The sequence below is a fragment of the Aquimarina sp. AU119 genome (assembly GCF_900312735.1).
Taxonomy (GTDB): Bacteria; Bacteroidota; Bacteroidia; order Flavobacteriales; family Flavobacteriaceae; genus Aquimarina; species Aquimarina algiphila.
On record NZ_OMPF01000014.1, the window covers coordinates 1 to 57,671 of the forward strand.

Below are 57,671 nucleotides of genomic sequence, written 5' to 3' on the forward strand. Positions count from 1 at the left end.
TATCTCTGACATCTGACCCTTTTCTATTCTATAACTTCTGTTTTCATACTTCTGACTTCTTTTTTTACTTTTCACTCTGTAGTCTCTACTCTCTACTCTTTTTTACACTTTTCACTTTACATTTTTTTATACTTCTTTATTCCATATTCGTTATTCATCATTTTTCACTTCGGCTATAGTTGGACTAGAAGGATTGAGCCAATCATCAACTTTATCATATAACAATTCAAATAAAGTGCGTTCTGTAAGTTTAAATCTCGCACTTAATGTCATCCCTTTATTGAAGCTTCCTTTAAATCCATTTTTCAATTTGAGATGATTTTGATCGATGTTACAACGTACCTTAAAAACAGGTTGGTCATTAAGAATGTCTACATCTTTGCTGATATCCTGGATGTTACCCGAGGCCAGTCCCCATTGGTTGTAGTTAAAAGCATCGATTTGAAAATTGACAGCCTTATCCTTACTGATCAAACCAATGTCAGATGGCGAGAGGTAGCATTCTGCAATAAGCTTGGTGTCTGGAGATATTTCGGCTATAGTAAGACCACCTGCAATAAAACTTCCAGGTTCGAATCCCATGACATTCTTAAGAACTCCATCTATAGGTGCTGTAATGACAAGCTCTTTTTGGTTCTGTTCTAGTTGAGACAATCCACTTTTTAATTCTCTGATCGAACCCTGATATTCTGTTAATGAAGCTTGCCAGGTATTTTTTTGTTGTTTTCGATATTGTTGTAGACTACTAGAAGCTAATTGATGTTCAAAAGCACTGTTTTCATATTCTACTTTGGCAACTACTCCTTTTTTATATAATTTTTGATTCCGCAGATAATCGATTTTTGTTTTTTCGAATCGGGTTTGTAGTTCGCGTAATTTTTGAGTGAAATACAGGTATTCTTTTTGGTAACGGGCAGACTGGATTCTAGTAAACTTTGGTGTCATTGTATTCACCAGATATTCACAATCTGCAATAAACTGTTCGGTTTCAGTGAGCTGTATGGCTGAACGTTCTATTTTTCCGTTGATCACAGAAGTATTGGTCATCAGTAGTGTATCCCCCTTTTTTACTTTTTGGTTATCCAACATATCGGCAAATACTACTTTTCCTGATTGCAAAGGTGTAATAGCAATTCGTTCTTTACTTGGTTTTAGCATACCTCTTGCAGTAGTGTAAATGTCAATTTTGATAAAAGGCAGAAGTACTAATGCGATAATAAGAGCAATTAATAAAGTTGTGTATATTGTTTTACTTTTATGACTATGTTCAAATTGATGTACCTCGATGGTATTGTCAATGATTTCTTTTGGAAATAATTGTTTCATGTGACGATCTTTTTTAGCATTAAAAAATAAATGAGGACATCGTGATTAAATGATGTATTAAGAATTTGATGAGCGTTGTAATGAAGTTAATGAGTACGTGAGTCATGATTATTGAGATCTCTGTCTAAAATTTTAATGTTTAGGCTTAAACGTTTACTATCTGAGGTGAATCGTTTAACTCAAAAGACGAAGTCACGCGTCTTTTTGACGAAACATTTAACATCCAAGGTTAAAATTTTAACTCCTGACGTTGAAATTTCAGCTTCGGGAGTTAAAATTTTAAGGATAAGGGTTGAATTTTTAACCTCAAAGGTTAAAAATTCAATGTACAGCGTTAAACCGAACGTCTTTTTGACCCTTCAGAAGGTTATTTAGGCTTATTCTTCTGTTTCATCACTTTGAGAACTACTTCTGGTACGTGCAAAAAACTGCTTAAGTTCTGCTACTTTTTCTGTAAACCCAGGTTTACCCGCTCCTTTACTATATTGTGAATACGAATAATCGTTAAGTGCATCTTGGTAATTATCATAATCATGTAGGATTTTGGTGCTTTCTAATCGATAAGCAAGACTTTCTAAACGACCCAGCAGGTTTTCTGTAAAGACACGTGCGTTGTAATCTTTTTCGAATTCGTCCCAATCGACATCAGGAGAACTTAAGGCATTACTATTACGGCGATAATCCCAAATTTTATTCACAAACAGTTTATTGGTCTCATTAATGGCTTTGTAACTCCCCCGTTCTTTTTCGGTTAATGCTGATAATTTATCTGTAAATACGGTCTCTAATTGATTCACTAAACTTTCTGCCTGGTCTTTTTCTTCCTGGCTCAATTGATCTTGAATGATGTTTCTCATACATTGTTATTATTTATAGTTATACATTTTGTTTTTATGATTGAGGCTAGATGACAGAAGTCTGATGTATTTTTATCGCCACCTTGTCAATCCCTAAATGATGTTGATCGTTTTTCACTTAGTTTTCATTTTTATTTTCCGGCCTCCGTCTTCCAACACCCAACATCTAGCTGCTTTTAGATTCATCATTTTGAGGTTTTACATTTTAAGTTTTTCCCTTTTCACTTCTAACTTCTGTCTTCTATCTCCCAGCCTCCAACGTATGAATTAGAGAGCCCTTTTCTATCACCTCTATTAGGCTTTATCAAAGGATTCTCATTAGAGGGTGTAACTACACCAACTATGTTTTGGGTTAAGTAATAATATGTTGCGTGCTTTATAAATCAACTGTACCGCTTCTTCTGTGGTTTTCCCTTTTGCATATAATTTGTTAATCCAACTATAGAGTATTAGTTCATATGAGCCATCATGAGAAAGATTGTATATAAATAAATCCACCTTTAGATGTAACATTTTTATGATATCAGACATAAACCTATGTTTGTTGTTATATTCTTTATACTCCATGTTGATTGGTTTTATGAAGTCAAATATAGAGGGAAGGCTAACGTTATTACAAGGAGAGTATCTAAGGATTCTGGAAATTGGACTCCAAATTCATGAATTTTAAGTTTAAAAAATGGAGGAAACTTATGTAACAAATTACCTTTAAAACAAAGTATATCAAATGATAAATTTATTCATTTTAATCGAACTCCAAATAGTATAATTCACTAATTTGCATTCTGTAGACTTTTTGGCGTAGACGTAATAATTATTAAAAACCAATGATCAAATTTTTAAATATAATTTCCTGTTTTTTAATTGCTATCCTACTCTTTTCGTATATCCAAATAGATAAAAATAACTTTTTAAACGTCGAGGCAATTAATGAGTTTAACATTCCGGATTCCCTACGAGCTAAACCTTATAAATATATAGAAGAGCAACTTTATAAATATGACAACTTTGAAAATAGAGTGACTATTTATGCAAAAAGTTATATAAAGAAAGGGGTTATAGATAAAAATAGTCTTGAAATGGCTAAGGGCTACTTTTTTTTAAGTTCTGTTTCTCAGGACTCTCTTGAATTAATTTATCTAAACCATGCAATTAATTTATTAAAAGCAAAAACTAATAAAAACTACCCTGCCATTTTATATTATAGCAAAGGAGATTATTATTATAAGCGTGCAAATTATAAAGATGCACTAGATAATTATTTCATATCCTATAGGATAGCAAAAAAACATCACAATAATGTTTTAGCATATGATTCTAAATTCAACATTGGATCTTTAAAGAATAGGATTGGTAAACATGGGGAAGCCTTAAAAATTTTCAAAGAGTTCAATGATTATATCTTATCAGAGGAATCAGAATATCCCAAAGATTATTATAGTAAATTAATAGGATTGTTTGCATTATCTGATTCATATACTAAATTGAAAAAACTCGATACTGCTACCACAATTAATAAAAAAGGAATTAAAATTTCTTTATCTAATAATGATAATGATATGTATCATTATTTTATAATGAATGAAGGTGTAAATCTATATCATAAAAAGGAGTACAAAAATTCTATTGATAGTCTAAAAAAAGCCATCCCTAATCTAATTAAACTGGAAGATAAATCTAACGAAATATTTTCTAGATTTTATTTAGGTAAATCCTTATTTGCAGAAAGTAAAATTGAAGACGCAAATTTTCAATTTAGAACGGCAGATAGTTTATTTAAGGATTTTAAAGATCTATTTCCTGAAATTCGTCAAGGGTATAAAATCCTAATTAATTATTACAAAGAAAACAACAACAAGGAAAAACAGTTATTATATCTTAATAGACTAATTACTGTAGATAGCACACTAAGTTCTAACTACTTATACATCAATAACAAGATAGTTAAAGATTTTGACACCGCAAACTTGATCTTAGACAAAGAAAGATTAATTAATGATCTTAGTCAATCAAACTCATCCAAGTCTAGGAGTATCATTTCATTGGCAATAGTACTAATCATAGTATTTATACTTCTAGTTCTCAATTATAAGAAAAGAAAAAGGGATAAGATTAGATTTAAACAACTAGTGAAGAAAAATAACAAAGAAGAAAAGAATTATAAACCATTAAAAGATAAACAAAGCTTAGCCCATCTATCAGAAGATATTATCGAGATAATAAAAACCGGGTTAGATAAATTCGAATCTGAAGAAGAATATTTGACCCCAAATATTTCGATTAATACCTTGGCAAAAAGTATTAACTCTAACTCCAAATACTTGTCTGTTTTTATAAATCATTATGAACAAAAAAAATTTACTGATTATATTAATGACTTGAGAATAGAATACTCCATCGAAAAGCTTAAAAACGATCATAAATTTAGAAAATATACTATTAAGGCAATAGCAGATACAGTAGGTTTTAGCAATCCTGTTTCTTTCTCGCAAGCGTTCTATAAAAAAACAGGCATCAAACCATCTTATTTTATCAAGAAATTAGAGAATGAAGCTAAAACCTAAAAACTACAAATCAACTGATTTATAGCAACTTAATTGTTTTTTCTATTAAAAATTCCTGAATTTTTAGAGCCTTGGTGAAAATTAATAATCGAATTCTAATTATTAGTTTACTTTTGTTGGAGAAACAATTTACAAAAACAAATAACTATGAATGCGAAGAACAAATTGAAACTAAAAAAGGTTAAAATTACTAGTTTGGATCGAAAACAACTACAGATTATTCAAGGAGGTGATGGTCATATTTTGGGGCCTAAAAATAAAACAAGACCTACGAGAGAAGAATAAGCAACCATTAAGTATGATGCTATTTAATGGGAAAGTTTATTGAAAACTTTAGATTTTCAAACTTTCTTTTATGTTCTCGATATGAACATTAGGGAGTTATATTGATCGAATTTTACTTAAATTTTATGAAAAAAATATTCCTTGTATTACTACTATATCCTTTGTTTAGTAGTTCTCAGATTCAAAATACGTTCTCAAAAGACATTGTGGTTGTTAACTATAAGGAAAAAAAATTATCAGATTCTATTGGCAAATTTTGGCAACACAAGGATATTTTTTTCGATACTTTACCAGGTAGTAGTATTGACAAGGCTTATCAAGAAGTGTGGTCAAGCCCTAAAGATTCAATCATTATTGCCATAATTGATAGTGGTGTTGATATCAATCATGAGGAGCTTCAAGGTCATTTTTGGATAAACAATAATGAGGTACCTGGTAATCATTTGGATGATGATAAAAATGGATATATTGATGATATTCATGGTTGGAATTTTTTGGGTAATTCAAAAGGGAAGAGTATCAGTTATGCAAGAAAAGAATTCATAAGAATATTATGTGATAAAGGTTATTTTAAAAATGGAAAAATTAAAGATGGTGATTCGATAGGTAAAAAGGCGGAAAAAATATTTAAAGAACAGATAAAGACTCTGGATGAAGATTGGGAATATGTGATCGGTATCGAAAATGATTATAAAAGAATAGGTAAAGATTTAAAAGAGTATTTTCCAAATAAAAACTACTCTTTAGAAAAAATCAAAAAGATAGACACCATTGCAAACCCTAATTTAGCTTTTTCAGTAAAAAAGCTAGACTATTATTTGACCTATGAAGCCACTTTAGATTGGATGGTAGATTTTAAAAAATACCTAAAGGCATTAAAAAAGTTTAAATTAAATCCAGATTTCGATGATCGAAAAGAAATCGGAGATGATGTTAATGATTTGTTTGATAAATCTTACGGTAATGGAGATATCACGCCAGTAGATGAAACAGAAATACATGCCACTGCCGTTGCAGGTCTCATAGCTGCAAAAAGAAATAATAAAAAAGGCGGAAATGGTGTGATCAATAATGTTAAATTAATGATGATTCGCGCTGTACCATCAGGTGACGAATATGATAAAGATATTGCTTTAGCAATACGATATGCTGTTGATAATGGTGCCAAAATTATTAATATGAGTTTTGGTAAGTTATTTTCTAAACAACCTGAATTTGTAGAAGAAGCTATTAAGTATGCTTCGAAACATGATGTTTTGTTGGTTCATGGAGCTGGTAATGACAATCTTAATATAGATCTACATGACTTTTACCCTTTAGATTATTCAACTTCAAAAAATGAGATTACTGATAATTTCATAAATGTTGGAGCTTTAAATTACAAAATGAATCATAAATTTCCTGCTTATTTTTCCAATTATGGAAAATTAAATGTAGATATTTTTGCTCCAGGATATGAGCTACATACAACTATTCCAGAAAATTCCTATATTACTGAAAGCGGGACTTCCTTTGCAGCACCCATTGTTACAGGGATCGCCGCTATGGTAAGACTTAAGTATCCTTTGCTAAGTGCTAAACAAGTGAAACAAATAATTATAGAGTCTGGTAATAAATATCACTTACAAGTAAGAATTCCTGGCAAAACTAAAAGTCCAAGAGTTCCTTTCTCAGAACTCTCTAAGTCTGGTAAAATTGTGAATGCATATAATGCCTTATTACTTGCTGAGCAAGTGTCAAAAGATAAAAAATAATAGTGCTATTCGTAGAAAGCAGTTCTCCTGATTAATTCTGGTAAAATAATCATTTCAATTCTTGAATACATATATTTTTTGCACACTCAATAATTTAGATACAAATACCTAATATGGAAAACCCCATAAAAAAAAATTCAACTCATAATATTCTATTTTTTATATACTGGATTAATTGTCACACAGCAACCTGAGAATCAATCTGGATATCCGGTTACAGCATATTTGTCGCAGATCAATGTATTCAACATATCTATGTAACCAAATGATAAATACCTTGCTATAGTTCAGCAGAAATGTTGGACTTTTTTGTTTTTGATTTTGTACAAAATCAAAAACAAAGTATTAACAAAATATTATCTTGTTAAAGAAGAACTAAATTATTAATTTTGCACCCATTAGTATTACACACCAAAAATTACTTACATCCCCCCTCTTAGTAATGGTAATACTGTAATTCTTAAAACCACAAAACCAAGAGAACATAAAATGTCTCTGTATTTGCCCTTAGTTTCTCCATAATTGGTTTGCTATAATGGCCTACCATTTTAAAATTAATAATTGACAATTTGTATATACCAAAATGTATATGCCATAATACTTTGTATTGTAAGTTAGAGATCAACTATTTTAAAACATTATAGTTATGAAAAAACTATTACTCGTTTGTTTATTTTTTCTTTTGGGAAATCAATTCATTTCTGCCCAAGCTAATTATATCGACTGGGAATTTAGAGGAGGGAGAATTCTCTCTAACCCAGATGGTGCGGCTTCTACAAGCCCTGGTCCAGAACCTGCAGGATTATATGTATCAGGAAGTCCAACAGTGATACCTACTTCTGATGGACGCCTTCCTTCGGCTATTTTGGTAGATTTGGATAATGATAATGATCTTGATTTTATTTCGGGAAGTCAGAGAGGAACGGTTCATTATTTTGAAAACACAGGTACAGTTACTGCTCCAAATTGGGTTTTAGGCTCAATCCCATCTCTTGAAGCCATAAATATATTTGTCAGTACTACAGTAAGAAATCAAAATCGCCCTCAATTGGCAGATATCGATGATGATGGAGATCTGGATCTGTTTATCGGAACCGAGCGTAATTTTGATGGAGTTAGAGATGATGAAATTCTTTTTTATCGAAATATAGGTACTCCTGAAGTTCCAGTTTTTGAGTTCGTTCCGGATTGTTTACCTGGACTTTTAAACCAGGATATTGCGGAGTATCCAGGTTTAGGATTCGTGGATCTTGATAATGATACAGATCTTGATTTAGTCGCTTTAGGAAGTGATAGACTGACCTATTATAAAAATATCGGTACTAAAGAAAGTCCCCATTTTGAACTACAGTCTGAGGCTGATAGCCCCTGGGATGATGAGGATGCCTACTCTAATATGGATGTGCCCATACCTGTATTTGAAGATTTTGATAAGGATGGAGATTATGATATGTATTTTATGATTGATACTGGTCTTGTAAGATGGATTGAAAATGTTGGGACAGTAACAAATCCTCATTTTGCAGCCCCACAAATTGATATGGACGGAGAATTAACCAATGCAGATATAGGGGATTTTCCTACAGTTAGCTTCGGAGATGTTACAGGAGACGGACTCAAAGACGCTATTTTAGCAAACTTTAATGCTCCTCGTTTTGCCTGGTTTAGACAAGTTCCTGTTTGTGTAGATCCTGTAATTACTAATGTAACCGCTACGCCTGTACTTTGTGAAGGAGAAACATCTACCATAACGATTACAGGGACACTTAATATTGCTTCGAAATGGTCGATATATACCGATTCTTATGGGGGTACCTTATTAGGAACAACCACTACGAATACTTCTACTTTTGAGGTTATACCTACTGCTCCAAGCACTACGTATTATATTAGAGGTGAAGATGGAGACATATCTTGTATTGATGAAACAACTGCAACCGGTATGACAGTTACAATTATGGTTAATGCTATTGATGATCCAAGTTTTAACTATGATGCTGCTAACTATTGCAAAGGGGACATAAATCCGACACCAACAATTTCGGGAGTAACTGGTGGAGTATTTTCTAGTACAGCTGGATTAAGTATTAATTCTACTACAGGAGAAATTGACATTGCCGCAAGCATAGCAGGATCTTATACAGTAACGTATACCACCACAGGATCATGTCCTGACTCTAGTGATGTCATGGTAATCATCACTGATTTAGACGATGCAACTTTTACTTATGAAAACTCTGCATATTGTGCTGATGCCACAAATCCTATCCCTAACGTCACAGGGATAACCGGAGGAACGTTTAGTTCTACATTAGGGCTAAGTATTGACGGTAATTCTGGAGAAATTAGTCTAGTAGAATCCACGCCAGGAACATATACTATAACTTATACTACATCGGGTATTTGTTCTAACTCTAATACTGCAGATATAACCATTAATGCATTACCGGATACAACAGTAACAGAAAATTCTCTGACATTCACTGCTGATACGACTGGTGCAACATATCAGTGGATTAATTGTGAGACTAATCAACCAATCTCTGGAGAGACCAGTATATCATTTACGGCTACAGAAAACGGTTCTTATGCAGTGGATATAACATTAAATGGTTGCACTAACAGATCTTCGTGTATTTTAGTAGATTCTATAGTGCTCCAGCAGGAAGATACTATTTCTAATTTTAAATTATATCCTAACCCAACCGATGGGATTATAAATGTTACCATTCCTGTGCAAAAAATTTCTATATTTAATTACTACGGAAGAAAAGTGTTTGAAGCATCAACATCCACTTTTGATATTTCTTCCCTAAGATCTGGAATATATTTTATGGAAGTAGAAACCGGAAATGGCAGAACTACAAGAAAAATTGTACGCCAATAGAAAATCAAAACAATACCTATAATTTAATACACGCCTCCTGTTTACAGGAGGTTTTGTATTAAAGACAATCATCTAACCTAGTATTTTTCTCCATATTCTTACCCAAATATTCCATTTGGTAATTTTCTTTTTATCCGAAAAATGATTTTCTACTTTATCAAATGCATCTTCTATAAGCGCATTATGAAAGGAGCGTATAATAAATATCCAAAGCAATAATCCTTTTCCAACAGCATTCATTGCTATGGTATGTACCAATCGTGTTTTGTTATCCCCAGATTCAAAAATCTCTAGTTTATGTATTCCATTTAGTCCGGTTGGTTTAGAAAATTTAAATTGAATTAATTTCCCAGGTTCGTATTTTTCTATAGTATATTTTATAGGTCCATGTTCTCCTTTTGCTCCTTCTCTTAATCCTTCTTTAAATCTCATTGCCGGCCATTTTTCATAGGGCCAGATTTGATCATTCGTAGTCGATAAGGTTTCTAATATTTTGACAATTACAGATTTTGGTTGATGTATTGTTCTTTTATGAATATTGATCACTTTCATAGCTCTCACATTAGGTATATCAATTACATCTTCTTTTTCTTAGTAGGTCTTTTCTTTATCTTACTTATAAATTCTGGAGATAATCCTAAGTAAGAAGCAATCATATATTGGGGAACTCTTTGAAAAAACTGTGGATTTGCTTTTAAAAACACTTGATACATTTCCTCTCCAGAAAGAACCCTTGTGTACTTTATTCTATTGGAATTTGCAATAACAGTTCTTTCCATAATAATCCTAAACAACCTATCTATCTTAGGAAGTTTTGTTGTGAGTTCTTCAAATGAATCCAAACTTAATTCTAATAATACTGTATCTTCTAATGCCTGGATAAAATTTTCTGAAGGGCTTTGATCTAATAAACTATTATAGTTTGTATACCACCATTTATCTATTGCAAAATCCATGATTTGCTCTACTCCTTTTTCATCTATATAATACGACCTTAAACACCCTTTTATAATAAAATATCTGGCACGACAAACTTTACCTTCTTCTAATACATATGCTTTCTTTTTGAGTTTTATCACCTTTAGATACTGATAAAACAGTTCCATTTCTTCATCAGAAATTTCGATATAATTTCTAACATATTGCGTTAGATCATTGACCATATACTTAATACTTTATATTATAAGTTCTTCAAAGTACTTTATGCTTGGTGCGGTTTCAAGAAAAGAAGAAAGTTCTTCCAAAACTCCATTTTTATTTATAAAATTAATATAATTTTGATGATCTTCTTTGCTTTTCCAATCTTCATAAAAAATCATTTCATTCGTAACATCATTCAAGAGAACATGGACAGACTTACATCCCTTATAACTACGAACATTTGGTAAATTTTCTTCCAAAAAAACCTGTATTTCTTCTGATACTTCCGGTTTAATTTTTGATTCTAATACGACTTTACAACTCATAAAAATTCATGTAGATTTTTAATAAAACTATATTGTGATTTTGGATTTTATCTTAATACTTTCTTTTTCAATATTTCGTATTGCTTTTTTTAGCATCATTCGCACGATCAATTGATGAAAAGGTTTTACCAGAAAAAAATAGAAATTCCCTGACCAGTGATTAAAATTTACAATGGTTGTAATGGTTAGTTTTTTATTCTTGGATTCATTTTGGTCATCCACTAATAATGAAACTTTAAAATCAAGATGTTTATCATTCTCTCCAAGAATAACTTCTGATTCGTTTTTTGCAAACACCTTCCAAAAACCAATCGATTCTCCCACTGCTCCTGAAAAATTATTTAAAAGGTCTTTTTTATTTTTAGGTTTTTTAGCTCCCTTCAGTCCAAAAAGTGGTACAATTTTATTACGAAGATTTAATAATACATCACCCCATTTTGGTGCAGAATTTAAAAACACTTTATTGATGAACAGCAAATCTATTTTATCATCTTTATCTACAAAAAAGCCAGTATAACTATCGGCATAATCATACTGGCTTTTATATAATATTGAATGACTGGGTATTGATACCTTTGCTATCTCCATATCTTATGCATAATACAATTCAATGCGCTAATCATTACAGTAAGTAAGCGCACTATAAAAATACAAGAAGAATATCAATAAATGTTTAATCTAGATTAAGAAATATGAGGGTTATCTAAAATTAATTGTACAACTTTTTGATTGTCCAAACCATTTTACACGATTGCGAGAGGCTAAGGTATAGATAGCATCTCGTATTATTCTTGGAACAAAGACCAATAAAGCCGCAACACGTTTCCATTTTGGGATTTTGGCAACAATTTTTAGAAAACCATCAGAATGTGTATGAGACCCATTTTCGTCAATTAAAATTACAGTTTCTAACTGTTCTGTTGGATAATCAAAACTTTTAAGTAGTTGTTGTCCTTTTGGAGATTGAAATGGAATAAATTCAAAAAGATCATCCTGAGCAAATTTCATTAACCACCCTACTACTCCATTACATAAATTACACTCACCATCGAAAATAATAATACTTTTTCTTAAAAGAGACTCCATTTGATTGGTTTTTAAATTGTTACCTCTTTATAGTCGGATAGAACCATCAATCATTTCAATAGTTCTATGAGAATTTTTATAAATTTTTGAATTATGGGTAGCTATAACCACACTTTTTGCACGTTGTTCTGTAATATGTTTGAGTAGTTCAAATACCATATCTGTATTTTTTTGATCCAAATTACCTGTAGGTTCATCGGCAATAATAAGCATGGGATTATTAATTAACGCTCTTGCAATAGCAACTCTTTGTTGTTGTCCTCCTGATAGTTTGTACGATGGTCTTAATCCAAAATCTTTCATCCCCACTTCTTCTAATAAAAACAATGCTTCTTCCTTAATTTCATCCCTGTTTTTTTCTGCAAGTTTCATCGCAGGAAGCATTACATTTTGCAATACATTAAATTCTGGAAGTAAATAATGAAATTGATACACAAATCCTATATGAGCATTTCTAAAATCAGTAAGACATGATGGTGACATCGTTTTAATGCTTTCTTTATTTATAATTAGGTCACCTTTATAATTAGTATCCAGGGTTGATAAAATATATAATAAAGTAGATTTGCCACTTCCTGATTCTCCAAATACAGAAACCAGTTCTTTTTCATCAATTTGCAAGGAAACATCATTTAACACTTGCTGTTTTTGCGGTTCATGAAAATACTTATGAATATGTTTTGCTTCCAGAATCATAGGCCTCGAATTATGGTTACGGGATCAACTTGACTTGCTTTTTTTGATGGAAAATACCCTGCTAAAATTGTTGTAAATACACCAAAAGCAAGTCCTAAAATGTAATATCCCAGGTTAAAATTAATAGGATAGGTATCAACAATAATAAAGTCAGAAGTATCTAAAGGAGTTGTAGAAATCACATAACTAATGATGTATCCAAAACCCGCTCCCAAAAGAGCTCCAAATACTCCAATAATTATAGATTGAATAAGAAAAATGAAAATAATATCATTACTTGAATATCCCACCGTTTTTAATACTGCAATATCTTTTCGTTTTTGAAAGACTGTCATATTCATGATGTTGTAAATCCCAAACCCAGCAACCAAAAGCAATGCAAACGAGACCGACCAGGTTAGAATATCACGCACTTTATTGCCTATCACAATAGTCTTATTACTATCTTTCCAATCTTCTACAGTACTTCCCTCAAATTTTTGAATTAATGTTTTTTTAATCGCTACGTTATCACGATCCTTAAGTTTTATATGAATATGAGTAATCGAATTTTCTTTGTCCAATAACCGTTGTAACGTTGTTGCGGGCATATACGTACGTACATTATCAATGGTAGTAATTCCGAAACTAAATATCCCTGCAACTAGAAGTTGTTTGCTTTTCCCATTAGGCAAAATCATTTTTAACGTATCATTTGCAGAAATTTGCAAACGTTTCGCCAGGCTAACTCCGAGTAAAATTGTATTCTCTTCAGAAAGGCTTTCAAAACCACGTCCTTCTATTAATCTACGATTCAAATCAACCATTTGACGCTCTTGCAGGGGAAAAATACCATTAATACCTCCAGGTAACTGATTGGTAGTACTGATCAAAATTGCAGGTGAAATTATCTGATGTGCAAAAGAATGCACATTATCATGATCTGATAACAGTGCATTAATTTGATCGATATCTTTAAGCGTGTTTAAATTCCCTCCCAGAGATTGTTGTTTAGAAAACTCTTCCTGTTTTCCGCTTATAATTACATCAGGACTCCCTTTAAATACAGCATCATCCAAAAAATCATTAACCCCTGTCATAAAATTAATCATGACAATAAATGTAGTTACACCAAGCATCACTCCCACTGTCGCCAGAAAACTTTGTTTCTTTCTAGCGAATAGATATTGTAATGCTATAAAAAAATTGGTTTGGTTAAAAATTGGTTTAGGCATATCCCATAGGTCGGGAAAATTAAGAAAGAATTACAAGAATAGTGAAAGAAATACTAAACATTACAACTTAACAATCAACCTATTAACAAACACTCATCCCATTTAGTATCAAATGGCGCCAGATACGACAGTATAGATAATCCAATACCGGCAATACCTTCTAGTACACTAATCTCTGTTCGCCATCCCGGATGTTCGCCTCCTACCCACTGCATATATCCTGCATGTCCTTTTTTATGCACAGCCATATCAAGTCCTACATTCATCCAAAAACCAGCAGTTTCTTCAAATATAGGGTCACGCGTTTCAGTATACATATAATTGTACATATGCATTACCCCAAAAGCGCCATGGCACAATCCCGCATCATTAATCGATGTCTCTGTAAGGTCTCTTCTTTTTGCTGCGTGTTTTAATATTGCAACAGCTTCATTTTTATACTTCGTATTATCTAACACCTTACCAACTCTCCACAGTGTTATTCCTATCCCTAAATCTCCATAACACCAAGCCAATCTCGAACTCTCGCTCTTTTTATTGTCACAGGTTATCCAACTAGGAAAAGATGATGAATCTGTAGTTTTCTTGTTTTTTAAGCTAAAAATATACTTCACCGATTGCTGTAGTAAAGTAACCACTTCTTTATTAAAATCATCATATGCTGCTAATCGTGATAAAAAATTAATAATACTTGTGATTCCATGAGCAAAACTAAGGTTATACCCTTTTACATCCTCATCTCGTATTAAATACGATTCCCATTTTGCTCTATTGTCTTCTATCTGCGACGTTTTTTGAAGTAACGCCACGATCTCTAATAAAAGACCTTTATATTTTTCTTTTAAGGTTTTTGATTTGGTATTTTGATATCGTTTTACAAAGTAGAATCCCACACCTAATATCCCATGCAAGAAATCGTAAAAATTTTGATCGCTCTCTGTGTTCTTTATAAACTGAATTAAATAGGTGTCAAATCCTGATAATACCTCATCACAATCTATATCTATAAATTCTTCTTCTTGTAACAATTCTATTGCCCAGGCCGCTCCTGCAATTCCAGAGCAAAAAGTCGGAAGTGTATATCCTTCATTTATCTTTTGAAAAACCAATCCCAGGAGTTCAACTCCGATTTCTGCATGAGATTCTTCATTCATCAACTTAGCATAATAAAACTGAAACAAAGCAATTCCCGAAATACCCGACAATACTCCTATCTCTTCTTTATGGGTATATTCTTTTTGTAGGATTTCTGCAATCTCCTTTAGTTTTTCTAATAAAACCTGTTCTTGATTCATACTTTTTTCTTTCTATAAGAGAAAAAAGCCGCCTTTATGGGGCAGCTTTCTTGCTATTTAAACCTAAATGCTTGATAATATCAATACAAGAAAAATGTTTATGATATTCTGAAAAAAAATCTTGTATCGAATTTACTATCAATTATCTTAGAAGCACATGCGTCCAGGAGGAGGGCAAGAATTAAGAGCTCCTTCTGTTGGACAGCAACCAGAATGTCCGCCTTGTACCTTATGTAATGCCGATGTATCTAATTTGCTTATGGTTTCTTTTTTAAGTTCTAAATTTTTCAATGATTTTTTCATGAGATATATTTTAAAAACTATCTACTCTGTTAAAGGCTTTTCGATTTCCGCCATATGTTTAAGAAGGTTGATACATCTAATACCGGTTTTTATATGAAATTGATCAACCCTATATCTCTAATTAATCTGAGTTCGATCTAAAGTGAATTAAAAAAAGTCGTCAAATTGAGTGGTTTTTCATAATGGCCTCTCGACTATACTCGAGGTGACAGAAGAAAAATTGTACTTCGACAGACTCAGTAGAGCTATCGAAATTAGACTTTTTGAGTCGAAAACAACCATTCTCGATACAATCCTCCTTATGTCGGATCACTCGAATTGGCGTTGTTTTCTAACATCGAACTCACGCTAATTAGAAGCATTGAACTCCTGGAGGAGGGCAAGAATTAAGCGCTCCTTGTGTTGGACAAAAATTTGTAGGATTACACATTGCCGTTGCATGCCATCCTCCTTTTACCTTGTCCAAATTAAGTTTACTAATGGTTTCTTTTTTAAGCTCCAGATTTTTTAATGATTTTTTCATGAGATATGTTTAAAAAAACTACCTACTCTATTTTAAAAGGTTTTCGGCTTCCCCTTATCAAAATCGATTTTAACAGTAAGATCTTGATCTCAAGATAGCCTGAAATACAGCTAGTGAAAAATTAGAATTCCTCAAATTTGATAAAATAAGGAGCTAAAAAAAGCCCTGTGAATCACAGGGCTTTTTTTAGTATAAAATCATGGAATATGACTATCCTCACACCAGGCATCAGATTCTAAATTTGTGACAGTAGATGGATAACTACTACCTCCATTAATCTGATTCAAGCTATCATTGCTAATTCTAGCGATAGTCAACTTTTTCAGCTCAATTTTGTGTGTTTTTTTATTCTTCATACTAACAAATGATTTAATTGAATTTTTAACCTTTTTTAAATATAGGTGATACGTAAGCTACATCATAGTTTGCAAGCCTTATTTTAGATAATTTGCGGTGCTCTTTTTAAAGCTATTTCTTAGGATTGTAATTGCTCCTCCATATGCTCAATCTTCTTGATATAATACGATGGATTTAATCCTGTCTTAGCCTTAAAATGCTTAGTAAAAGAATTATCACTTTTATACCCAATTTCTTTGGCAATAGATACGATAGAAAAAGATCTGAATTTCTTATCGTTTTTCAACCTCCTTAACACATAATCAATTCGTAACTCATTAATGTAACTATTAAAATTTTTGCCTTTATACATTTTAATAATCTTGGATAAATAGGTCGTATTCGTCTTTGTCTTCTTTGCAATGGATCCCAGGCTACAATCCGATCTCAAGAAATACTCTGTTGCTTCCAGCTTACTTAACCCTTTAAGGACTTCATCGACTTTTATATCGTCAATTATGATTTCTTTTACTTCCTCTTTTTGTTCTCCTTCCTTTTGTTCACGAAGTTCTAACACTTCTATTTTTTGCATCAAATCCTGAAATAATACCGTATTCTTCTTTTGCTTCTTTCTATAGTTAAATACTACAAAAACAAAAGCTACTGAAACAATAATCAATATAATCAGCACATAGGTTTTAGTTTGCTTATCAGCTATTTGATCACCTTTTAAGTTCTCAATTTCGTTCTCTAATTTTTCTGCTTCAGCGGTATAAATTTTACTTACGGTTTTATCTTTATTCTTTTGATATTCCTCATTCAACTCCAGGTACTTATTGTGCCAATACAGAGCTTTCTCCAAATCCTTTTTTTCTCCATAACAATTAGCAATAAGCAAATGAGATTGAATCACAGGCATTTTATCCAAATCGGTTTCTTTAATTGAATCCAGTGTTTTATCTAAATATGCAATCGCTTTATCATATTCCTTTTGTTCATAATGACAACTCGCCAAAAAATAATTGATATTGGTTTGTGGAAAGAATTTGTTCTCAATATCAAAATTTAATATAATATCTTCTGCTTTTAACAAGAATTCAAATGCCTGGTCATATTGCTTCGTATGGTAAAACACCATTCCTTTTTTAATATACAGATCCATTACCCCTTCTTTAAAACCAACAAGTTTACTTATCACAATCCCTTTTTCTGCATAATGCAATACAGAATCATAGTATTCGGCACCTAGATATACTTCATTAACCGTTGTTAAAATTCTTGCATGAGTTTCAGTTTCTTTAAAAGAGGTTTTATCAATAGATTTTAATATTTGCCTAGAGATTTCCAGGGCTTTATCCAACTGGTTCATCCTTGTTAAAACAATAATCAACCCAGAATTGGTAACTATTTGTTGTTCGAGATCTTCCGCTGATTTTGCAATATCCAAAGCAAAGTAATAGGCATCCAAAGCACTTTGGTTATCCCCTTCTCTTAAACCCGTATGCCCTTTTAGCGTATAAAACTTGCTAAGAAGTTCATACTCTTTTCGCTTTTTTGTGATACCTATTCCCTTATCCAGATATATGTTACATTTTTTAAAATCATCCCTAAAATAAAAAAAAAGGCTTACTTGAAGATACTGTTCTACCGTTTCTAAATCTTGTTGTGGATAGTTCAGTAGAGCTGTTTCGTATTGCTCACGCTCATCCGGAGTTGCTTTCTTAATAAGATCAACCAGTTCTTGTGGAGTTTTATCACCGAGTTCTGTACTGTTTATTTTTTGATTGTCTTGCGCATATAATGCTGCAACCTGAAAAACAGGTAAAACAAAAAAGAAAAATATATAGCGTAGCAAAAGCCTTTTACAAAAAAACATCCTGTTGAGTGTGAAGTGATCACTCAAATGTAAGGATTCCTTTTAAATTATTTTAATACGAAAATAAGTGGTGAAAAGCGTCGAATGTCGGAAGATGGAAGTTGGAAGTGAAAATATATTATATCATACTCCAGACCTTGATTTTATATTTTCAAACTTCCGGCCTCAAACCCTTAACAATTAATTAACATTTTGGAACCCCCAGTCCCGAAAAATGAAACTGGCAGGTATTAATATTGTACCAGGAAAACATAAAACATGGGGAAACCCGTAAAATTTTTATTGAGAAAACATCGTTTTTTGTGCCGCTAAACACAAATTCGTAATGGGAAAATTAAAAACAATTACAAAATCACTTTTATGAAAAAACAAATGCTATTTATCCTTGGGATGGTATGTGCCTTAACTTTTGGGCAAGAAGTTCCTAATATTTCTCCCCCAACTCCAGAGGCTGCTGCTTTGGGTAAATTTATAGATATCCCTGTGAGTCTACACACAGGTACGCCCAATATTTCTATCCCAATAGTCAATATTGCAGAACAGGAAATAAACATTCCTGTATCTTTAAATTATCATGCTTCCGGAATAAAAGTTAATGAAATTGCGTCTCGTGTTGGTCTGGGTTGGGCACTCAATGCAGGAGGTATGATTACGCGTAATGTGAGAGGTATTGCCGATGATGACCCTCAGGGGTTTATTAATACCAGTAATACAGTAAGCAATTACTTTACTTCCAACGCTTCAGAAAAGAATCTACTTTTTCAAAATGCTATAGATGGACACCAGGATTATGAGTCTGATGTATATTATTTTAACTACCCTGGAGGAAGTGGAAAATTTTTCTTCGATCAAAATGGTGGGATATATAGTCATCCAAAAAATGATCTAATTATTAACTATACAAAAGACAACTCAAATAAGATTGTTGGTTGGGAAATTACTACCGAAACGGGGCTAATCTATACTTTTGGTACTATTCCAGGAACCTTAGATACAGTTCTTGAAACCAAACAAAGTAGGATTAGAGCTCAAAATCAGAACCTTCCCTCGGCAATTAATTTCTATACTTCTGGTTGGTATCTTACACAGATCAAAGATCATAAAGGGAATCGTATTCGTTTCAATTATACAAGAGGCACCAACGAAATTGAGTATTGGAATATATTGGAACAGAAAAAATACATACAAGCTTCTCTGAATGGAGATTGTACTACCCCGGGAGTATCTCTTACATTTTCTGAAGATCGCTATTTTCCTACATATCTTACCTCTATTGTAACACCTAAGGGAAGTATCCACTTTGACTATACTATTTCCCGAACGGATCTCAAAAATGATAAAGCACTTTCTAAGATTGAGCTAAAAGATACTAATAACAAGATTGTTGATCGTTATTTATTTGAATATGGGTATTTCACTACTAGCACATGGGAGCATTTTGGAAACTATGGAGATCTTGACCAAAGAACTAAGAAATTGTACTTACAAAAGATCAAACAACAAAAAGGAAACACAATCAATCAGGAACATAACTTTACCTATTACCAGGAACACCCATTTCCTGAGCGATTTTCATTTGATAAAGATTTTTGGGATTATGCTAACGGTGTTGATAACCAATATTTATATCCAGAATTTGCATATACAACCAATACTGGCCCAGTACACGTAGACGGAGGAGATCGCACAGTGGATGAGTCTCACGCACAAACGCTATTATTGAAGGAAATAGAATATCCTACCAAAGGTAAAACAGAGTTTGTATACGAATCCAATACCGTGTCAGGTGGAGCAGCTTTCTTTGCTGGTAACAGGTTAACTTCTAAGTTAATTATAGGGTCACAAGTTGTAAACTCTAACGTTCCTGGAGAAACTGTTAGTTCTAATTTTACTCTCAATGAGAGCGGTATTGTTTCCTACAGAACCTCTTTTTCTCAGAATTGTCTTGGTGACCATACTCGCGATTGCCCCACCATCAAAATCACTAAAGCCAATGGTGATTTGGTACTCACGTTTCCTAACGCTAATGAGACAGGAGTAATGGATCTGGAAGCTGGAACTTATACTATAAGCATAAAAAATGGCCCCTTCCTTTCTGACGGTGCAGCAGACATATCTTTTTATAAACAAACCATAGAAAATGACAATAACAATCCTTCTAATGTAGCAAAGACAGGAGGCCTTAGAATTAAAGAAATGCGATTTAAAGATGATAATGGCACTATCCTAAATACTAAGAAGTACACCTATAATCAATTTGGTAATACGGGTTTATCAAGTGGCTTATCGCTAAATCCACCTGTTTTTTTAATAAAAAATGCTCCTTTTCGCCAAGGTCCTAATTCTTGTTTTTTTAATGTTATCCAGTCCAATAGTATATTTCCATTTAACGGACAAAGCACGTATCACGTTGGATATACTAACGTTACAGCATATAACACTGATAAAGAACAAGGTAAAACAGAGTACACCTATAGTTTTTTTGCTGATGCTGGCGGGTTTGGTAGTTCTAATGAGTATGTTTGGTCAGAAAACTTTTATCCTTTTGCTCCAGCCGTGGATTATTCTCACAGAAGAGGGTTATTAATTCGTGAAAAAACATATAAATATAATAAAGACAGAGGCACATTTGATGAAGTAGAAGAAATATATAATACTTATAAAAAACAAGGGGATATTCGAATTGATAATATAGCCATGGGCTATGTTGGTAGTGCGGGTGCTGGATATTTGGGATATGATAATCTAAGTGAACGCTATTTATTAGAACAAACCGAAAAAACAAATCAGTATAATTCTGGAGCAGTAAAGACAACCATTCAATACGGATATGATCCAGGCTATCAAGGTAGAACCATGCCCATACAGACTACAACCACTGATAGTAATGCAGAAACGGTAGTTACAAAAAGCTATTATCCAGATGATGTTATTTCTACAACTGCACTAGGAAAAGCTTTAACCACTGCTGAATACAATACCATCTCTAAGTTGAAGAAAAAAGCAACACAACACCGTATTGCAGCACCTATACAGCAAGAGACATACATAAATGGAGAACTTACTTCCCGACAGCGTACCAAATACAAAGATTGGAACACTAGCATTGTTTTACCTGAAATCGTCCAATCTGCTAAAGGGGATGCAACCCTACAAGATCGTATCGAATATCTGGATTATGATACTAACGGTAACCCCTTAGAAGTGTCCCAAGTCGATGGACGTCATATCATGTATGTTTGGGGATACAATAATACTCAACCGATTGTAAAAATTGATAATGCCAGTTATACTGGGATACCTACAGCAGTAACAACGCTGATCAATCAGTTAAAAGCCACATCAGATACAGAAGACACTGCAGGCGAAGAAACCACCATGCATACCTTGTTTAAAAACTTAAGGGAACATCCTTATTTTGCCAAGGCACAAATCAGTGGGTATACCTACGATCCTTTAATTGGAGTGACCACAGTTACCGATCCCAAAGGATATACCATGTCCTATCATTATGATGAGTTTAATCGTTTAGAGTACATCTTAGATCAAGATCAACATATAGTACAGCAAGTGCGCTATAATTATCAAGGTCAACAATCTGATGCTTTGGGCGGAGTAATTATCGATACTCCGGTTGATCAGCCTAAGGTTCCTAATCAGCCTGCTACCTTTACTGCCAATACTTCTGGTAGTGGGAGTGCTAATCTATATACATGGAGTGTGAATGGTGTACAAGAACAATGTAGTAGTGGAGTAAGTTTTACCAAAACCTTTACTAGTGAAGGTACTTATGAAGTAAAGGTATTAGCCTACAATACGGAAACTAAACATAGAGTAAGTCATACCCTGAGTGTAATAGTAAAATATCCTGAATTGGTTACACCTATATTGACTGCAAATTATACCAATATCGTAAAAGGAACCAATGTTGATTTTAGTGCATCGAGCATAGGAGGTGGTACAGGGAACCTTCGTTATGAATGGTATGTGAATAATGTGAAACAAGCTGGTACAGCAACTACATACAGATACAAACCTAATACACAGGGAACCTATAACATATATTTTAAAGTCATTGATACCGAGAGTGGAAAATCGGTAAATAGTGCAGTGCGAAAATTGTATGCGTATAATCCTTTAAACACACCCAATGTAAGTGCATCAAAAGCGCATATAGAACAAGGAACCACGACAACATTTACAGCCTCTAATATAGGTGGGGGATCAGGATCTCGAAGGTATGAATGGTATGTGAATAATGTAAAACAAAGTGCTACAGGAACAACATACGCTTATCATTTTCCTAATGCAGGAACCTATACCATCAAATTTAAAGTAGTGGACTTAACCATGCAGAATGCAAATTCTAAATGGGGAGCTAATAGCCCTGTCTTGAAAGTATATCCTAAAATGGTTGTTAGTACAAGCCAGTCTGCTACCTCGGTCTCAGGTTCTAGTGCAAACGTATCATTTAATGTAACAAGCATTTCTGGGGGATCAGGATCACGTCAAATCACATGGAGAGCCTTTAAAGCTGTTAGTCCATCACAAACTGCTGGCTCAGGTACTGGGACACAGTTCAGTTTTTCCAATTTTGCAACAGGGACTCATGAGTATAATATTACGGCTACAGTTAAGGATAACCTAACAGGTAAACAGGTCACAAGGCTTATGGTAGTCGTATCCAGTATTTCTGATGAAGATTGCCCAAATTGTGGACCACAACATTAATCCCATAAAGAATAAGTAAGATGATAAACAATAAAATTATATATAGTGTCATAGGACTACTTATGGGATTGCAAGTACAAGCCCAGGTAGTGTTGTCTGATAAGAATTATGTCCATACCACGGTTCCTCAAACTGCAGTAACTATTACTGATATGGAGAATGTGAATTGTGCCAATGCCAATGATGTAGATAACACCATAGAGAGTGTTACCTACTATGATGGTCTGGGGAGACCCATACAGCAAAGAGCCATTAAAGCCTCTCCCGATGGTAAAGATATCGTTACCCATATGCAGTATGATGCCTATGGCAGACAAGACAAACAATATCTTCCTTTTGGGGCGAACAATACTGTTGGGAGTTATAAAACCGTAGATGTCAATATTGATATCAATGCGTATTATAAAAATACGTATTCAGATGATTTTCCTGGGATTACGACTAATCTGGGAGATGTTAACGCCTATAGTGAGAGTGTATTTGAAGCTTCTCCTCTAAACAGAGTCACAGAACAAGGTGCCCCAGGAAAAGCATGGAAAGCTGATCCCAACAGTGATACCGATCATACGATCAAATTTGAATGGGGTACTAATATAGCTAATGAAGTAGTGAATTTTACGGTGGCCTTTACTGGGGGTGATACCCAAAAGCCAGAACTGGTACAAGAGAATCATTATGCACCCAATCAATTAGTGGTAACCATCACCAAAGACGAGAATTGGACACCCACAGATGGAGACTTACATACCACCAAAGAATATAAAGACAAACAAGGTAGAGTAATCCTGAAGAGAACCTATGCATCGACACTTTTAGCAACATCAGAAGCACATGACACCTATTATGTCTATGATCGTTTCGGGAATCTTACCTATGTGATTCCACCAAAAGTCAATACTACAGATGGAGTATCAAACACAGAGCTTGCTGAACTCTGCTACCAATACACATATGATTATAGAAATAGACTCATCGAAAAGAAAATCCCGGGAAAAGGATGGGAGTATATTGTCTACAATACACTTGATCAACCCGTACTTACCCAGGATGCAAATCTAAGAGCAAAAAGTAGGTGGTTATTCACTAAATATGATGCTTTTGGTAGAGTAGCCTATACCGGAATCATAGAAAATGGTAGCACAGTGGCTTTACTACGCAACAAAACAAGTTCGTCTACCTATAAGGCTTATGAAACCAAAACCACAAGCCCAACAACTATTGCGGGTACACCTATATATTATACCAATGACATGTACCCGGTAAGGATGTATAGAATTCTTACCATTAATTATTATGATGATTATACTTTTGATATCGACGGATTAACCCATCCAGGAACTGTATATGAAGAAACCATAGATACTAATACCAAGTCTTTACCCACAGGAAGCAAAGTACGCGTATTGGATACCAATGATTGGATTACCACAGTAACCTATTATGATGATAAATCAAGACCAATATATGTAGGTAGTAAAAATGATTATCTAAACATAACAGATATTATAGAAAGCAAACTGGATTTTGTGGGTAAAGTAGAAGAAACCAAAACCACACATACTAAAGGAAGTAATGCTCCTATAGTAACAGTAGATAAGTTTACCTATGATCATATGGGGAGACTCCTTACTCAAACTCAAAAGATCAATACACAGGATACCGAGCAGATTGTAAGTAATACTTATGATGCCCTTGGACAACTGAAACAAAAGAACGTGGGAGGCACTTCGACTCCGCTCAGTGGCAGCAATGGAACCCTGAGCGAAGTCGAAGGGTTACAAACCGTAGACTACACCTACAACATAAGAGGCTGGTTAAAAACGATAAACGAAGGCACAACAGCTAATGGAGATCTGTTTGGCTTTAAGATCTATTATAATGAAGGTACAAATCCCTTATACAATGGTAATATCGCTGCAACATCATGGCAAACCGCTAACGATAATGTAAACAGAAGTTATGATTATAACTACGATGCTCTCGACCGGATATTGAGTGCGACTAGTGGAGATAACCGTTATGACGTTAATAATATTAGCTATGATAAGATGGGTAATATTTTATCGTTAAATAGAAATGGTTGGCAAAACACATCAAATTATACAAATCTTGATGTACTAAGTTACAATTATGATAGTGGTAATAAATTATTGAGTGTTACTGATTCTGGAAATAAAACCTATGGTTTTAGGGATGGAAATACTACAGGTAATGATTATGGATATGATACTAATGGAAATCAGATTTTGGATCAAAATAAAGGCATTACTGAAATCATTTATAATCACCTTAATTTACCAAAAAAAGTAACGGTTGTTACTACAGAACATAATGGAAACCTCCAGTATATTTATGACGCAAAGGGTGGTAAATTGCAAAAGGTTGTAACGGATAATGGTAATGTAACCACTACAGATTATAGCGGTAAGCATATTTACAAGAACGGAATACTAGATCACATAATACACCCCGAAGGATATACAGAACCAGAAAACGATGGTTCATTTACTTATGTTTATAGCTATAAAGACCTAAATAGAAATACTAGGCTTACCTATACAGATACTAATAAAGATGGTACAATAGATGTAACCAATGAGATAAGAAAAGAACGTAATCATTACCCTTTTGGGATGCTTCATCAGGGATATAATAACATCACCAGAGGAGCGGTAAATAATCATAATACTTTTCAAGGGCAGGAACTAAATCAAGAACTAGGATTAAATTGGGTATCCTTCAAATGGCGTAATGCCGATCCTGCTATAGGAAGATTCTTTAATACTGACCCATTATCAGAACAGTTTATGTATAATTCTACCTATGCTTTTTCAGAAAACAGGGTGGTTGACGGTATAGAGTTAGAAGGGTTAGAATATGTAAATGCTAATGATGCAAGGTTGATTATACGAAATAATGGCGCAGTACATTTAAACTTCTCTAATATGACAACCCCGACTAGAAATAGTTTTAATGCAGTTAATAATAACAGAGACTATTGGTCTGGAGGTAATATGGGAGCAGCTCATCTTAATACAAAAGCAGGGCAATTTAATTTTGGCTCAATAGGCTCGAGATTACAAGATATACGAGGGGTAAGATCTCAAGAACACAAAATACAACCTCCAATAGCAAAATCAACAGGGAAACCAGACAAAAGGTTTAAAAATAGATCTATTGGAGGTGGCTCTTTAGTGGGAGGTAAAGAACGGGGCAGTGCCAGGGCAATGCTCGCTATAGAAGCGGTAAGAATAGGGTTTAAAGCTTTGTATTGGGGATTTACCAAATATGATGAAAGCGTGACTGGTGATCAGTTAATTCTTTTACAAAAAGCAGGATTTAATTTAAATAATGCTTTAGAAGAAGGATTAATCCCAGAAGGTAACATTAATATTGAAGATTTATCTGGTATATTGCAGGGCATTTTTAGTGGTAGTGCAGATGACCCTACATTAAACTCAATAGGCATCACCATTTACAATCGCTATAATGACAGGCAAAGTGAGGCTGCAGAACAAGAGTTCTGGCAACGTGAAAGTGAAAGAACAGATAAAATAATACGAAAAGGACTAGGTCTTGATGATTAAATGGTAGTATAATGAAAAATAAAGTAATACGATTAGGTATATTTATATTGATTGGTTTACACTTTTCTTGCGCACAATCTACAGCAACCCTATTAGATGGTACTTGGGCGATAGATATTATTTATTATAAAGGAGAGGATATTTTTGAGGAGCAAGTGTCAACAAATATGATGTCATTTGATGATAATAATGTTGCTTATTTTCCAAAAATAGGTGGAAAACCAAAATATAGTAGAGATGCGACAGGTAATTGGTCTTTTAATAGTGAGACTGATCAAATCACATTAGAAACGGTAAATTTTTATCTCAATGGCACATTTGATTTATGTTTTAAAAAGGATATCGAAAAAGGGTACATTAAGATGGTGTTACAATCTGAGGATGTATATATGGAGGCGGGTAAAGTTTTATCACCTCCTATAGAGACTACTATCTTGCCTATTGAATGTGATCGAGAACAATAACTAAAATTTGGAATTATCTATTTAGTAAAATTAATAGTTGTTAATGGATAATAAAGAGAAACAATTTGATTCAATACTTAAATCAGGAAAATTACTTGAAGTAAAATTATTTCAAGTTAATGACAAATTTTTTGAATTATCTGAAGGTAAGCAATGGATAATTGATGGAGGTATAGAATTAACTTTCCCAGCAGGAAAAGTTACTTTAGGATGGAGCACAAAAGAAGAGGTATTTTGCCTTGAATTTAGAGCTTTTTCAGATCTTTATAATTCCCAGCTACCGCTAGAGTGATCGCTACCGCTATGTCTCTGACTAGTGGCATTCTGAGGGGGTAGATATGAGTAAGAAAAAATAAAACAGCTATGGACTTTTTTAGCTTATGACTGCTCTTGTAATATTTTGACATAGCTTTACGTGGCACACTAGTGAGACACTAGCGGCAGCGTGGGAAGATGTTTTTCCATCTAGTGGTGCAGGAGGAGAACTAGGTAATGCTGTGGAATATTTATTTAGAGGGACGACAAAAGGTTTTAAAGGAGGTACTCAGACAATAAAAGCAGGAGTTACCCCTACATCATCTAATCCCGCAGTGGCAACTTTATATTCTATTTTTAATAAAACGAATCATGGAGGTGATGGTATTGTAGAAATAGCTAGAACATCAGATATGATAAATTCTATTTTAGGTTCAGGTTATTTAGCTCATGATAGAGAAGTTGTAGTAAAAATGTTACCTGAAATATTTTCGCAAAAGACTATGAATGTAACAACTGGTGTGGCTAGATCTGTACTTAAAGATATGGGAATTAATTTACCTGCTGCTGTTAAAGATGCTTCTACTTTTGATCAATTATTAAAAGGTCTACCAGATTTTTCGGGAGAACAAGTTTTAGATTTTTTTCAAAGGGTAACTGGAAATCAGAATTAAAATGAAATATAAAATATCAATATTGGACATCTTAGAAATAGATGATAAAATATTAAAAGAAAAAGAAAGTAATATAGCTTTTTATACAGGAATAATCGAAAATAGTATTCCTAAAAAAATATCATTCAAGTATTTATATGATAAAACTAATCCTAGTATTTTACTAGAAGGTAATTTTATTATAAAACATATTGAAATTTTATCTCAGCCAAGTGAAGAGCTTATTCCTGGATATAATGCAGTAATATTTGTTCAATCTAGTACTGAAATAGAAACTTTAAAAAATTCAATAGAACTTAATGAAAAAGGAAATATTGCAAATGTTTATGAGTTTTCCAATACCCCCGCTGGGGTATAGTATGCGCTAGTTCGAGTTTGCAACTCGGACTTCCATAAGAGTAAGTAAAAATTATAAGAACCAGCTACAGCAATGTAGCTGGTTTTTCTATATATAAAAACCCCCTTATTAGAATTTATAATAAGGGTATTCAATATTGACATAAAATGTTCAAAATAAAATCTTTAAAATGCGCAAACCGATAATAGAATAGGGCGACCATTAATTATTCTTTCGACTCCGCATATGCCAGAACAACAATCACTGTCATCAACACATTTTCGGGCTACGTTTTGACACCCATAGCTTCCTCCATGAATGGATTGTTGGTGCTTTCTTTTAAGAACAGCAACACCCTCTACTTTTAATATATTTTTAATCATTTGATTTGGTTTTATAATGATACGATGAGCTTTGAATTTGTCATTATAAAAATTCCCTGAAGCAAAAACTCCAGGGAAAAATTATACATTAATCAATATGAAAAAAGCATCGCCCTCCTGAACAGGAACCTGAACAAAATCTCAAACATTGATCTCCATAATATGTCCCTGCTTTAATCGTTTTTTGTTCGCTTTTCTGAAGTGTAGTTACTCCCTCTAAATTTAAAATGTTACTTAGCATAATGATATGGTTTTGATTACCTACTCTATCCTTAAGGTTTTCGGTTGCCCCTTATCAAAATCAATGTACTATGTATCATTGATTTTGATATGAAGGTATACACGAAAATGAAGGTATAAAAACGAAGTATCCCTATATTAAACAAAATGGGGGTATAAAAAAACCCTGTAAATTTTGCAGGGTTTTTCTACTATCATTTTTTGTTTTTAATTACTTTTCATCATAACAAATACCATCAGCTTCCATATTATATACTGTTGTATCAGAAACTCTACTGGTTCCTCCTTTTATTACCTGTAATGATGCTACATTAATTCTAGTAATAGTAAGCTTTTTCAAGCTAATTTTGTTTGTGTTGTGCTTTTTCATGGTATGTGATAAGTTAATTTTCCCTACTCTTTTATGGCTTTTCAGAATCCTCCAGTATAATAAAATGAGAAGGTAATTTTTTTACAAAATTAAAAATAATAAAGCTTCCCTATTTTGTTTAAAATGGGGTGTCTCTATCATACCGTTTCAAAGCTTGTTTCTTGCTTCTGTATATTCTTGATATAATACGATGGATTGATCCCCGTTTTTGCTTTAAAATGTTTAGCAAACGAATAGTCACTTTTGTATCCAATCTCTGTTGCAATAGATTTAATAGAGAATGATCTAAATTTCTTATCGTTCTTAATTCTCATTAACGCGTACTCTATTCGTAAATCATTGATATAGTCATTAAAGTTTTTTTCTTTGTGAATATTTATAATTTTGGATAGATAGGTAGCATTTGTTTTTACTTTTTTTGCCATTGCTCTTAGACTACAATCAGATTTTAAGAAATATTCCTGATCTTCTAATCGGGTTAACCCCTTAAGTACCTCAACCACCTTATCATCATCAATTATAATTTCTTTGGAAGATTCTTTTTTAACATCAATTGCTCCATTAGATTCTAATTGATTAATTTTTTCTAGCAAATCATTAAAAAGTATTTTATTTAATTTCTGTTTTTTAACGTATTTAAAAACAATGAAAATCAAAATCAAAACAAGTAAGGTTACTATTCCAAAGGTGATCTTTTTTATGTTTTCTCCTTTTTCTTTTTCTTTTTTTAAATTTTCTATCTCAGACTTCAATTTTTGAGCATCTTTCTCATAAATGCTATTTAAGGTTTCGTCTTTATCTTTCTGATAGTTTTCAATTAATCGTACATATTCATTATTCCAATACAATGCTTTTTCAAAATCCTTTTTTTCGCCATAACAATTAGCCAGTAATAGATACGACTGAATCACTGGTGGTTTCATTACATCTTTTTCTTCTGCAGCATCGGTAGTTTTATGTAGGATCTCAATGGCTTTATCATACAACCCTTTTTCATAATAAGAGCTTGCTAAAAAATAATTGATATTTATCTTGGGGAAAGACTGGTTTGTAATATCATGTTCCAGTAAAATATCTTGCGCATCAAACAGATACTTAAATGACTTATCATATTCTTTCTTATAGTAGAATATCATTCCCTTTTTGATATAGAAATCAACTAAACCTTCTTTATAATCCAGATTTTTACTGACTTCAATTCCTTTTTTTGAAAAGAACAATACAGAATCGTATTGTTCTCGGGCAAGATATATATCACTTACCGTAGTAAGGATATTGACATGGTTATGTGTATTTTTAAATGAGGTTTGATCCAAGGACTTAATCATTCCTGAAGCAATTGTATGAGCTTTATCCAATCGATTCATCCTTCTTAAAACCTGAATAAGTCCAGAGTTGATAACAAACTCCTGATCCAGGTCTTTTGTTTTTTTGGCCATCGACAACCCCTTGTCATAAGCATCTAAAGCTTCTTTATTTTTTCCGCTTAGTAAATACGCATGTCCCTTCTTGGTATGTATATCCCCAATTAGAACATCATTTTTTGTTTTTTCTACCAGCGCTAAAGCTTTATTATAGTACGTTATACTTTTTTCATAATCATCTGCTTTATAAAAAGATTTTCCTTTTAGAATGTATTGTATTGCGATACTATCCTTATCCTGAGCAGAAATACGACCAGAAAACAGTACTAAAAAAAATAACGTAACACTAAGCCTAAAAGCTAAATTTTGTAGAGTAGAAAAAGTCATTCTGATGGATGTGTAATTATCCAAAAGTAAGAATTACTTTTAAATTCAGAGATTATAAGCTAAGACCATGAAGTTTAGCGTAATTCATGACTTACCTCTTTTTACTACTTTTTGCTAAAGGGTTAAAATCGAGACATAGTTCTACCCAATACTCCAAATCTTTATCAAGATCAAAACCATCTGGGGTTATAAAAACAAAACCTTTCATAGGTCTACCTGTAAAATCCATGGGTTGACATCCTTCTTTTTTCATAGCTTCTTCTGTAGCGTCAACTCCTATTCTTGCCATAAGTAAATCCATTTCTTTTTTCTTGCTAAAATGAATTCCACAACACATTTTATCATCTACCATAAAACACAATCCCCCCATCATCTTCTTTTCATAGACATTGACTTTTCGTTCTCTAAAAATCTGACGTATTCGATCTGCTAAAAATTCATTATATGCCATAATTACTGAATTGCTTTTAATAAATATTCATTTACAGGACGCATGGTATGCCAATATTCCATAATCTCTTCAAGAAGATTTTCGCTACTAATTAATCCTGAAGCTTCTTCACCTACAAAATAGAATTGTTTATTTGCGATCAGAGGTTCTTTTTTACATACTTCTTGCCATTCTTTAGGAATACGTTTCATAGTTTCTCCTCTGATCTCTCCAAATTTTTGTACAAAATCGGCATGTTCTAACAGGCTTCTAAATGTTGTTGCATCCTTATTGATTGTAGTTCTTATCTTATTTAACTGCTCCTTAGATGGCCCGAAACATCCACCCATAATCCCTATCATTTCTGGCGAAAAACGTAAAAAAATACCAGGAATACTTTTATCCTTACGCCCTTCTCTCGAGATAAAAGCTGTGTAATGAAGATTATATGGTGATTTATCTTTAGAAAATCGAATATCCCTATTAATTCGTAACATACAGTCTTTGGGTTGAATCACTATATTAGTGTCATATTGTTGGATTTCTTCAATTAATTTTCCAACAAATACTTCGAATGGTTTTTTTATGCTAGCTTCATATCTTTTTTTGTTTTCGTGAAACCAGTCCTTGTGATTATTCTTTGCCAAATCTTTAAAAAATGCAACAAAGTCTTCTGTAAAATAATGCATGGTAATAAATTTAAGAGAAAACATAGAGCTTATCGAAGATACTATCTTGACAACTTCGATAAGCTCTAAATAAAATGTATATCAAAATTAACTTAAACTACAAGAGAGTTATTTCATAGAGTGAAAAGCTACTCGATTTCCTTCGGTATCTAGAAAAATAGCCATAAAACCATTTTCTCCTAAAGAGGTTTTAGGCATAAGAATTTTTCCTCCAGCTTTTTCTACTCTAGCCAAAGGTACAGACAGGTCATCGCCCCCATTAAGGTATGCAAATGTACCTTCTTGTGAAGGTTTATTACCATTACCATGGGTAACACAACCTCCTACTCCTCCATCTTTGTATGGAAAGAATGCCATTTTAAAATCCATTTCCATAGGCTGTAATTCGGCTTGCAAAAGTTCATTGTAAAATTTTATTGCTCTTTCAAAATTTGTGCTTGGTATCTCAAACCAGCTAATTGCATTTGACATGATGTATAATTTATTGGTTTCTAATACTTCAAAGGTAAACGATCATATGAATCAAAAAAATTATATTTTTGTAAAAACATAGGTTTCTAAAATGAAGAAAAACGAAGAATTATTTTATCTAATCAAGTCATTAACCAAAAGCGAAAAACGATATTTTAAATTAAGTGCACAAGGAAATGAATCCGCAGAATACCTTCACCTCTTTGATGCTATAGAAGCGCAAAAAGTCTATGATGAAACAAAAATCAAAACGCTTTTTAAAGATAAAACCTTCGTTCTTCAATTAACAACAATAAAAAACTACCTGAAACAACGCATTTTACAATCTTTGCGAAGCTATCATTCTAGAATTTCAAAAAATGCAGAACTTGTGGACATCATACGTAACGTAGAAATTCTGTATCACAAAGGACAATATTCAATCTGCAAAAGTGAATTAAATCGCGCAGAAAAGAAAGCTAAAAACTTTCAACAGGACATGTTGTTATTTCATATAGAAGATTGGAAAAGAAAAGTACACCAAGCCCTATATCCCCAGGATTTCACAACATTAAAAACCATCATAGAAAAACAAAAAGACACCCTTGACTCTACCAATGAGTATATCGATTTATTACTAGCTAATGTAGATCCTGCACAATTCTCATTATCACATAAAAAAAGTGTTTCTCTTCAAAACAAAACACTCAAAACCCTTCATAAATACAGGAAACAGCTCTTATCTAAACACACAGATAAAGCAAGGCAAACGTTAGAAAACTTAATCAAAGAATGGGAACAGAGTCCAGAATTACTAAAGGAATATTTTGCCATGTATTTCTCTGTTAATAATAATCTTCTTGGTTTTCTGGTGTTTAATAAACAATATAAAGAAGCATTTGTGAGAATTCTTCTTTTAAAACAAAAAGCCCAAACAATAACTACCATCTCTGCAGCTATAATAAAAGAAACATTGCGACTCTACAATATCGAACTCGAGATCCATAGAAATCTAAAAGACCTACACACCACTCATGAAGTAATTAATGAAATTCAGACCTTCATCAACACACACAAAACTCTGGTCCCTAACAACTATTGGCTTTCATTTCGTTTTCAGTTTGCTAATATCTACTTCCTAAAAGAAGATTACAAAAAAGCATTGCAATGGATCAATGATATCCTGAATCATCAAACAAAAAAAGATCGCAAAGATTTAATCACACATACGTATTGGCTCAACCTTCTTGTACATTATGAATTAGGCAATGGATTTACATTACGCTACCTAATTGATTCTATGAAAAAACAATTAAGAAAACAAAAAAACATAGTTTTCTATGAAAAAACTATCTTAAAATTTTTATCAAAAACTGTTGAATATGATGCTATAGAAAAAAGAAAAGCTTTTATTGATCTTAATGATCAGCTCGAAGAGTATCCTATCCCTGATCATATTTTGGGGTATGTAGATTTTACAGAATGGATATTTAAAAAATGCTAATAGCTTTCTTACACTACAATGCTCTGTTACACCATATGAATACTGGAAAGTAAGCAGCTGTAACATAAATTTTGACTAAATCTTTCTCAAAACCTATTTCACACCCAATAAATGGTAGCTCTATCCATACTTGTGTTTAACTTGAGACTGTGTATCATTATATAATTTAAAGCAGCTCCAGATAATTTTAAAACATCCAAAATTTCCTGTTTCGATTATGTAGTTCTCCTTATCACATTTTATTAATGCAACCATGTCGCAATAAAGTAATAATTATTATCTTTGACAAAAAAATAACCCAATGATAGATGACAATAATTTTGATGTAATTATTATTGGCGGAAGTTACGCAGGACTTTCTGCCGCCATGGCTCTAGGTAGATCTCTTAGAACCGTTTTGATCATAGATAGCGGAAAACCTTGCAATCGACAAACGCCTCATTCTCATAATTTTATCACTCAAGACGGAAAAAAACCCTCAGAAATCGCTTCGATTGCAAAGAAGCAAGTGCTACAATACAATACGGTATCATTTTTTGCAGATCTTGCCACTACTGCAAAAAAAACCAATAACAGCTTCGAAATTGAAACCCAGTCGGGAGCGTTATTCCTTTCCAAAAAAATAATATTTGCCACAGGGTTACGAGATATCATGCCAAATATTGAAGGTTTTGCAGCATGTTGGGGAATATCGGTTATACATTGTCCGTATTGTCATGGCTACGAGGTTAGAAACCAAAAAACCGGTATTTTAGCAAATGGTGATATGGCTTTTCATTATGCTCAGCTAATATCCAACTGGACAAAAGAACTAACACTCTTTACCAACGGCAAATCAACACTTACAAACGAACAAACAGAAAAAATTAAGAAAAATAATATTGAAATTATTGAAAAAGAGGTTGATGCTATAGTGCATGAAAATGGAAAATTACAACACATTACTTTTGATGATCAATCAAAAACTGTTGTCGAAGCGATTTACTCTGGACCACAATTCGAGCAACATTGTGATATCCCTGAAAAACTTGGGTGTCAATTAACAGAAGAAGGTTTAATCAAAATAGACACTTCTCACCAGACTACCGTCGAAGGTGTCTATGCATGTGGTGATAATTCTAATAAAAGAACAGTTTCACTTGCAGTTTCTTCTGGTACCCTAACAGGAGTACATATAAACAACTATTTGATTCAAGAGGAATTTTAATACGTAGAACTATCTAAATAATTCTTAACAATAAAAAAAGGGGATAGGTTACATTTAACCTATCCCCTTTTACACTTAAACTAAGGGGTAAATATAGTTTGAGCTTTATCTCGAAGAGAAAAGTATTTTCTATGAAAAATAAATATAGATTCCTATGACAATTACACAGATTAATCCTCCTACTATTTTCACATTCTTCCAGGGAGTAATGTCGACTTCTTTAGTGTATTGTTGTTCATAAGGTACTTCTCTTGGAAAGAGTTTTCCTATAATAAGCATGATAATAATATTTAATACAAAAAGAATAGCCATAACATGTAAGAAATGAGGAAACTGATCTTTCATAACTGTGCTATCCAATACCACATAAATCAAATATAGTATTGCACCCGAAACAATGGCAATTTTTGCAGCAATAGCAGGTACATTTTTGGTTAAATACCCTACTACAATAATGGTTAGGATCGGAATACTATAACATCCATTTACTTGTTGCAGATATCCAAATAACCCATCAGGAGCATTTGCAATAAACGGAGCTATAAACATCGCCAACAGCGCCAATACCACTCCAAATAATTTACCAGCCTTCACCACTTGTCGCTCAGAAGCTTCTTTATTGATATATTCTTTGTAGATATCAATTCCGAATAAAGTAACAGAACTATTTAAAGCACTATTAAATGAACTTAGTATTGCTCCAAAAAGAACAGCCGCAAAAAAGCCTACCAGGGACAAAGGCAATACTTTACTTACCAGAGTTGGATATGCTTCATCAGCATTAGTAAGCGTATCCCCAAACATATGAAACGCAATTACACCGGGAAGCACTACAATTAAAGGACCTAAAATCTTAATAAAAGATGCTAATATCAATCCCTTTTGCCCTTCTTTTAGGTTTTTTGCTCCTAGTGCCCTCTGAATGATTGCTTGGTTCGTTCCCCAATAAAACAATTGTACCAGCATCATCCCGGTAAAGATCGTTGCAAAGGGTACAGAAGCTTCACCAGAACCTAAAGAATTAAATTTCTCGGGGTTATCATTCAGCAATGTCGTTAATCCTCCAGTAAGACTTCCATCTCCTATATGAAGTAATCCAAAAATGGGAATCATAATTCCTCCTATCAATAATCCAACTGCGTTAATCGTATCAGAAACAGCAACAGCTTTAAGACCTCCGAAAATAGCATAGATAGAACCCGTAATTCCAATTCCGAAAACACAAATCCAAATTGACATAGTTTTAGACACTCCTAATAATTCAGGAACATCGAACATAGTACTAATAGCTAAGGATCCAGAATACAAAACAATAGGCAGAAACACAACTACATAACCTGTAAGAAACAATCCTGATGCTATTGCTTTGGTGGTAGTATCATATCGTCTTTCTAAAAACTGAGGAACCGTAGTAATTCCTCCTTTAAGATATCTAGGCAATAAAAATATAGCAGTAACTACCATTGCAATAGCCGCTAGAGTTTCCCAAGCCATTACCAAAATCCCCTCGGTAAATGCTTGTCCGTTAAGCCCGACAATTTGTTCGGTAGAAAGATTAGTAAGTAATAAAGAACCTGCGATTACAACGCCTGTAAGACTTCTACCTCCCAAAAAATATCCATCTGATGTGTTTTCATCTGTTTTTCTGGTTGCTATGTAAGAAATAATACCAACAAGTAATGTAAATCCTAAAAAGGAAAGTATGCCCATGATTTATGCGTTTTTAATTTTTTAAATATATTAGGATTTTTTTAATTCACCATTTACAAATTTTCCTTAAGATGTTAATTTAAAAAGCTTATTGTATAAACCTTCTATTTATTACATCATGAGATAAGTAATTGCTCCTTGGTTTCATCTTCCTACCTTCATAAGCACGAAAACTCAGTTTTGTTTACTAAAAAAATGTTAATTTTTCATAAAAAGGTAATAACTCAAAACTTTTGCGGTTATTTAACACATAATTTAATAACTACAAACTCAACAAAATGAAAAATTGTAAATCGATGCTATTGCTAGCTACAGCGATAGCTATGGTCGCATGTTCGGACAACGAACCAATCTCAGAACTAGAATCCTTACAACCAGAAGTTTTAAAATTTGACGGAGCAGAAAAGGCTTTTGCAGATCAATCAGGAACTATCGAAGAAGGGTTTTTTCAAGGATTAGCTGTTACTTATGAAAAAATTAATGGTCAAAATATCCTAGAAGGAGATATTGTAATGCCCGAAAATCAAATCTTTAAAAGTGCAACCAATATTGTTCTTGAAGAAGGACAAGATCCAAATCAAGCAAAAAGTGTAGGGAGAACCGGAGGAAGATGGCCAAACAATACGGTATATTACACTATTGCCAGTGACCTTCCGAATCAAGCGAGAGTCACTAATGCAATCGCAAGCTGGGAAAACAACACTAATCTTAGGTTTGTTAGAAGAACAAATCAAAGAAATTATATCTATTTCAGATCTGGAGGAGGATGTTCTTCTAGTGTAGGAATGGTAGGTGGAAGACAAAATATTACTCTTGCCAATGGGTGTAGTACGGGAAATACTATTCATGAAATTGGTCATGCTGTAGGTCTTTGGCACGAACAAAGTAGAGCTGATAGAAATCAATATATCACTATCAACTTTCAAAATATCCAATCTGGAAAAGAATTTAATTTTAGAACTTATGCTGAGCAAGGAAGAGATGGTGATGAATACACAAGTTCACTAGATTTTGGATCTATAATGATGTATGGTCCTACATCTTTCTCTAAAAATGGACAACCAACAATTACTAAAAAAGATGGTAGTTCTTATTCTGTGCAAAGAAATGCATTGTCTTCTGCAGATTTGCAAGGGATAAGTCAAATGTACCCATCTAGTACAGGCGGCGGCGGAGAGCCAACGTATGCAAATGGACAATATTATACTGTAAACGGCTTAAGAGTATATCGTTATAATGATAAGTGGTACTACTATACTTCTAGTAACGGCTGGAGAGAAGTTGTATATAGAAACGGGGCATGGTACTACGCTTAAGGATTAAAAGCTAGAATCATAACTCTATTAAAAGTATATATTTAGACCTTGGATATTAATCTATCCGAGGTCTTTTTTTTGGTCACAGTAATAAATACCTTATTTTTGAGTCCTTACTTAAAAACGTAGAATGAAACGATTTCTTTTTATAGGAATATTACTAATTTGTATTGGATGTCAAAGCGAAAATACCGCAAATACCCAAGAAGAAAAACCCGTTGCTCAACTGGACAGTCTTTCTAAAGAAAAAATCAAATTAGAGCCTTTAAAGCTTTCTCCTCAAGCAGAAAAAAGTCTTGAGAACTTTGAGGATTTCCAAAACTTAAGAAATTTTGTAACATCTCTACGTAATGGAAATTCGTTTTATATTAATAAACACGCAGACAGTATAAATGTATTAATAGGTACGTTTAAAGAAAATCTCTCTGAAGATTTAAATGTAAATACCATCAACTCTCGTATTGGTGTGCTTGCTACAGAATCTGGTTTATTAAGATTACTTACTGAAAAGAAAAATCCCGATTCAGAAAAAATAATGGAGGCTAATACCAGGCTGATTAAGGCCTATAATAGTTTAATTATTCAGCTTAATGAATTGTCATTAGCAATTCCTGAAAATATCGAAAAAGAACTTCTTAAAAAATTAGACTTAGAAGAGGAAGAATAAACAAAACATTATCCCTATGCAAAAACTAACATTGTTTCTCTTACTATTAACATATAGTCTCTCTTCTGCCCAACAGAAAACAGAAATCAACAACATATTAGAACAATGGCATAAAGCCGCAGCAGATGCCAATTTTGATGCCTATTTTGGTTTAATGACTAAAGACGCAATTTTTATAGGAACTGATCCTACAGAAAATTGGACTAATGCAGACTTTAAAGCATTTTCTAAACCTTATTTTGACAAAGGAAAAGCATGGAGTTTTTCAACCCTCGAAAGAAATATTTTTGTTGAAAATGATATGTCCATTGCCTGGTTTGATGAATTATTAGATACTCAAATGGGGATTTGCCGTGGAAGTGGTGTAGTTCAAAAAACTAACCAAGGTTGGAAAATAAAACATTATGTTTTGTCGATTGCAATTCCGAATGAAAATGTAAAAGAGATCACTGAGCTTAAAAAAACATTTGACACTGATTTAATGAAAAAACTAAGAGCTAAAAGTAATTAGATTAGCCATTCTTTAAACGCTGTTAAATTTGAAAAACAATTTTCTGCTCCGTTTTCAATGAGTCTTACTTTGTTTTTATCTCCGATCCCTACAAAATCAAGTGATAGGTTTTGAGCTGTTTTTAGATCCCAAAGGCCATCACCAACAGAGATAATAGTATCAAATTGTTCTTTGTTATAAAAAGTTTTTGCTCGCTCTATCGCATCCATCACAAAACCTTCTCTGGATTCATGTGTTTTTGAAGTAGCTAATAAAGATGTATCATACCATATACCACACTGATCTAGTTTCATAATTGCTGGTTTTGGCAAAGCTCCTGTAGCAAAACAAAATGGAATTTCATTATCTCTGAAAAACTGAATTAATGTCATGGCTCCTTCAATTTCATGAACTGGATCAAACCTCTTCATTTGATCTATCAGATGCTCTTCAAAATCTCCTAATAAGCTTTTGGGAGGTTTTTTTCTAAAATTACGCTCATAGTTATATCGTAAAGCATAACTATCAGTATGATGTTTATAATTATTATAATCTGTATCGATATCAGAAATTCCCAAAGCCATTAATGATTTGGTAACCGAAATTAGATACATAGGAACACTATCTGTAAGCGTACCATCTATGTCGAATATGAATAATGTATTTTTCAGAAAACAAATATTAGGTTAAACCCTCCTCTATAGCAAGCTCAGAGTAAAGGTTATTTTTATTAAAGTGTATATTTTACAGATAGAATAAAATTTCGCCCTGCTCCCGCAATACCAGAAGAATAAGGTCGATATCTTTGATCTGTTATATTTTCTACGGATAATATACCTTGTATATTTTTACTTACTTGATATTGCGTTCTAAGGTTAAGCGTATACCAGGAAGGTGAATATGGGTTTCCGTTCTCGTCCTTGGCATATAAGAAATCATTATTTTGCTGAGAAGGTGCCAAATCTTCAAAGCTAAATTTACCATTATACACTGCAAATGCATCAATAGTTATCTTAGGTAACGCATAACTAACTCGGGTAGTCCCGAATTGAGGAGAAACATGTCTAGATGGGGCTATTGTACCGTCATCTGATTCTTCTTCTCCACCGACAAAGGTATATTTTGATGTTAATTTAAAGCTCTCAAGAAATTTATATTCTAAGCCCGCTTCAAAACCATATACTCTGGCATTTGCCGCATTTTGAATTGCCTGCACTGTACTAAGCTCTCCTCCAAACTCAATCTCTGTTACTCCATTAAGGTTAAAATCTCTTCGAATCAACGCATCATCTAATAAGGTATAATACGTGGCTAAATCTACAGATAAATTTTGATCCAAATTTAATCGTACTCCCAGTTCACCGTTATATGCGTATTCGGGCTTTATATCTGGATTAGGTACTACTACAGATCCAGGTTCTGAATCAAAAATCTTACCTACATCATCAATATTAGGTGCTCTAAAAGCAGTAGAGAAATTAAGTTTCCAATGTATAAAATCGTTAGGGAACCAACTTAATCCAGCAGTTCCTGTTACTGCTTCTGTATCAATATTGGCCTCGGTAAAAGGAAAATCAAAAAAGGTATCATCAAATTCTGAATACAGGATAATTCGATTATATCGTAATCCTCCTTGAAATCTTAATTTTTCACTGAATTTATGCTTTATACTTGCGTAGGCTGCAATAGATTGCCAAGTAGACCCATCAGGATAGCGTGAGGGAGCATCTGATAATACATTAGTTTCAACATTTCGTTCAAAACCGTCAGAATATACCTGATTTAATACATATTCTAACCCATAATACAATGCTGTCTTTTTATTAAAGTTTTTTTCAAAATCCCAATTTAAAGAGTATGCATCTACCTGCTCTTTGGTTCTCGATAAAATTGTACTACCAAAATCACGATCATTTCTACTCTCTTCAAAATATTGATACGCTCCTGTAATTCTCATTTTATCAAACAACTTACTCTCAGATTTATGTGAAACCTGCACATTACCCATAAACCATTTTTGAGGTCCATAAAACCATTCTGCTGATCTTAAATTACCATCACTTCTTCTAATCAAACGATCGTATCTCGGAAAATTTGAAGTTTCTGTATAAATAAAACTTGCATCAAACTCCCATTTATCAGTGGGAACAAATCGTACTTTCTGTAATACATTGAATTGATCATATCCTGTAAAAACTTGTTTTTTCGGATCATCATTTTGAATAACGATATCTGTTCCGTCGAATGTTTCTACATATTCGTTTCTCAAATAATCATCAGGACCATGGCTTCCCATTTTAAGATCATCAAAATCTGTATAACTGGCACTAGTTAAAAAGGCCCATTTCTCCAAGCCAATATTAAAGTCAACATGTCCCGTTCTTTCATTGCTTGCACTTGCATATCTTACTAATGCATTACCGCTAACTTTGTTTTTACCGCTTATTGCAAATTTGGGTTGCTTCGTATAAAAATTAAGTACACCTCCTACTGCATCACTTCCGTAAACTACCGAACCGGGACCAAGAATCACTTCTGTTCTTTCTACAGAAAAAGGATCCACAGAGATCACATTTTGTAGATTCCCTCCTCTGAAAATCGCAGTATTCATTCGCACTCCATCTACCGCTAATAATAATCGATTGGTAGAAAAACCTCTAATGATTGGGCTACCTCCTCCTAATTGACTTTTCTGAATAAATACTTGACCACTATTCTGTAAAAGATCCGCAGAGGTCTGAGGAGTAGATAAGGCAATATCATTAGAAGAAATACTTACTATTTTTTGAGTAACATCTTTTTGTTCCTGTTCCCATTTTGATACTGATATAACAACTTCAGAAAGTTGATTTTCATCAGGTTTTAAGTAAACAATATTTGATCTTAATATTTTCGATTTTACAAGACTAGTTTTTAAATGGGATATATGTGCAAAATATAATATCTCTGTATCAGAAAATATAGAAATATCAGCAACGCCATCAAAATCTGTTACTGCGCTTTTTGATTTAATTTTATTATAAATTTCAACATTAGGAATAGCTTGGTTATTAGTAGAACTGTATACTGTTATCTTTTGTGCAACACTAGGTATCACAAAAAAAACAGTTAACAAAAAAGACACAAATAACTTCATTATTCTAATTAAAAATTTCGTTCAAAACCGAAAGTGATTTTGGTTTCTTAAAACCGTGCAAATGTAGCTCAAAATATACTAATAGCATAGCTAGAATATCACTTCTTATACTCCTTGAGAGTCTAATATTCATACTTGCCTCAAATGTTGTGCCTAAAAATTGTTTGAATTGTGCTATATGATTTCCTTTTACACAATACACATTGCTGCTAGTCGTCTGAAAAAAACCTTCCTGCATATTAAAATACTCAGACTCTATCCCTGATGTATCTGGGTAAAATCCAAGATATTGAGTAAGCTTAATTAGAAATGTAATATGATAATTCCCAATTGTATCATGCTCATCCAACCAAATAAATGCAGTCTCGAGATAATCGAACAAATCAATATTAGTTTCTTCTTCCTGAATAGAATTCTTTAGTATTTCTGAAATAAAAAAGACCAATGCACTTTTTACATAATCTGTATGTAATGTTTTATACATAGTATGAAGCTTAGCTTCTTTAATACGTTCTAAAGAACCTTTATCTTTATGAAATGCTTCTATTTCTAATATGGTAAGCGGTTGAAATAAAGATGACCTAATTTTACCTCGTTTTGATTTTAGAATTCTTTTTAATAAATAAGAACGTAATCCACTTGTCTTAGTAAACAATGTAACTATTAAATCTGCTTCTCCATATCGTAAGGAGTGTATAACTATTGCTGGAGAATGGACAATCATAATCGGGTAAAAATAACTTTAAAAAAAGAAGATTATCCTTTAAATCAAGGAATAATTCAATACCAATTGTTTTATAACAATTCCTTTTTCATTTTACACCTATCAAGCGAATCTTTTGCCCGATTAACTGTATTCTTATCTAAAGTGTTTAATGCACATTTTTTGTAAAAGTCCATTGCTTTATCTAATTTACCTTGTTGCTCGTACATAATAGCATATTCATTATAGATTGTGGCTTTAACGATACCAGGTATATTCATTGCTGTATCCAAAAGTTCTTTAAGCTCATCCCATTTCCCTAATGTAGATAACAAAACAGCATAATTATAATAGACGCTTGGATACATAGGAGATTTTTCTAAGCATAGTTTATATAATGTCTCCCCTTTATCAAACTCCTTAAATTTTACCTCATACAGATATCCCAGATGATTATATGCTTTACCAAAGCCAGGATCTATATCAATAATCTTTTCTAATTTGTTGGTAGCATCATCATACAACCCATTTTTGATATCATCATTGGCCAAATGTAACATTTCTTCAAGTTTAGTAAGGTGATCCATAGTTTCTACTTTTTCTTTTTTGGAGGATATTTTGATAAAGATTTTTCGATTATTCTTCTAAAAAAGTCTGTATGTGCATTAGGAGAGCCATTAGGGTTAAAACGTTTCTCTGCTATCGCCTGCCACACTAATTCATCCCGTTTGGTATCAACAAAATCTGTGGTGAGCTCAAGATAGGTTTCTGGCCCACCTATAGGAATGGAACCTCCAATACCTATATTGACACCTCCTCCGCCTCCACCTCCTAAACCAACACCGATACTATTTCGTGATGGGGCTTTAACCGTAGTTGTTTTAAAATTTATATAAATATCTGGAGTTTCTGATTTGACAAACCCCATAACTTCCATAACTTTTTCTGTTACCTGTATCAATCTCTTATGATCCAACTCACTAAGTCCTGAATTCATTTCTGGATAAAATGCATACGTTTTGTATACCAAAAAATCTTGCTGTTCGTCATAATCATAACTAGTATTGGTAACTCCACAAGAAGTTAGCCCTATAATGAATAGTATAAAAACTATAAGCCTCATAAAAATCAGTTTTACTATAAAAATACGTAACATAAATAATATACCTTAAAATTGATTCAATGATTTACTTTTTTCAAAGCCTAGGTACTTTCTATCATAACATAAAAAACCAGGAATCAAAAGGCGTAACAAGCTATATGACTATAAAAATAGTTATATAACTATTTTTATAGTCATAATTTAAAATATTATCCTATATTTGCGCCTATGAGTGAACTAACAAAAGCAGAAGAGCAAGTTATGCAATACGTTTGGAAGCTAGAAAAAGCATTCCTTAAAGATATTGTAGAGCAGTTTCCAGAACCCAAACCCGCATATACCACTATTTCTACTGTAGTGAGAGTATTGGTTAGAAAAGAGTTTTTAAAATATGACACCTATGGTAAAATTCGGCAGTACTATCCGGCAATATCAAAAGAGCACTATTTTAAAAAACACATTAAACAAGTTATAGGTAATTTCTTTAGCGGTTCGACCAGTAAATTTGCCTTATTCTTTGCCGAAAGTGAAGATTTAAATCTTAGTGAATTAGAAAAAATGAAACTGATGATAGAAGAAAAAATTGAAACCCTGAAAGATAAAAATGAATAATTTAATTGTATACTTTTTTCAATCGACTTTACTTTTTATAGCGCTTTTTCTAATTTATAAATTAGTTTTAAGTCAACTTACATTTCATAGACTTAATAGATTTATATTATTGTCATTAATTCCTATATCTGTTTTTATACCATTAATGGACAATGTGTTTCCTCCAATACATTCGACAATTATAGAAGTACCTCAACTATTCGAAACCATAACACTTAATCCTGATAACATAAGTAATGGCATTGAAAAACCAATGACCGATACTCCTTATACTTATGTTTCTTTTTTAATGGCATTATATTGTATTGGAGTTCTAATATGTTTGCTAAAATTCTTCTTTACCACTCGAAAGTTAATTATACTGAAACGTACGTCTAAAGTATATCAGAAAGAAGGATTTAAATTAATAGCAACCAACGTTCCTGAAATCTTTTCATATTTCAATTGGATATTTACTCCAGAAGAAAAATTAGAAAAATATGATGATTTAATTATTGAACATGAAAAAGCTCACATACAATTAAAACACTCCGTAGACCTCATTATTGCTGAGTTTTTTATAACATTTTTTTGGTTTAATCCTACAGTATATCTCTACAGGAAATCATTAAAATCGATTCATGAATTTCAAGCAGATCACCAAGTACTTAAAAACAAAGTTAAAACCTCTCATTATATGCAATTGCTATTGCAAAGTATAGCTGTTGAAAAACCAAATAATTTGTATAGTTATTTTAATCACCCAATACTATTAAAAAGAATAAATATGATGACAAAAACTAAATCTAACAATATCGCAAAATTAAAATATCTCTTGCTTTTACCTGTTTGTGCACTCTTTTTAATTGCATTTACAAAACCAACTGTTGATCACACCTTTATGGATACGACAACAGAAGTATTTGAAATAGAAAATTTTCCTCCTTCCCTTTTCCCTGTTCAAAATGGAAGTATAAATGATATAAGTAGTAAATACGGTTCTAATAGTAGACGTCCAAAAATTAGTAAGAAAAAAATTCATCGAGGGATTGATATACGAGCAGAAGAAGGCACTCCTGTTATTGCAACTGCCGACGGTATAATTTCAAAAGCATCTATGGAAGGAGATTGGGGTAATCTAATTGTTATCTCTCACTCTGGAGGTTATGAAACCTGGTACGCTCATTTAAAAAGTTTTAATAGCAAAGAAACGCAACATATTAAAAAAGGAGAAATCATAGGTTATGTTGGAAACACAGGCCTTTCTACCGGTCCACATTTACATTACGAAGTAAAGCTTAACGGAAACTGGTTAAATCCAATAGATTATATAAAAAATTAGAACCTTCTACGACTAGTCTTTAAACTCTAAATTTAAAATCATTTAATCAGATAATTACTTCTGTTTTTTTAAGCAGAATAGGATATCTATATCCTTTTCACAACCTCATTAAAATTCAATATTATTTTATGAAATTACCTTTTTACCTTACTGTTTTCTTTCTTATCTCCTTAAGTGGATATAGTCAAAATGATACTATTATAGGAAAAATAAGGAATCAACCTGAAACTTCTGTACAGGATCAATTATTGAAACAAAGTGCTTTTAATCAAACAGATGATTCACTTTTTCTAAAATTAGATACTATTCCTCTAGATTCTACAAAACTGATTAAGCCCATTGACATTAAAGCAAATCATTGGAATACTACCGTTTTTAATCCGTATAAAAATGTAAAACCCAAATTCCCCATTAAATTAGAATTCTCAGATAGTAGTTATAGCTCTCCAATTACAAGAAATAAAGTTGTTACTTCCCGATTTGGATGGAGAAATGGCAGGGGTCATCATGGTATTGATATAGATCTTATTACCGGAGATAGTATTTTTTCTATGTTTAGTGGTATTGTCCGTTTTGCAAGATATAGTACCGGATATGGAAAAACTATTGTAGTTAGGCATTATAATGGTTTAGAAACGGTGTATGCGCACTTATCTAAGTATGCTGTAAAAGTAAATGACACCGTAAAGTACGGACAACATATTGGTTATGGAGGAATTTCTGGTAATGCCAGAGGAAGTCATTTGCATTTAGGCATTTATTACCATGGCATAGCAATATATCCAGAGTATTTATTTGAATTTTCAGCAGCTAATAGTGTAAGAGCAAAAGAAATTTGGGTCACAGATAAATGGACCCGTTCATACTTGCATAACCATAAAAAGCAGAGTACTTTGAATATTTTTACGACTAAAGAAGAAGCGGTTAGAAGTCGTAAAAACCGAAAAAAGATTTACATTGTAAAACGAGGAGATACACTGTCTAGAATAGCTTTAAAAAATAACATTCCTATTACTACAATTTGCAAAACCAATTATATTAAAAGCAGTGCTATTTTAAAAATCGGACAAAAGTTGATTATAGAATAAAATATGATATAAAAAACGGCTTAGAGAAAACTCTAAGCCGTTTTTTTAACCTTTATGTTTATGAGATTATATCACGCCTTGCGCAAGCATAGCATCTGCAACTTTTACAAAACCTGCAATATTAGCTCCTTTGACATAATCAATATATCCATTTCCATCTGAGCCATACTCAAGACATGCAGAATGAATTTCCTTCATAATTTGTTTTAATTTCTCGTCTACTTCTTCACGAGTCCAATTATAACGTAATGAATTTTGCGTCATTTCTAATCCAGAAGTCGCTACACCACCAGCATTGGATGCCTTACCAGGCGCAAAGAAAATCTTAGCCTCATGAAATGCCGCAATAGCTTCTGGTGTACTTGGCATATTAGCACCTTCACTAACACAAATACATCCATTAGCAATTAAAGCTTTTGCATCATCTCCATTTAATTCATTTTGAGTAGCACATGGTAATGCGATATCACCTTTCACTCCCCATGGAGTTTGTCCTTTATGAAATTCTGCTGATGGATATTTATCTATGTATTCACTGATACGTCCTCTTTTTATATTTTTAAGCTCCATTACAAAAGCCAGTTTTTCATCATCGATTCCATCGCCATCATAAATATATCCAGATGAATCTGATAAAGTGATTACTTTTGCTCCTAATTGTGTAGCTTTTTCTGCAGCATATTGTGCCACGTTTCCAGAACCAGAGATCACAACATCTTTTCCGTTGAAAGAATCTCCTTTTGTTTCAAGCATATTTTGCGCAAAATATACCGCTCCATATCCTGTAGCTTCAGGGCGGATCAATGATCCCCCCCAAGTAAGGCCTTTTCCGGTAAGTACTCCTGTAAATTCATTACGCATTTTACGATACATCCCGAATAAAAATCCTATTTCGCGGCCTCCTACTCCTATATCCCCTGCAGGAACATCGGTATCTGGACCAATATGTCTAAAAAGTTCACTCATAAAACTATGGCAAAAGCGCATAATTTCGTCATCAGACTTTCCTTTTGGATCAAAATCAGATCCACCTTTACCTCCTCCCATAGGAAGTGTGGTCAAACTATTCTTAAATACTTGTTCGAAAGCTAAGAATTTTAAAATACTTAGATTTACCGATGGGTGAAAACGTAATCCTCCTTTATAAGGACCAATAGCAGAATTCATCTGAATACGATATCCCCTATTTACATGAATCTCTCCCTTATCGTCTACCCATGGTACACGAAACATAATAGCTCTCTCAGGCTCAACCATTCGTAACAGAATGTTTTTACCATTATAAATTTCGTTTGAAGCTATATACGGAATTACAGTCTCTGCAACTTCCTGTACTGCTTGCAAGAATTCGGGCTCATGTGAGTTACGAGCCTTTACTTCTTCCATAAATGCATCTATCTTTGCTTGCATATGTTAATAAAATTAATAGATTCTAATCTAATGGTTGAATTACTTCGTCAAATATATGATATTCTTAAAAATAGAGGTTTGTTTTTTTTAATTTAATAATCAATTAACCTATTGCTTGATCAAGATCGGCAATTAGATCATCTACATCTTCAATTCCTACACTTAATCTGATCAAAGCATCTACTACTCCTGTCTTCTCACGTTCTTCTTTTGGGATCGAAGCATGTGTCATACTAGCTGGATGTCCTGCTAGACTTTCTACTCCTCCAAGTGATTCTGCCAACGTGAATATTTTCAGATTCTCGACAATCTTAATCGCTTTATCATAGTCACTTCCTTTTGTGATAAAAGAAATCATACCCCCAAATCCATCCATCTGAGCTGCAGCGATATCATGATTAGGATGATCTTCAAAACCTGGCCAATACACCTTTTCAATTTTGGGATGATTTTTCAAATATTTTGCAATCGCTTCTCCATTCTCACAATGTCTTTGCATTCGTATATGTAATGTTTTAATCCCTCTTAAGACCAGAAAACTATCCTGAGGTCCACAAACAGCACCGCTTGCATTTTGAATAAAATATAAGCGTTCTGCAATTTTTTCATCCTTCACAATTAATGCCCCCATAACCACATCACTGTGGCCTCCCATATATTTAGTGGCACTATGCATTACAATATCCGCTCCAAGATCCAAAGGCCTTTGTAAATATGGTGTAGCAAAAGTATTATCAACTGCTAATACAATATTATGTTTTTTTGATATCATAGCTACCGCCTTGATATCAATAATATTCATCATTGGATTGGTTGGAGTCTCTACCCAAATTAATTTGGTCTTATCATTAACGTACTGTTCTATTTTATCAGCATTTTCCATACCAATAAAATGAAATTTGATTCCGAAATCTTCAAATATTTTGGTAAATATTCTATAGGTACCTCCATATAGGTCGCTAGTAGAAATCACTTCATCACCAGGTTTCAATAATTTGATAACTGCATCTATAGCCGCTAATCCCGACCCAAAAGCCAGTCCAAATTTTCCATTTTCGATACTTGCAAAAGAATCTTCTAATGCTTTTCTGGTTGGATTGTGGGTTCTACTATATTCAAATCCTTTATGTCCCCCTGGAGTAGTTTGAGCATACGTGGATGTTTGATAAATAGGAGGCATTACGGCTCCATAAGCTGGGTCATGCTGTTGCCCTCCGTGTATCGTTTTTGTATTAAATTTCATTTCTCACCCTATTATTAAGAAGAAAAAATTAACTTGATCGTTTTTATGTTAAAAAACTGAACAAATGTATCATTTAATTCGTTCTAATCATATTTCAATGAATACCTTTAGTAGATGATTAACAGAAAACCTAACACTCGTTTTACATTCATTTATTTCCTTCTAATTTTCATCGTTTTTTATAGCTGTAATAACAAGGAATCCTTCACTTTTGAGAAAGAAAATTTTACCGTAGACGACCTACTCGATTGTAAGGTTGTGGATTGCGCTTTTTTAGAAATCAATCTACTTAAGGTAATTGATGATAACCAAATTTCGACAACCATTAATAAAGAAATTGAACATGTTGCTTGCAGTATATTAAATATTGGTGAACAAACATCACAGGAGACATTAAAAGAAGCTGCTCATCAATTTAATACATCTTACCAGGAGATTAGCGAAGAATTTCCTGATGAAACTGTTCCTTATGAGGCTTCTATTAATTGCGAACTTGGTTTTCAATGCAAGGGCTTACTCTCTGTTGTCATGGATTCATATGTCTTTACTGGTGGTGCGCATGGATATGGCAGTATCTCTTATATTAATATCGACACAAAAAGTGGTAAACGAATTGCAAACAAATCCTTATTTAAAGATTATGATGCTTTTGTGAGCTACGCCGAAAAGGTATTTAGAACACAACATAAAATCCCGGAAGAAGAATCTATTAATAGTACGGGCTTCTTTTTTGAAAACGATGTATTTACTTTACCAGAGAACATTGGTTTTACGGATAAAGAAGTCGTTTTATATTATAATCAATATGAAATTAACTCATACGCTGAAGGCCCTGTTGAGCTGAAATTAAACAAAGAAGAGGTTCTATCGTTTTTTGCTATTAAGGTTCAATAAGAAGTTATAGAGTTAGATTACCATGATGAGTGGGAGTTAAACTAAATTTGTTTTGAGGTTTCATGTATAGGCCAGTTTGCTTCGCAAAACGCATATATACATTTACAAATATTAGTTCTTGATTTCTTTTTTAATTAGGCCAGGTTCAATCCACTTTTTGTATATAAAAAATTCAATTACAGGTATACTCATAATAATAAATAATATGATAAAAAGAGATTTCACCATCGAATGGTATTGAGAATCTAGAAAAGAAGTAAGCCACGTCATTAACTTATCCTGCACAGCTACTTCAATTTCTTTATACCCCACATCTAATAAAAAGTCCATTGCGGCACTAAATTCATCATAAGACATTGACTCATTGATGTCAGCATGAACCTTTCCTCCAGCGAGATTAAGCATAGCATAGAGGCATGTCTTATAAATGTCGTCTCCGTATTTTTCAATTAGATACACAGAAATCTTATTTTTACCACGATCTATTAACGAAATTCCTGAATTATAATTCGTTGATGTTACTTTTAATAGCTCAACCAAATAATCAGATCCATCCTTTGCATATTCTGCAGATGCTTGTAATTCTTTAACAAATGTGTTTTTATTTTCCTCTGATCTAAAAATAAAGCTCAGGGTAATAAAATACACGTTAGATACAATAGGTTCTTTTTCTTTGTGCAAAATCTTGTAGACACCTCTTATAAAACCTACTTGTCCAAAAATATATAGAAATGCACATAGAAGTATTGGAATGTATAGTTTTACTGCCCAATTATAATATTTAGGCTTTCTTTTGAGAACTTTTTTTTTGGATAAAATAATAGTGTAAATGATCGATAGAAAAAAACCAACTATTAAAAATAAAATAGTATTAAAGATTAATGTGGCAGAATGTGGAACAATTGTATCCTTAATTACGCCCCAAACCAAACTCCAATCCAATTTTTCCAGATACTCCATGTTTTATCTCTCTTTTCTCTATTTTTAACCGAATATAGAAAAAATCTTCTCGTCTTTTAATTATTGATATTAAATAAAGCTATCTAATTCTTATGCGTCTCAATCCAATTTTTTGCTTCAGTAGTATACCAATTTTTTGAAAAATTATCAGCATTAACAATACTTTCAAAATGATATCTTGCCCTGTTAATATCTCCTTTTCGATCATAATAAACACCCATATATACATGGCCATATGGATTTTCAGGATCTTCTTTTAACACCTTTTCGCCAATAGCTTCAATTTTTTCATCAAATTGATTAAACTCTCCTAATTCTTTATAAAATGCCACATCCTTTAGAAATGTAAGGTTATGCAACAAGTTAAGGTCTGCATACTCTAAATAATCTGGAGATTCTGAAAAAACCTTCTCTAGTAACATCGAGCTGGTTTGCATTTTTTTTGTTTCGAATCTTGCCATAAACGATGAGGCTAACGCTTGAGCCAAAAGTTTTCTGGTATAAAAATTCTCATTTTTATAATCTCCTTTAGTTTTACCAGACTCTTCTGATTCTAATAGCGGCATATCTTCTATTTGATAGATATAGTTTTTTATAAAACTTAGAGCAAAAAGTGATGTAGTAACATCTCCATAAATTAATCGTGCGGGATCACTCAATAAATTATTATTTGCAAGCAATACTAAAGTGATGTTTCTTGAAGGTACTTTAAGTAATAAACTCGAATAACAATCGTATTGGCCGTAAGCCCAAACTAATTTTAAGTCATCAAACTGTTGATTAAAAACTCCGTATCCATACGGTAAATTTTCATTAACTCCAGAAAGCATTAGATTTTTTGATCTTTCTGAAATGAGTTTATTATGATCAAAAGCTAGGCTAAAAGTTTTCAAATCATTTAGATCAGTAATAATACCAGCAGATGAAGAATACCCAAAATCAATAAATCCTTTTTCTATACCATTATCTAAAATATATGGAGAAGGTATTTTTAAGTTATTTTGACTTATCTGTACAGTGTCTTTTAGTAAATAGGTATTTTGTAAGGCTAGAGGTTTAAAGATTTCTGAGGTCATATACTCCTTAAACGACTTTCCTGAAGCTTTCTCAATGATAGCTGTTAAAATTCCGAATCTAGAACTATAATAAAATTGTTTTCCCACTTCTCCCTGAGAGGTATGAGACAAAACATGTTTTACCAAAATCGAGTCTGGGACATTCATTTGCGGAACATACTTTTGTATAGGTTCATCTAAAGAAATTTTCTGCTGCTCTACTAACTTCATCATCAAAACACCAGAGAATACTTTTGTAATAGAAGCTATCGGAAATACATAAGTACTATCTAATTTTGTTTGGGATTCTAAATCAGAATACCCCAAATAGTTCTGATAGATAGTCTTATCCTCTTTTATCACTGACACTGCAATACCAGGGACATTAAAAAAGTTCTGCAACTCTATAAGTTCGTTTTCAAATTTTTCTGAACTATTAAATTGAAGTTCTTCTTTCTTAGCACAACCAAAGGTCAATAAAGTAATGAATGCATATTTTATTAGTGACCTCATTTTTGTGCTTTTTAATCGTTTATAATTAGAGAATTACAGAATCACTCCCGTTAGAACCCTTCAGAAAGAAACACTTCATACTCTTTAAATAGATGTTATACAGATTTCTTAAGTGCCAGGATATATCCTAAATGAATTCCCTCATGAAAATTATTAAAATTTAGAGCGTCTTGAACAGATTTTAACACAAATCCCGTACTGGTTGGATATTCGTTATAATCCTTGAAAACTTCAGCTGTCAAATCTTCTTCGGTTTTATCCAGAGTGCTAAATAGCAATTCTTTTATTTTTAACACTTCTTCTGCCGTGACTTCTCTTTCAAATTTGGTTCCTTTTCGATATAAATTGACCATCTCCTCATCAATCATCATTGGTAATCCACTTAAATTATATACTAACAACTGTTGTGTCACTACAACATGAGCAATATTCCAAATCAAATTATTCTTAAATCCTTCAGGTACTTTATTAAGCTGCTCTAATGTATGATTATCTAGTATTTTTTCGATTAATTTTCGATTTACCCGAGTAATTGTAATTGGATCTTGCATGGTATTTATCTCTTTATTTTATTGCTTTTCAAAAGTCATACTTCAATATTGATTAGTAATAACATAATGAATGTATGATTTCATAATTTTTAGCCAAAAATATGAGTTTTAATTGTGAAATGAATTCCTTTGCAGTGATTTTGATACTTAAAATAATTAACTGTGAAAAAAATATATCACCTATCCACTTGTGACACGTGTAAACGCATTATCAATGAGTTAAATCTATCTTCAGATTTTGTGTCACAAGACATCAAAAATGAATCAATTACTTTAGATCAAATAGAAGAAATGCATCAACTGGCAGGTAGTTATGAAGCCTTATTTAGTAAACGTGCACGATTATATAAAGAGCGTGATCTCAAAAATCAAAGTCTTACAGAAGAAGATTACAAAAAATTAATTCTTGAACATTATACATTTTTAAAACGTCCGGTAATTATCATTAATGATCAGATTTTTATAGGAAATAGCAAAAAAGTAGTAGAATCGGCCAAATTGGTGATATAACATATGAGTAAAAGAACTTTAGCACTAATTGCAGCTAGTTTTGTGGCAATATTTTATGGAGCAAACTATACTATTGCTAAAGATGTAATGCATTTTTATATTCAGCCATTTGGATTTATTCTATTGAGAATAGCGGGCGCTACAATTCTATTTTGGGGAATTAGTTTTTTAGGGCCAAAGGAAAAAATAGAACGTAAAGATTTTGCCAGAATTGTCGCTGCATCTTTATTTGGAGTAGGTATAAATATGTTGGCATTTTTTGAAGGCTTACATCTCACCACTCCTATAAGTGCTTCCGTTTTAATGGTTACCACACCTGTGATCGTATTAATTCTGGCTGTAATCTTCTTAAAAGAAAAAATAAGAGCATTGAAAGTTCTCGGGGTTTTAGTTGGACTTTCGGGAACATTGCTTATTATCTTATACGCCACCGGAAACTCTGCTACCGCAACAAATCCGACTTTAGGAAATTTTCTGATTTTTGTAAATGCAGTCTCTTATGCCAGCTATATCATTGTAGTAAAAAAAATCACTCAAAAATATCACCCTTTTACTTTTATGAAATGGATGTATGGTATTGGTTTTCTATTTGTTTTACCTTTTGGGTATTCTCAACTTTTAGAAGTACAGCCTGATATAATTCCCTTAGAAGGATACCTTAAAATTGGTTATGTTATTCTCTTTGCCACTTTTGGGACCTATATTCTCAATATTTTTGCTATTCGAGAACTTAAACCTACTACAGTAGCTGTATTTATTTACCTACAGCCTTTATTGGCTTCTATATTTGCGATTGGATTAGGCAAAGACACCTTGGATATTATCAAAATTGTTGCTACTCTTTTAATTTTTATCGGAGTGTATCTTGTAACCAAAAAACCTAAAGCTTTACACTAAATCCACTGGAACCTTAGCAAATTTTCTAGTATCTTCTTTGGTTAATACTTTAAAATCCTTTGGGCGTTCTATTGTATTCAAAAACTGGTGCATCTCTTCTGGAAGCGCAATAAGTTTACGAGTCTCCAAATTCATCCATGCTCCCATCATCTCGCACTGAGCAAAATTTCTTCCTTTATAATCATAAAAATTATGCCTGAATTCAAAAAATTTCCCATCCTCACTTAATCCTGACACTTCTAAAGAAACCCGAACAGGTCTGCCATAAAAAACTTCTTTAAAATAATAGATATGTTCATAGAACACAACCGGACCAACATTAAACTTGGCCAATAAGCGCTGATCAAATCCTTGTTCTACCAAGAAAGACATTCTCGTATGAGCTGCAAATTCTATATATGCTTTATTGGCTAAATGACGATTAGCATCAATATCGTTCCATCTAATTTCAAAATCTTTTATATACATATTCCCTGATTTTTCTGAACTGCGAAAATACAAAAGATAGATTATGCACGCATAATATTATTGTGTTAAATATTACTTCCTACGGTATAATAAAAAGCCGAAAAAATGATAATAAAAAACTGATTTTATTTTTTTCGCACCTGATATTCTAATTATGTCTATCGTATGCCAAAAGTACCCTCATTTTACAAAATGTACTCCTAATGTACCCATGTATTTAATGATGTTATTTATCTATTTAAGAACCTTTGTCCCACAACAAAATGAATCAAAAACCAACACTATTACACACAAAAAACAACACTTCTTTCTCTTATCAACACAAACTCAACTCACTTAACACTTATTTATCTTGAAACCACAATTAATACTCTTCACTAACCCTTACATATCATTTCCATTCTAGGAAAATCGAAACGTTAATTCGTAATCGAAAAGTAGTTATCCCCATAAACTACTGGTATCCATGTGATCCAAAAAAGACCTGGCAGACTTTGAAAGTCTGTTGGGTCTTCTTATTTTTAACAAAAAACCGCACATGTACATTAAACGAAATATTAGTTGGGGAGTTATTCTTAGATATGCATGGAAGAACATTATCTTCTTCACCGTATATACCACAAGTATTTTTTCTATCTATTATTTTTTGGGCTGGGATTTTATTGATATTCCTTTTCAGCCATTATCTCTAATTGGTATCGCAGTTGCTTTTTATATTGGTTTTAAAAATAGTCAAAGCTATGATCGGTTTTGGGAAGGTAGAAAAATTTGGGGCGGTATTGTAAATTATTCCAGAACCTGGGCAAATCAAGTATTATGCTTAGTAAATGCTGATCATAATACAAAAAAAGTTCTTATCCACCGTCATATTGCGTGGATCAATGCATTACGAATTCAACTGCGTCAACCTACTTCATTTACCATTAAAGAAAATGCAGCTGTAGAAAATCTTTTTAAAAGACATGGCGAACAAAAACCAGCCTGTGATGCTACTCAACAATTTGTTTCTGAAAAAGAATATCAAGATTTACTCGAAAGAAAAAACACCGCTACACATCTTGTAAAAAATCAAGGACTTCACATCAAACAACTTCTTGACAATGACCAAATCACAGAATTCGATAAACAACTTTTTCATCATACTCTCGAAGAGTTTTATAATCTTCAGGGAAAATGTGAACGTATCAAAAACACACCTTTTCCTCGTCAATATGCTTATTTTAGTACTGTATTTACCTGGATCTTTGTTCTCTTATTACCCTTTGGACTACTTAATGTATTTGAAAGTGAATTAAGTGATATGTCGCAACACCTTAAACCATGGTTCATTTTTCTAATGATACCGCTTTGTGTTTTGATAAGTTGGATTTTCACCACTATGGAAAAAATTGGAAGTAACAGTGAAGACCCTTTTGAAGGAAGAATTAATGATGTCCCTATGACAGCTCTTTGCAGAACTATAGAAATTGATCTTCGTGATATGTT

Annotated in this window: 55 protein-coding genes (1 of these 55 running past the window's edge); 22 read left to right on the forward strand and 33 right to left on the reverse strand. The window is 32.8% G+C overall.

The window, feature by feature from the left end:
- Positions 1–150: 150 nt before the first annotated feature.
- The 3 genes from DK442_RS10975 to DK442_RS10985 form a co-directional block, all read right to left on the reverse strand.
- Positions 151–1,326, reverse strand: coding sequence for an HlyD family secretion protein (locus DK442_RS10975; RefSeq protein ID WP_109435927.1), 1,176 nt, complete (start codon positions 1,324–1,326; stop codon positions 151–153).
- Positions 1,327–1,703: 377 nt separating this feature from the next.
- Complete coding sequence (locus DK442_RS10980; protein WP_109435928.1) at positions 1,704–2,183, reverse strand: hypothetical protein; 480 nt, start codon at positions 2,181–2,183, stop codon at positions 1,704–1,706.
- 318 nt (positions 2,184–2,501) lie between these two features.
- Entirely contained in the window at positions 2,502–2,750 is a 249-nt protein-coding gene (locus DK442_RS10985) for a hypothetical protein (RefSeq protein WP_109435929.1), read from the reverse strand.
- 260 nt (positions 2,751–3,010) lie between these two features.
- Here DK442_RS10985 and DK442_RS10990 point away from each other — a divergent pair, with 260 nt between their 5' ends.
- The 4 genes from DK442_RS10990 (at position 3,011) to DK442_RS11000 (ending at position 9,673) form a co-directional block, all read left to right on the forward strand.
- Positions 3,011–4,747: a helix-turn-helix domain-containing protein gene (locus tag DK442_RS10990; protein ID WP_109435930.1), complete on the forward strand. Its 1,737-nt coding sequence runs from the start codon at positions 3,011–3,013 to the stop codon at positions 4,745–4,747.
- A gap of 147 nt (positions 4,748–4,894) precedes the next feature.
- A complete protein-coding gene (locus DK442_RS28180) occupies positions 4,895–5,032 on the forward strand; it encodes a hypothetical protein (protein ID WP_160114123.1) in 138 nt (45 codons plus the stop codon).
- Between the two features lie 125 nt (positions 5,033–5,157).
- The gene (locus DK442_RS10995) at positions 5,158–6,786 is read left to right on the forward strand and encodes a S8 family serine peptidase (protein ID WP_109435931.1); all 1,629 of its coding nucleotides are present in this window, start codon (positions 5,158–5,160) and stop codon (positions 6,784–6,786) included.
- 646 nt (positions 6,787–7,432) lie between these two features.
- A complete protein-coding gene (locus DK442_RS11000) occupies positions 7,433–9,673 on the forward strand; it encodes a T9SS type A sorting domain-containing protein (protein ID WP_109435932.1) in 2,241 nt (746 codons plus the stop codon).
- A gap of 72 nt (positions 9,674–9,745) precedes the next feature.
- Here DK442_RS11000 and DK442_RS11005 read toward each other — a convergent pair whose 3' ends face one another.
- The 11 genes from DK442_RS11005 to DK442_RS11045 form a co-directional block, all read right to left on the reverse strand.
- Positions 9,746–10,225, reverse strand: coding sequence for a hypothetical protein (locus tag DK442_RS11005; RefSeq protein ID WP_109435933.1), 480 nt, complete (start codon positions 10,223–10,225; stop codon positions 9,746–9,748).
- A 23-nt stretch (positions 10,226–10,248) separates the two neighbouring features.
- Positions 10,249–10,836 (reverse strand): Crp/Fnr family transcriptional regulator, encoded by a 588-nt coding sequence (locus DK442_RS11010; protein ID WP_109435934.1) that lies wholly within the window; start codon positions 10,834–10,836, stop codon positions 10,249–10,251.
- Positions 10,837–10,848: 12 nt separating this feature from the next.
- A complete protein-coding gene (locus DK442_RS11015; protein ID WP_109435935.1) occupies positions 10,849–11,139 on the reverse strand; it encodes a putative quinol monooxygenase in 291 nt (96 codons plus the stop codon).
- A 27-nt stretch (positions 11,140–11,166) separates the two neighbouring features.
- Complete coding sequence (locus tag DK442_RS11020) at positions 11,167–11,727, reverse strand: DUF2867 domain-containing protein (RefSeq protein WP_109435936.1); 561 nt, start codon at positions 11,725–11,727, stop codon at positions 11,167–11,169.
- A 111-nt stretch (positions 11,728–11,838) separates the two neighbouring features.
- Positions 11,839–12,225 carry a thiol-disulfide oxidoreductase DCC family protein gene (locus DK442_RS11025; protein WP_109435937.1) on the reverse strand — a complete coding sequence of 129 codons (387 nt, stop codon included), beginning with the start codon at positions 12,223–12,225 and terminating at the stop codon, positions 11,839–11,841.
- 27 nt (positions 12,226–12,252) lie between these two features.
- Positions 12,253–12,921, reverse strand: coding sequence for an ABC transporter ATP-binding protein (locus DK442_RS11030; protein ID WP_109435938.1), 669 nt, complete (start codon positions 12,919–12,921; stop codon positions 12,253–12,255).
- Positions 12,918–14,135 (reverse strand): FtsX-like permease family protein, encoded by a 1,218-nt coding sequence (locus DK442_RS11035; protein ID WP_109435939.1) that lies wholly within the window; start codon positions 14,133–14,135, stop codon positions 12,918–12,920. Before DK442_RS11035 ends, DK442_RS11030 begins: the two co-directional genes overlap by 4 nt.
- Positions 14,136–14,209: 74 nt before the next feature.
- On the reverse strand, positions 14,210–15,430 hold the full coding sequence (locus DK442_RS11040; RefSeq protein ID WP_109435940.1) for a lanthionine synthetase C family protein: 1,221 nt from the start codon (positions 15,428–15,430) through the stop codon (positions 14,210–14,212).
- A 147-nt stretch (positions 15,431–15,577) separates the two neighbouring features.
- A complete protein-coding gene (locus DK442_RS28185; protein ID WP_160114124.1) occupies positions 15,578–15,733 on the reverse strand; it encodes a class I lanthipeptide in 156 nt (51 codons plus the stop codon).
- Positions 15,734–16,085: 352 nt separating this feature from the next.
- Positions 16,086–16,256 carry a hypothetical protein gene (locus tag DK442_RS28190; protein ID WP_160114125.1) on the reverse strand — a complete coding sequence of 57 codons (171 nt, stop codon included), beginning with the start codon at positions 16,254–16,256 and terminating at the stop codon, positions 16,086–16,088.
- 475 nt (positions 16,257–16,731) lie between these two features.
- On the reverse strand, positions 16,732–18,447 hold the full coding sequence (locus DK442_RS11045) for a tetratricopeptide repeat protein (protein ID WP_160114126.1): 1,716 nt from the start codon (positions 18,445–18,447) through the stop codon (positions 16,732–16,734).
- A 381-nt stretch (positions 18,448–18,828) separates the two neighbouring features.
- Here DK442_RS11045 and DK442_RS11050 point away from each other — a divergent pair, with 381 nt between their 5' ends.
- The 6 genes from DK442_RS11050 (at position 18,829) to DK442_RS11075 (ending at position 28,537) form a co-directional block, all read left to right on the forward strand.
- The gene (locus DK442_RS11050) at positions 18,829–23,199 is read left to right on the forward strand and encodes a PKD domain-containing protein (protein ID WP_109435942.1); all 4,371 of its coding nucleotides are present in this window, start codon (positions 18,829–18,831) and stop codon (positions 23,197–23,199) included.
- Between the two features lie 20 nt (positions 23,200–23,219).
- Positions 23,220–26,786: a DUF6443 domain-containing protein gene (locus tag DK442_RS11055; RefSeq protein ID WP_109435943.1), complete on the forward strand. Its 3,567-nt coding sequence runs from the start codon at positions 23,220–23,222 to the stop codon at positions 26,784–26,786.
- Positions 26,787–26,797: 11 nt separating this feature from the next.
- Positions 26,798–27,250, forward strand: a complete 453-nt coding sequence (locus DK442_RS11060) for a hypothetical protein (RefSeq protein ID WP_109435944.1) — start codon at positions 26,798–26,800, stop codon at positions 27,248–27,250.
- Positions 27,251–27,293: 43 nt separating this feature from the next.
- Entirely contained in the window at positions 27,294–27,542 is a 249-nt protein-coding gene (locus DK442_RS11065) for a hypothetical protein (RefSeq protein WP_109435945.1), read from the forward strand.
- A 205-nt stretch (positions 27,543–27,747) separates the two neighbouring features.
- Positions 27,748–28,179 carry a hypothetical protein gene (locus DK442_RS11070; RefSeq protein WP_109435946.1) on the forward strand — a complete coding sequence of 144 codons (432 nt, stop codon included), beginning with the start codon at positions 27,748–27,750 and terminating at the stop codon, positions 28,177–28,179.
- 1 nt (position 28,180) lies between these two features.
- Positions 28,181–28,537, forward strand: a complete 357-nt coding sequence (locus tag DK442_RS11075) for a hypothetical protein (protein ID WP_109435947.1) — start codon at positions 28,181–28,183, stop codon at positions 28,535–28,537.
- A 164-nt stretch (positions 28,538–28,701) separates the two neighbouring features.
- Here DK442_RS11075 and DK442_RS28195 read toward each other — a convergent pair whose 3' ends face one another.
- The 7 genes from DK442_RS28195 to DK442_RS11095 all read right to left on the reverse strand — a co-directional run bounded on the left by DK442_RS28195 (position 28,702) and on the right by DK442_RS11095 (position 32,850).
- Positions 28,702–28,899 carry a hypothetical protein gene (locus tag DK442_RS28195; RefSeq protein WP_160114127.1) on the reverse strand — a complete coding sequence of 66 codons (198 nt, stop codon included), beginning with the start codon at positions 28,897–28,899 and terminating at the stop codon, positions 28,702–28,704.
- 88 nt (positions 28,900–28,987) lie between these two features.
- The gene (locus tag DK442_RS28200) at positions 28,988–29,140 is read right to left on the reverse strand and encodes a hypothetical protein (protein ID WP_160114128.1); all 153 of its coding nucleotides are present in this window, start codon (positions 29,138–29,140) and stop codon (positions 28,988–28,990) included.
- A gap of 210 nt (positions 29,141–29,350) precedes the next feature.
- Positions 29,351–29,509 carry a class I lanthipeptide gene (locus DK442_RS28450; RefSeq protein ID WP_255412220.1) on the reverse strand — a complete coding sequence of 53 codons (159 nt, stop codon included), beginning with the start codon at positions 29,507–29,509 and terminating at the stop codon, positions 29,351–29,353.
- Between the two features lie 137 nt (positions 29,510–29,646).
- Positions 29,647–31,260, reverse strand: a complete 1,614-nt coding sequence (locus DK442_RS11080; protein WP_109435948.1) for a tetratricopeptide repeat protein — start codon at positions 31,258–31,260, stop codon at positions 29,647–29,649.
- Between the two features lie 91 nt (positions 31,261–31,351).
- The gene (locus DK442_RS11085) at positions 31,352–31,711 is read right to left on the reverse strand and encodes a TfoX/Sxy family protein (protein WP_109435949.1); all 360 of its coding nucleotides are present in this window, start codon (positions 31,709–31,711) and stop codon (positions 31,352–31,354) included.
- A gap of 2 nt (positions 31,712–31,713) precedes the next feature.
- Positions 31,714–32,379, reverse strand: a complete 666-nt coding sequence (locus DK442_RS11090; RefSeq protein WP_160114129.1) for a DUF2461 domain-containing protein — start codon at positions 32,377–32,379, stop codon at positions 31,714–31,716.
- A 108-nt stretch (positions 32,380–32,487) separates the two neighbouring features.
- Positions 32,488–32,850, reverse strand: coding sequence for a VOC family protein (locus DK442_RS11095; RefSeq protein ID WP_109435951.1), 363 nt, complete (start codon positions 32,848–32,850; stop codon positions 32,488–32,490).
- 91 nt (positions 32,851–32,941) lie between these two features.
- Between DK442_RS11095 and DK442_RS11100 the strand changes: the two genes are divergently transcribed.
- Entirely contained in the window at positions 32,942–34,333 is a 1,392-nt protein-coding gene (locus DK442_RS11100) for a hypothetical protein (RefSeq protein ID WP_109435952.1), read from the forward strand.
- 301 nt (positions 34,334–34,634) lie between these two features.
- Positions 34,635–35,540, forward strand: a complete 906-nt coding sequence (locus DK442_RS11105; RefSeq protein ID WP_109435953.1) for an NAD(P)/FAD-dependent oxidoreductase — start codon at positions 34,635–34,637, stop codon at positions 35,538–35,540.
- 129 nt (positions 35,541–35,669) lie between these two features.
- Here DK442_RS11105 and DK442_RS11110 read toward each other — a convergent pair whose 3' ends face one another.
- Entirely contained in the window at positions 35,670–37,250 is a 1,581-nt protein-coding gene (locus DK442_RS11110; protein ID WP_109435954.1) for a solute:sodium symporter family transporter, read from the reverse strand.
- A gap of 278 nt (positions 37,251–37,528) precedes the next feature.
- Between DK442_RS11110 and DK442_RS11115 the strand changes: the two genes are divergently transcribed.
- From DK442_RS11115 to DK442_RS11125, 3 genes are all read left to right on the forward strand, one after another.
- Entirely contained in the window at positions 37,529–38,566 is a 1,038-nt protein-coding gene (locus DK442_RS11115; protein WP_109435955.1) for a M12 family metallopeptidase, read from the forward strand.
- A gap of 130 nt (positions 38,567–38,696) precedes the next feature.
- Complete coding sequence (locus tag DK442_RS11120) at positions 38,697–39,233, forward strand: hypothetical protein (protein ID WP_109435956.1); 537 nt, start codon at positions 38,697–38,699, stop codon at positions 39,231–39,233.
- Positions 39,234–39,249: 16 nt separating this feature from the next.
- On the forward strand, positions 39,250–39,744 hold the full coding sequence (locus tag DK442_RS11125) for a nuclear transport factor 2 family protein (protein ID WP_109435957.1): 495 nt from the start codon (positions 39,250–39,252) through the stop codon (positions 39,742–39,744).
- On the opposite strand, the gene DK442_RS11130 is transcribed toward DK442_RS11125, so the two are convergent.
- From DK442_RS11130 to DK442_RS11150, 5 genes are all read right to left on the reverse strand, one after another.
- A complete protein-coding gene (locus DK442_RS11130; RefSeq protein ID WP_370444661.1) occupies positions 39,741–40,403 on the reverse strand; it encodes an HAD family hydrolase in 663 nt (220 codons plus the stop codon). The genes DK442_RS11125 and DK442_RS11130 overlap by 4 nt on opposite strands.
- A 50-nt stretch (positions 40,404–40,453) precedes the next feature.
- Complete coding sequence (locus tag DK442_RS11135; protein WP_345742971.1) at positions 40,454–42,820, reverse strand: TonB-dependent receptor; 2,367 nt, start codon at positions 42,818–42,820, stop codon at positions 40,454–40,456.
- 43 nt (positions 42,821–42,863) lie between these two features.
- Complete coding sequence (gene recO / locus DK442_RS11140) at positions 42,864–43,583, reverse strand: DNA repair protein RecO (protein ID WP_109435960.1); 720 nt, start codon at positions 43,581–43,583, stop codon at positions 42,864–42,866.
- Between the two features lie 71 nt (positions 43,584–43,654).
- Entirely contained in the window at positions 43,655–44,149 is a 495-nt protein-coding gene (locus DK442_RS11145; RefSeq protein ID WP_109435961.1) for a tetratricopeptide repeat protein, read from the reverse strand.
- Positions 44,150–44,154: 5 nt separating this feature from the next.
- Positions 44,155–44,685, reverse strand: coding sequence for a DUF4136 domain-containing protein (locus tag DK442_RS11150; RefSeq protein WP_160114130.1), 531 nt, complete (start codon positions 44,683–44,685; stop codon positions 44,155–44,157).
- Positions 44,686–44,892: 207 nt separating this feature from the next.
- Between DK442_RS11150 and DK442_RS11155 the strand changes: the two genes are divergently transcribed.
- From DK442_RS11155 to DK442_RS11165, 3 genes are all read left to right on the forward strand, one after another.
- Complete coding sequence (locus tag DK442_RS11155) at positions 44,893–45,276, forward strand: BlaI/MecI/CopY family transcriptional regulator (RefSeq protein WP_109435963.1); 384 nt, start codon at positions 44,893–44,895, stop codon at positions 45,274–45,276.
- Positions 45,269–46,597, forward strand: a complete 1,329-nt coding sequence (locus tag DK442_RS11160; protein ID WP_109435964.1) for a M23/M56 family metallopeptidase — start codon at positions 45,269–45,271, stop codon at positions 46,595–46,597. Before DK442_RS11155 ends, DK442_RS11160 begins: the two co-directional genes overlap by 8 nt.
- Positions 46,598–46,725: 128 nt before the next feature.
- A complete protein-coding gene (locus DK442_RS11165; RefSeq protein ID WP_109435965.1) occupies positions 46,726–47,685 on the forward strand; it encodes a M23 family metallopeptidase in 960 nt (319 codons plus the stop codon).
- A gap of 66 nt (positions 47,686–47,751) precedes the next feature.
- On the opposite strand, the gene gdhA is transcribed toward DK442_RS11165, so the two are convergent.
- Positions 47,752–49,095 carry an NADP-specific glutamate dehydrogenase gene (gdhA, locus tag DK442_RS11170; protein ID WP_109435966.1) on the reverse strand — a complete coding sequence of 448 codons (1,344 nt, stop codon included), beginning with the start codon at positions 49,093–49,095 and terminating at the stop codon, positions 47,752–47,754.
- A 103-nt stretch (positions 49,096–49,198) separates the two neighbouring features.
- Positions 49,199–50,338, reverse strand: a complete 1,140-nt coding sequence (locus DK442_RS11175) for a cystathionine gamma-synthase (protein ID WP_109435967.1) — start codon at positions 50,336–50,338, stop codon at positions 49,199–49,201.
- A gap of 114 nt (positions 50,339–50,452) precedes the next feature.
- Between DK442_RS11175 and DK442_RS11180 the strand changes: the two genes are divergently transcribed.
- Entirely contained in the window at positions 50,453–51,232 is a 780-nt protein-coding gene (locus tag DK442_RS11180) for a DUF3298 and DUF4163 domain-containing protein (RefSeq protein WP_109435968.1), read from the forward strand.
- Between the two features lie 111 nt (positions 51,233–51,343).
- On the opposite strand, the gene DK442_RS11185 is transcribed toward DK442_RS11180, so the two are convergent.
- The 3 genes from DK442_RS11185 to DK442_RS11195 all read right to left on the reverse strand — a co-directional run bounded on the left by DK442_RS11185 (position 51,344) and on the right by DK442_RS11195 (position 54,311).
- Positions 51,344–52,192, reverse strand: coding sequence for a hypothetical protein (locus DK442_RS11185; protein WP_109435969.1), 849 nt, complete (start codon positions 52,190–52,192; stop codon positions 51,344–51,346).
- A gap of 83 nt (positions 52,193–52,275) precedes the next feature.
- Entirely contained in the window at positions 52,276–53,760 is a 1,485-nt protein-coding gene (locus DK442_RS11190; RefSeq protein ID WP_109435970.1) for a serine hydrolase domain-containing protein, read from the reverse strand.
- A gap of 95 nt (positions 53,761–53,855) precedes the next feature.
- Complete coding sequence (locus tag DK442_RS11195; RefSeq protein WP_109435971.1) at positions 53,856–54,311, reverse strand: DinB family protein; 456 nt, start codon at positions 54,309–54,311, stop codon at positions 53,856–53,858.
- A gap of 162 nt (positions 54,312–54,473) precedes the next feature.
- Here DK442_RS11195 and DK442_RS11200 point away from each other — a divergent pair, with 162 nt between their 5' ends.
- Together DK442_RS11200 and DK442_RS11205 are read left to right on the forward strand one after the other, a co-directional pair.
- Positions 54,474–54,821, forward strand: coding sequence for an arsenate reductase family protein (locus DK442_RS11200; protein ID WP_109435972.1), 348 nt, complete (start codon positions 54,474–54,476; stop codon positions 54,819–54,821).
- 3 nt (positions 54,822–54,824) lie between these two features.
- Positions 54,825–55,718, forward strand: a complete 894-nt coding sequence (locus DK442_RS11205) for a DMT family transporter (RefSeq protein WP_109435973.1) — start codon at positions 54,825–54,827, stop codon at positions 55,716–55,718.
- On the opposite strand, the gene DK442_RS11210 is transcribed toward DK442_RS11205, so the two are convergent.
- Entirely contained in the window at positions 55,710–56,186 is a 477-nt protein-coding gene (locus DK442_RS11210) for a thioesterase family protein (RefSeq protein ID WP_109435974.1), read from the reverse strand. The two genes, DK442_RS11205 and DK442_RS11210, sit on opposite strands and share 9 nt — an antisense overlap.
- A 538-nt stretch (positions 56,187–56,724) precedes the next feature.
- Between DK442_RS11210 and DK442_RS11215 the strand changes: the two genes are divergently transcribed.
- Positions 56,725–57,671, forward strand: partial view of a bestrophin family protein gene (locus tag DK442_RS11215; RefSeq protein ID WP_109435975.1) — the 5' portion only. 55 nt of this gene lie beyond the right edge of the window; 947 of the gene's 1,002 nt are visible here — the first part of the coding sequence; the start codon lies at positions 56,725–56,727; its stop codon lies off the right edge, out of view.

Excerpts from the sequence above, each read along its gene's own strand:
- DK442_RS10975 (WP_109435927.1), bottom strand. The coding sequence starts at position 1,326 with ATGAAACAATTATTTCCAAAAGAAATCATTGACAATACCATCGAGGTA.
- DK442_RS10980 (WP_109435928.1), bottom strand. The coding sequence starts at position 2,183 with ATGAGAAACATCATTCAAGATCAATTGAGCCAGGAAGAAAAAGACCAG.
- DK442_RS10985 (WP_109435929.1), bottom strand. The coding sequence starts at position 2,750 with ATGGAGTATAAAGAATATAACAACAAACATAGGTTTATGTCTGATATC.
- DK442_RS10990 (WP_109435930.1), top strand. The coding sequence starts at position 3,011 with ATGATCAAATTTTTAAATATAATTTCCTGTTTTTTAATTGCTATCCTA.
- DK442_RS28180 (WP_160114123.1), top strand. The coding sequence starts at position 4,895 with ATGAATGCGAAGAACAAATTGAAACTAAAAAAGGTTAAAATTACTAGT.
- DK442_RS10995 (WP_109435931.1), top strand. The coding sequence starts at position 5,158 with ATGAAAAAAATATTCCTTGTATTACTACTATATCCTTTGTTTAGTAGT.
- DK442_RS11000 (WP_109435932.1), top strand. The coding sequence starts at position 7,433 with ATGAAAAAACTATTACTCGTTTGTTTATTTTTTCTTTTGGGAAATCAA.
- DK442_RS11005 (WP_109435933.1), bottom strand. The coding sequence starts at position 10,225 with ATGAAAGTGATCAATATTCATAAAAGAACAATACATCAACCAAAATCT.
- DK442_RS11010 (WP_109435934.1), bottom strand. The coding sequence starts at position 10,836 with ATGGTCAATGATCTAACGCAATATGTTAGAAATTATATCGAAATTTCT.
- DK442_RS11015 (WP_109435935.1), bottom strand. The coding sequence starts at position 11,139 with ATGAGTTGTAAAGTCGTATTAGAATCAAAAATTAAACCGGAAGTATCA.
- DK442_RS11020 (WP_109435936.1), bottom strand. The coding sequence starts at position 11,727 with ATGGAGATAGCAAAGGTATCAATACCCAGTCATTCAATATTATATAAA.
- DK442_RS11025 (WP_109435937.1), bottom strand. The coding sequence starts at position 12,225 with ATGGAGTCTCTTTTAAGAAAAAGTATTATTATTTTCGATGGTGAGTGT.
- DK442_RS11030 (WP_109435938.1), bottom strand. The coding sequence starts at position 12,921 with ATGATTCTGGAAGCAAAACATATTCATAAGTATTTTCATGAACCGCAA.
- DK442_RS11035 (WP_109435939.1), bottom strand. The coding sequence starts at position 14,135 with ATGCCTAAACCAATTTTTAACCAAACCAATTTTTTTATAGCATTACAA.
- DK442_RS11040 (WP_109435940.1), bottom strand. The coding sequence starts at position 15,430 with ATGAATCAAGAACAGGTTTTATTAGAAAAACTAAAGGAGATTGCAGAA.
- DK442_RS28185 (WP_160114124.1), bottom strand. The coding sequence starts at position 15,733 with ATGAAAAAATCATTGAAAAATTTAGAACTTAAAAAAGAAACCATAAGC.
- DK442_RS28190 (WP_160114125.1), bottom strand. The coding sequence starts at position 16,256 with ATGAAAAAATCATTAAAAAATCTGGAGCTTAAAAAAGAAACCATTAGT.
- DK442_RS11050 (WP_109435942.1), top strand. The coding sequence starts at position 18,829 with ATGAAAAAACAAATGCTATTTATCCTTGGGATGGTATGTGCCTTAACT.
- DK442_RS11055 (WP_109435943.1), top strand. The coding sequence starts at position 23,220 with ATGATAAACAATAAAATTATATATAGTGTCATAGGACTACTTATGGGA.
- DK442_RS11060 (WP_109435944.1), top strand. The coding sequence starts at position 26,798 with ATGAAAAATAAAGTAATACGATTAGGTATATTTATATTGATTGGTTTA.
- DK442_RS11065 (WP_109435945.1), top strand. The coding sequence starts at position 27,294 with ATGGATAATAAAGAGAAACAATTTGATTCAATACTTAAATCAGGAAAA.
- DK442_RS11075 (WP_109435947.1), top strand. The coding sequence starts at position 28,181 with ATGAAATATAAAATATCAATATTGGACATCTTAGAAATAGATGATAAA.
- DK442_RS28195 (WP_160114127.1), bottom strand. The coding sequence starts at position 28,899 with ATGATTAAAAATATATTAAAAGTAGAGGGTGTTGCTGTTCTTAAAAGA.
- DK442_RS28200 (WP_160114128.1), bottom strand. The coding sequence starts at position 29,140 with ATGCTAAGTAACATTTTAAATTTAGAGGGAGTAACTACACTTCAGAAA.
- DK442_RS28450 (WP_255412220.1), bottom strand. The coding sequence starts at position 29,509 with ATGAAAAAGCACAACACAAACAAAATTAGCTTGAAAAAGCTTACTATT.
- DK442_RS11080 (WP_109435948.1), bottom strand. The coding sequence starts at position 31,260 with ATGACTTTTTCTACTCTACAAAATTTAGCTTTTAGGCTTAGTGTTACG.
- DK442_RS11085 (WP_109435949.1), bottom strand. The coding sequence starts at position 31,711 with ATGGCATATAATGAATTTTTAGCAGATCGAATACGTCAGATTTTTAGA.
- DK442_RS11090 (WP_160114129.1), bottom strand. The coding sequence starts at position 32,379 with ATGCATTATTTTACAGAAGACTTTGTTGCATTTTTTAAAGATTTGGCA.
- DK442_RS11095 (WP_109435951.1), bottom strand. The coding sequence starts at position 32,850 with ATGTCAAATGCAATTAGCTGGTTTGAGATACCAAGCACAAATTTTGAA.
- DK442_RS11100 (WP_109435952.1), top strand. The coding sequence starts at position 32,942 with ATGAAGAAAAACGAAGAATTATTTTATCTAATCAAGTCATTAACCAAA.
- DK442_RS11105 (WP_109435953.1), top strand. The coding sequence starts at position 34,635 with ATGATAGATGACAATAATTTTGATGTAATTATTATTGGCGGAAGTTAC.
- DK442_RS11110 (WP_109435954.1), bottom strand. The coding sequence starts at position 37,250 with ATGGGCATACTTTCCTTTTTAGGATTTACATTACTTGTTGGTATTATT.
- DK442_RS11115 (WP_109435955.1), top strand. The coding sequence starts at position 37,529 with ATGAAAAATTGTAAATCGATGCTATTGCTAGCTACAGCGATAGCTATG.
- DK442_RS11120 (WP_109435956.1), top strand. The coding sequence starts at position 38,697 with ATGAAACGATTTCTTTTTATAGGAATATTACTAATTTGTATTGGATGT.
- DK442_RS11125 (WP_109435957.1), top strand. The coding sequence starts at position 39,250 with ATGCAAAAACTAACATTGTTTCTCTTACTATTAACATATAGTCTCTCT.
- recO (WP_109435960.1), bottom strand. The coding sequence starts at position 43,583 with ATGATTGTCCATTCTCCAGCAATAGTTATACACTCCTTACGATATGGA.
- DK442_RS11145 (WP_109435961.1), bottom strand. The coding sequence starts at position 44,149 with ATGGATCACCTTACTAAACTTGAAGAAATGTTACATTTGGCCAATGAT.
- DK442_RS11150 (WP_160114130.1), bottom strand. The coding sequence starts at position 44,685 with ATGAGGCTTATAGTTTTTATACTATTCATTATAGGGCTAACTTCTTGT.
- DK442_RS11155 (WP_109435963.1), top strand. The coding sequence starts at position 44,893 with ATGAGTGAACTAACAAAAGCAGAAGAGCAAGTTATGCAATACGTTTGG.
- DK442_RS11160 (WP_109435964.1), top strand. The coding sequence starts at position 45,269 with ATGAATAATTTAATTGTATACTTTTTTCAATCGACTTTACTTTTTATA.
- DK442_RS11165 (WP_109435965.1), top strand. The coding sequence starts at position 46,726 with ATGAAATTACCTTTTTACCTTACTGTTTTCTTTCTTATCTCCTTAAGT.
- gdhA (WP_109435966.1), bottom strand. The coding sequence starts at position 49,095 with ATGCAAGCAAAGATAGATGCATTTATGGAAGAAGTAAAGGCTCGTAAC.
- DK442_RS11175 (WP_109435967.1), bottom strand. The coding sequence starts at position 50,338 with ATGAAATTTAATACAAAAACGATACACGGAGGGCAACAGCATGACCCA.
- DK442_RS11180 (WP_109435968.1), top strand. The coding sequence starts at position 50,453 with ATGATTAACAGAAAACCTAACACTCGTTTTACATTCATTTATTTCCTT.
- DK442_RS11185 (WP_109435969.1), bottom strand. The coding sequence starts at position 52,192 with ATGGAGTATCTGGAAAAATTGGATTGGAGTTTGGTTTGGGGCGTAATT.
- DK442_RS11190 (WP_109435970.1), bottom strand. The coding sequence starts at position 53,760 with ATGAGGTCACTAATAAAATATGCATTCATTACTTTATTGACCTTTGGT.
- DK442_RS11195 (WP_109435971.1), bottom strand. The coding sequence starts at position 54,311 with ATGCAAGATCCAATTACAATTACTCGGGTAAATCGAAAATTAATCGAA.
- DK442_RS11205 (WP_109435973.1), top strand. The coding sequence starts at position 54,825 with ATGAGTAAAAGAACTTTAGCACTAATTGCAGCTAGTTTTGTGGCAATA.
- DK442_RS11210 (WP_109435974.1), bottom strand. The coding sequence starts at position 56,186 with ATGTATATAAAAGATTTTGAAATTAGATGGAACGATATTGATGCTAAT.